This is a genomic window from Halorussus vallis (genome assembly GCF_024138165.1).
Classification (GTDB): domain Archaea; phylum Halobacteriota; class Halobacteria; order Halobacteriales; family Haladaptataceae; genus Halorussus; species Halorussus vallis.
On sequence record NZ_CP100000.1, the window covers coordinates 3,607,064 to 3,661,053 of the forward strand.

The following is a 53,990-nucleotide window of genomic DNA, read 5'->3' on the forward strand; positions in this document are numbered from 1 at the left end:
GGCGGATTCTGGGTTCGTAGTTCCGGACCGAAAAAGCGGGTCGTCGTTCCTGACCGAAAACCGTGTCGCCGCGAGCCGACGGCGGCGGATTCGCGCTCGTTCAGCCGATGTACCGCAGGTCCTCGTCGGCCGCCATCGCCTGCTGGTTCTCCATCTCCTGGATCTTGCCGACCACGTCCTCCATCTCGTCGGCGCGTTCCTCGAGCGACTCGAAGTCGACCTCGAAGCCCAGCGCGTCCTGGAGCACCTCCAGGACGGCCTGGGCGCTCTTGGGGTCGACGAGGTAGCCGCTGGTTTCGCCCATCAGGCAGGTCGCCCGGACCCCGCGGCGCTCGCCGAGTCCCAGGAGGAGGCCGCTGGTGCCGACGATGCCGCCCGCGGGTTCGTCCTCGCGGAACTCGACGCCGACCTCCTCGAGTTCCTCGACGAACTCCTCGTCGGTGGCCGCGCCGAGGACGCCGTACTCGTCGATGAGTTCGCCGGTGGGCACGCCGCCGAGCGCGTAGACCGACTCGACGCCGAACTCCTCGGCCACGTCGAGGAAGGAGTCGGTGAGGCGGTAGTGGCCCCGACTGTCGCTGGCCTGCTGGTCGCCGGTCAGCACCAGCAGGTCGCGGTCGTCGAGTTCGACCGCGTGGAACTCCGCACAGACCAGGTCGGTCGTGCCGTCGTCGCCGACGGTCACCTGCGGGGGGAAGTGTTCCGAGTAGACGCGACGGACGAGTTCGCCGTCCTTCTCCTCCACCAGGTGCTCGGCGGCCAGTTTTCCGACGTGGCCGACGCCCGGCAGCCCCTCGATGAGGACGGGGTCGCGTAGCTCCGGGTCGGCGACTGTCTCGATGTCGAGTTCGTCCATACGGACTACTCGCGGGCGCGCTCCTTAAGTGCCCGTCGGTACTCTCCGTACGGGTCCTCGGGGTTGAATGGCGCTGGCGCGCTGTTGACGGCGTCGGCGCCGCACTCCGGACAGGTCGCAGAAAGGGTGTACACCGGGCGGTCGTGGCGGCCGCGCCACGCCGAACAGACCCGGATGTCGGACTTCATCTACTCGTCTTCGGTCTGGCGCTCGCGGTGGAACGACCCGGTGCCGCCGATGGACTCGATGGCCGACTCGGCGCGGGCCGCGCTCTCCTCGAGCTGGGCCTCGGCCGTCTTGTAGTTGGGGGCCTTGACCCGGATGCGGTACTCGGGCGCGCCGACGTAGGTCACTTCGAGTTCGATCTCGTCGGGAATCTCGCCGTTGCCCTCGGCGGCCTGCAGCGCCTCCTTGATGTCGTCGACGCCGCCGCTCGCGGCGCTCTCCAGGTTTACGTACCCGGTGACGGTCACGTACGGCACCGAGACGTTCTCGCGGGCGGTTTCGACGATGGCGTCGACCTCCTCGTCGGTGAGGTCGGTCCCTTCGAGCGCTTCGGGGCCGTGGATGGCGGCCTGCTCGAAGCCGCCGTAGAGGCCGCCGAACTCTGCCAGCAGTTCGTTGGCGACGTGGGCGTACTTCTCGTCGCCCATCTCCTCGCCGAACGCCAGCTCCATCCAGTTGTCGGCCTTCTGCTCGTTCTTCCACTCCTGGATCTTCTCGGAGCGCTGGTGGTCGTTGACGTCCTTGTACGAGAGGTCTATCTGCTGGGCGCCCTCGTCGACGTCCAGTACCTTGCAGACCACCGTCTGCCCTTCGCTGACGTGGTCGCGAACGTTCTTGATCCAGCCGCTGGCGACTTCGCTGACGTGAATGAGGCCCCGCTTGTCCTCGTACTCCTCGAGGTCGACGAAGACGCCGAAGTCCTCGATCTCGTCGACCTTGCCGACGACGAGTTCGCCAGTTTCCGGCCAGCCGCTAAATTTCATCGGGCCTCTACGGTCTCTGTTACTTCGCCTTCGATGTCGGCCTTGCCGCCGGTCGGCCGGGCGAGCGTCGCACCGCAGACCGCGCAGGCGACCTCGGTCGCGGCCTTGTCGAAGACGATCTGTTCGTTGTCACAATCCGGACACTGGACGGTGTAGAAGCTTCCTGCCATGGGTTTACTCCTGGAACTCCAGCCGACCGGCGCGCCATCCCTTGCGGAGGTGGGCCTTACCGCATTCGCTGCACCGGTACTTGAGGTCGGTCTTCTTCGTCGGCTTGTCGCCGCCGGGCACCTTCGAGAACCGGCCGCGGTTCCCGATACCCTTGCTGCCTTCGCGCTGCTTGCGCTGGTCCCACTTCATGCCGGACGACCGGCCGGTTCGGACCTTCTCGACTTCGTGCTGTTCGTGGGCCTTGCAAAACGGACAGTACGTGTTGAACCGTCGTGGCATCTGCATAGATATCTACCTTGGCGTTTCGTAGAAGCGCGGGGCTTAAAACCCGTTTGGTTCACGCCGGCCCGGACGCGGGCGATTCGCCCCGACGCGCGGTACGGCCGGACTCGTCGGGTCGCCGGGACGCGGGGTTCGCCCGGCCGAGCGTTCGGCCGGGCCGGTTTTACTTTCACCGAGAGTGGAACGATTTTAAGGTCGTACGCACTATATTTCACGCCAACGGTCGCGGGAAGAGGCGGTTCCGCGGCCGGGGAGGTAACCATGAAAACGGGCAACGTCGACGCCGGGAGGCGTCACCGAACGCGATTCAGGGGAGGGTCGAGTCGATGAGCGTGGCCGCGCTACTCGCGTCGGTCGCGCAGGGAGCGCCGTGTCAACGCGTGCGCACCTACTATCTCACCGACGGGGCGGCCGCGCCGCACCTGCGGGACTTCGCGACCGCGATGGAGCGAACCGCCGGCGCGCTCTGCGTCCGAACACAGAGCGCGCCGGCGGGCGAGCGGGTCGTCCGCTACGCGAGCGACGGGGACCGGGGCCGCGACCGGAGTCCGACGGGCGGCGACTGGGAGTGTGCCACCCGCGAAAACGTGAGCGAGGAGTGGTCGGTCGAATCGACGTCGCGCGAGAGGGTGCTCGCGTGGCTCGAAGCCGGCGTCCGGTCGGACGGAAACGTCCCCGACCTGCTCGCTTACGACGACATTCGGGGTGCGTTCGAGGGCGGGAGCGACGCTCCGGGGCGAACCGCACCGTGCGGCGACCGCGACTCGGTCGGTGACGCGTCGGACGCCACCGACGCTCCGACGCTCACGGACGGGGGCGTGCGCCCGTCGGTCGACGGGCGCACGCCCGACGCGATTCCGGTCGCCGAACACGACCTGCTGGCCGACCCGGTCCTGGCCAGTGCATTCCGGGCGGTCGGTCCCGGCGAGCGCGTCTTCCGACTCCCGCTCTCGCTCGCCGCGGAGACGGTGCTCGAACCGGTTTCGGGGAGCGACCGCGTGTTCGTCGCCGCGTCCGTCCCCGAGCGCGAAACCGACCGGGCCCACTACGTCCGACAGGGTCGAGCGAGCGACCGGTTCCCGAAGGCCGAAACCGCGGTGTACGAGCGCCCGAGCATGGACGATAGAGCCGAGGGTCGGGAAGACGGAGGTGAGGCGGCGTGAGCAGCGGTCTGTCGCCCCACCCGGAGGACGACCGGCCGCGCTCGCCCGACGCCGAGCGGTCGGCCGACGAGGAACCGACCGCCCGGGCGGACGCCGCCGGGAGGACGCGACGGGGCGAAACCGCCGACGAGGAGCCGACACCGCCGGAAACGCTGCCCGACGTCTCGCCCGGCGACGAGGTTCGGCTGGCGGTGCCGGACTACGAGTGGGCGAGTCCGCTGTCGGTTCGGCGGGTTTCCCACGAAGCGGGTTCCCGGACGGTCTACCTCGACGGGCCGCGGGGCGGGAGCTACGCGGTCGTCGCCGACGGCGAGTCGCCGCCGACCTGCTACCGCACCGAGGGGCTGGAACTCGGGCTGAAGCGCGGCGACGTGACCCGGTTCGAACTCGCCGACCCGACCGAGTACGGCCCGGTCGAACTCCCCGACCACGTGACCCGCGAGGAGTTGCAGGCGGCGGTCGAGTCGTCGTCGACCGTCTTCCAGGTTCAGCGGAAGCTCCGGATGGGCCGCGAACAGCTCTCGCCGGTGCTGGCTCGGTTGGGCCTCCGCGACGAACTCGAGGACCCCTCCTCGCGGCTATGACAGACGAGTACCGCTTCGAGTGCGTCGAGTGCGGCGCGGTGATTCGAGCGGCCGGCGCCGACCCCGAGACGGCCCGCCGCCGCGCCCGCGAACGCGGGGCCGACCACGTCAACGACGCCCACGCCGACCGACTCGCCGAAGCGGCCGACCGGCCCGACGAACTCGCGCCCGACGACCTGCTGACCGGCGCGGCGGCCTACGGGTCGATGCACGGCTGGCTCGCGCCCGAGGACCACCTGCTGGTCTGTGCGGACTGCGGCTACTACTTCGGAGACCCCGAAATCGACGAGCGCCGCGAACCGGTCGGCGACGGGGGACTCATCTGTGCGGCCTGCTACGACCGCCGCGTCCACGACCGGGTCGAGGCGGTGACGCGCGCCGTCGACGATTTCTTGCGGTGAGCGCGGCTCGCCCCGTATTTTTCGTTTTACAGAGGCAAGAATTAAGTACCGGTGGTGTACAGCGGGAAACGAACATGACGGTCGATCGGAGACAGTTCCTGAAGCGCACCGGTGCGACGACTGCTGGGCTGGCCGCGGTGGCGGCGTCGGCGGGCACGGCGACGGCCTACGACGTAGGCCTCGTCTCGACCCGCGACCACTACACCGACGACGGCTCCTCGCTGGTGTCGGGCGAGACGAAGTACAGCTACGACACCAACGGGCAGGTTCCGGGCGTCGACACCGGGTGCGTCTCGGACCTGACCGTCTTCGTCCACGGCTGGGACAAGAAGAGCAGCGAGAGCGACGCCGAGGCGGCCGCCCGCGAGAAGATCCGCCACGCCCGCGACTCGCTGGTCGGTGCGGGCTACGGCGGCACCGTCGTCGGCTACACCTGGGACAACGACGTCGGCGGCGGCGCCGACTACGGGTGGGGCGAGGCCCAGGACGTCGCCCAGAAGAACGGGCTGAAACTCGCGCAGTTCGCGGTCGACTACAAGTACGCCTGCCCGAACGGTCGGCTCCGATTCGTCAGCCACTCGCTGGGCGCGCAGGTGGTTCTGAGTTCGCTCCGGTCGCTGAACGCCACGTCGTGGTGGCACGACAACGGCCACGACGTCTACTCGACCCACATCCTCGGCGGCGCGCAGGACAACGAAGCGCCCACCCAGGAGTGGACCGACACCTACGAGGCCATCCGCGACGCGGCGGTCGCCGCCTTCAACTACCACAGCCACGAGGACGACGTGCTCCAGTGGATCTACAACTCCTTCGAGGCCGACCAGGCGCTCGGCGAGACGGGCTACGAGGACGGCAACACGCCCGCGCCCAACTACACCGAGTACGACGCCACCTCCCAGGTCGGCAACGACCACTCGGGCTACCTCTCGAACCTCTCGGACGAAGTGGTCTACCACATGGAACACGTCGGCTCGTACGTCTGAGTCGTACCGTCGAATTTACTGCCGGCTATCCTCAGAACCCCATAACTCGAAATCCCTCGCACGGTAGCCACCGGCAGACGGTCCTGCTCGCTCCCTGCGGTCGCTGTGCGGGCTGCGACTGTCGAGGTCACACTCGCTCGCGGCTCCGCCGCTTCGCTCGCGTGACTCCCGCGGCCGCATCTGCGCTCCTCGGCTTGGCGGCCTGCGGTCCTCGTCCCTCGTGCGTGTCGGTGCGGCCGAAACCGCCGGCGCACCAGCACGCGCCGTGACCTAACCTGGTATCACGCATCCTCGTTCAGCCACCGGCGCAGAAGATAACTCTGGGACAAACTTCGGACCTAGAACGTTCAAAATGTTTATCATTATCGAGATTGTAACGCTACTCGTTGTAATCATTGGACATCGGTCAGAAAATTCGAGGCTGGAACATCGGTTAGAGAGTCGCAGCAGGAATCTTCGGACGTTAACTCGAAAGTGGAAATCGATATGAACTCGCCTTCACTGACCTGGCGCGGTAAACTCGGATACTACCTGCTGTATATCGTTGGAATGGGACTGGCGTTACTAACGCTCTCGTTTACTATCGTACTCAGTACTCTCTTCCAAATCGGAACGGTAGTGTTGTTCTTACTGCTGTTTGGGCAAATATTGAGTTTGATACATAATCCGTATAAAGACTCCCAGGCTCCCATCGTTCACGAGTTCGAACAACCATACCGGTCTGAATACGTGCAATTGTGTGCCGAGTTTGGTACACCGGTTGAGGGAAGTTGGGTTACCTACGACCTCTGGGACGCGTACGGCTACGCGGAAATTCGCGGGTTAATACCGAAAAATAGACATCTCTTCCTCGACGCAGACTTCTTCGATTTGTACGCCGACGAAGAACGAATCGCCGCCATCGCGTGGGAGAGTAAACTGGCAGACTCATTCTACCCTCTTTTCTCGACGACGCTCATCTTCCTCACACTCGCTACCTATATCGCAATCGTAGTCGTGAGTGAGTCAGTCGGTTGGGTGTCGTTTTCGAATTGGCCGCTCGTACCGGAACTACTGTTGGTGCCACTCCTACTGCTCGGTATTCTTTGGACGAGACGAAAGGTATACCGAGCCGACGAATTCGCGGCCAGACGAACCTCCGTCGACACGGCCATCGTTGCGTTAGCGAAACTCGAGAGGGAGAAATCTAAGACGAACGACGGACGCGCGGAGATTGCCCTCGCATCGAAAATCTGGACGCGCCCATCTCCTCGAAAACGGATTGCACACTTGCGAACGCAGAAAGCTGACGACACCCTCTGAACAGAATCGAATACGAGAACTCGATTGTCCCCTGAAAAGTAGGCGTCTCCAGCGTAACGGTCGGCCTGTCGTTGCAGTCTGCGGTGCGGTCGAGTGAGTCGCGGCCGCATCCCTCCCTTCGTCGAATCGTTGTAATGGCGAACACGTCCGGGATACCATCTCCACGGACACGAACCCCGAAAGCCGAACGAAGCAGTCCCGAAGCGCTTAAACGGACTCCTTCCGAATCCGCGAGCATGAAGCGACTCATCATCCACGGCGACCCGGGCATCCGGAAGAACGCCGTCATCGACTACGACGGCGGCGAGCGCGTCTGCTTCGCCATCAGCCGCCAGGGCGACTGGCACGGTCCGGACGAGCCCCAGCTCTGGTGCACCATCGGCACCGAGGACGAGCGCGACGACTTCGAGACGCGCAACTTCGTCCCCCACTGGCTCGAAACCGAGTCCATCGACGCCGAGGACCTCGAAGTCATCAAACGCGCCGACGAAGTCGCGGTCTAGGTACCTCGTCTCGACACCGTCCTTCGTCCCGAACCTGCTCGTTCGATTAGATTTCTACTCCTCCAGCACTTCCGCCGAATCGTCCCGCGGCCGGTAGCCGACGGCCCGCATCGTCTCGGTCAGCGACATGTAGCGGTCGTCGTTCCGCGAGATGCCGTGCGCCACGACGGAGGAGTCGGGCAGGTCGGCCTCGACGCACCGTCGGACGACCTCGCGGCAGTCCCGCGGGCTGAGCCACATCGCGCGGGCGAACCGCGCCCTGGCTTCGTCGCCGTCCTGGGTTTCGCGCAACTCGTCCTCGTCCATCAGCCAGCCGATGCGGAGGTTCACCGCCTCGATGTCGTGGCGCTCGGCGTAGAGTTGCCCCAGCGCCTCGCCGGCGACCTTGCTCACGCCGTAGTAGGAGTCGGGCTTGGTCGGGTCGTCGGGCGACACCGTCCGGGCGTCTTCGCGCAGCGACTCGGGTTCGGCGGGGTCGGCGACGTTGTGCAACTGGACCGCGTGGTTCGAGGAGGCGAACACCACCCGGTCGAGTCCTCGCTCGCGGGCGACCTCGTAGGCGTTGTACGTCCCGCCGATGTTGGTTTCGAACACGCCCTCCCAGTCGGCGTCGGGCGAGGGGTTGCCCGCGAGGTGGACCAGCACGTCCTGGCCCTCCAGGGCGTCGGAGAAGGTTTCGCGGTCGGTCACGTCGAGCGTCGGCCCCGGGAGTTCCTCGCGCTCGCGGTGGGTGACGGGCGTGACCTCGTGGTCGCCTTCGAGGGCGGCGAGCACCTGCCTGCCGACGTTGCCCGCCGCGCCGGTGACTGCGACTCTGACCATGCCGGCGGTAAGGCGAGGAGGCGGAAAAATGTGCTCGCCGGCGGCGCGACGCGCGTCGCGCCGCCGGTGAGCGGTTCGGTCCTCGGGCGTCGGTCGGCGCGACTTCCGGTCGCCGACCCGCGACTCGCGACGGTTCTCAGTCGTCGGCCGCCGCGACCGAGTGCTCGGGCGCGGGTTCCAGCGTGAACAGCCACGCGAACGTCGCCGCCGAGACGACGATGAACGCCGCGGCGGTCCAGAACGCGACGAACACGTTGGTCGCGTCCCAGATGGCCCCGACCAGCACGGGACCGCCGACCTGCCCGACCTTCCAGGAGATGGAGCGCAGCGAGAGACTGCTCGCCACCGCGTCGAAGTGCTCGCCCTCCTCGACGAACAGCCCCATGCTCGCCGGCAGTCGGAGGCTGTCGCCGATGCCCAGCACCGCGTAGGCCGCGAAGAGGACGAAGAACGCGCCCGGCAGGACCAGTTCGCGGCCAAGCGCCGCGAGGGTCATCCCCGGCACGTACTCGTGGGCGTACTCGGCCAGCGGAACCAGCGCGACCCCGACCGCGTAGACCAGCGCGCCCGCCAGGATGAACCGGTACTGCTCGCCGAACCGGTCGGTGAGGTCGCCGACCCACCCCTGAGTGAGCGCCTTGGTGAGCTTTCCGCCGGCCATGATGCCGCCGATGACGAAGGCGTTGATGCCGAACTCGGTCTTGGCGTAGATGGGCAGGAAGATGATGATGGCCATCTTCCCGACGCTGAACGCCCCGCGGAAGAAGACGAGGGCCTTGATGGCCCGTCGCTCCAGGAGGTCCCGGAGCGTCTCGTAGCCCGTGGCCTCCTCGGGGTCGGCCCGGCCGCCGGGGTTGTCCCGGAGGAACGCGAACACTGAGAGGAACGCCCCGATGGTGATGACCGACAGCACCGCGTAGGTCGCCTCGAAGCCGTAGACGAACAGCAGCAGGCCGCCGAAGACGTCGCCGAAGAGACTCGACAGCGCGCCGACCTGGTTGTAGGTACCGATCCAGAGGCCGCGGGACTCGTCGGGGCTGATCTCGCCGACGACGGTCGTGCCGGTTATCCAGAGGATGCTCGCGCTGAACCCCTGCAACACCCGGATGAGGACGACGTGCTCGACGCTCTCGGCGAACGCGAACGCGACGAACACGACGACGTTGAGCGCCAGACCGACCAGCAGGAACTTCTTCGAGTCCCGCAGGTCGACGTACCGACCCAGCGGCAGGACGATGAGCAACTGGACCGCGGCGAACGCCGTGCCGAACAGTCCCTCGACGGTGCCGGAGGTGTGGAAGATGTCGGCGTACAGCGCCAGCGCGATGAGGATGGTCGAGTAGGCCTGACTCCGGGCGAACGCGGTGCTCGCCAGGGCGACGAACTCGCGGTTCCCGAACAGGCGAAGCGACCCGCTACTCGACTCGGCCACTGTTACGATTCGAAGTAGGGGGACTCCCGTTTAAAAATCCACTCTTCGCGGAGAGTCCGGCCTCGGCGGAGCGCCCTCCGGCGATTGCCGTCGGTTCGACCGCGGGCGGTCGAACCGACGGCGACGCCTCCTTCTTCGGCGGCGACTCTGCCGCTCACCCGCTCGACTCCACCATCGGCACGTCGACCGTCGAGTACGCGAACGCGACGACCAGCAGTTGGACGCCGACCCCGGCGGCCAGCAGTCCCCAGTTCCACGCCGGGTCGCCGGGGTGCATCAGACCGAACGCGACGGTGTCCTGCGAGAGCGGCCAGAGCGGTTCGACCGGTTCACCCCCGATGGGAATCGGAAGCACGTCGGCGAACAGGTGGCTGCCGAGCCCCGCGAGCGCGCCGCCGGCCCCGAGCGCGAACGCCGTCCGAGGACTGAACGCGGGAACAGCCGAAATTCGGCGGGCGAGTTGCGAGGTCGCGGCCGCCACCGCCGCGAACGCCGCGCCGACCGTCGCAGCCGCGACCAGCGCGAAGAACACGGTGTGGGTCCCGCCGTGGTGGTGGACCAGCGGGAGCGGCGTGTCCACGTCCGGCAGGAGCGCGGTCGCGAGCGCGAGTACCACGACCGCGGCGTACCGGCGCGGGGCGGCGAGCAGCACCGCCGCCGGCGTCGCGAACAGCAGGGCCATCCCGAGGTGGCCCAGCGGAAACATGGCTATCGGTTACGCGCCGGGCGTATTGAAGCCGACGGCCGGGAGCCGCGGCTACGGCGTTCGTATCGGCGAAAAGTGCGGTGGGTGGGTCGGCGCTCAGTCGTCTTCGAGCGCGTCGGCGATGCGCTGAAGCTGACGGGTGGCGTCGCGGACCTCGTCGCGGAGCTGCCGGACCTCGCGGACGATCTCCTCGTTGCCGCCCTCGCTCTCGCCGGGTCGACCGCCCGGACCCGCGCCGGGACCGCCGCCCATGCCGCCGCCGGGGCCGCCGCCCATCATGCCGCTCATCATCTGTGCGAAGGGGTTGCCGCCACCGCCACCCATGCCGCCGCCGGGGCCGCCGCCCATCATCTCTTCCATGCGCTCGCGGCGCTCCTCGTCGCTCTCGCCCTCGCCCTCCTCGGCGCGCTTCTCTCGGATCTCCTCGACGCGCTCTCGGAACGACTTCTCTTCGTCGTCGGACTCGGATTCGGCGTCTGCGTCGGTGTCTCGGGACTCGTCGTCTGCCATACCGGGTCGTTCGCGGGCCGGGTGGAAAAGCGTGGTGTCTCGTCGGCGGTGGCCGGCCGTTAGGGTAAGTCACGCCGGCCGTGGAGAAATCCTTGAGGTCGGCGATGTGCGAGATTCTTCGAACGACAGCATACGCGCGTCTGACGCAACGTTTACTTGATAGAGTGCAAAACCACCCCCATGACAAGCCTCGCGGAGGCCTACGAGGAGAACGTCGGCGAGGTCGCCAACCCCCGCCGACTCTACCTCGGGGTCGGTCTGTTCGCCGTCGGGGCACTTCTCGTCGTCCTCGCCATCGTGATGGCCACGACGGGCATCCACGCCGCGTTCGGACTCGAGTACTGGCAGGGCCGGGAGATCGCCGGCATCCTAGCGGGACTCGGCGTCCCGGCGGTGTTCGTCGGCATCTTCAGCGTCCTGCCCGCGAGCGAGCGCGTCCGGGCCGCTGCGACCATCGGCGCGGGCATCGCGATGCTCGGGGTCGCGCTGTTCGCCTACGCCTACCCCTACTGGTGGGCGGGCGTCGGCGAGGGTCCCGACTACACCTTCCAGGTCGTCGCCGTCTACTTCGTCGGGGTCATCGTCACGTTCTGGTGTCTGTTCGTCGCCGTGGCGAACTTCAAGACGCGCAACGACCCCGGCGGCACCGTCACCCTCGAAATCACCCGCGAGGGCGAGGTCCACACCGTCGAGGTTTCGAAGGGCGACCTGGAGGACTTCGAGGACCTCGACCGACTCACCGGGATGCACACCGAACTGGGCGATTCGGGGAGCGAACCCACGGGACTCGGCGGCGTCGGCTTCTTCGGGGAGGTCCCGGACGGCGAGACGCCGACCCAGACCGCGGGTCGGGGACCCGGCCCCGGCCACGCGACCAGCGACGGAGGCACCACGACGAACGACATCCGGTCGCCGCTCGACGACCCCGACGCCGACCCACTGCCCCGCCAGGGCACCACCGACGCCTACTGCGGCAACTGCCGGCACTTCCGGTACGTCCGGACCAGCGACGGGATGCAACCCCACTGCGGCTACTACAGTCGCACGATGCAGGACATGGACGCCTGCGACGAGTGGGAACCGAACAGCTAGAACGCGAGGTACCTCTCGGGGTCCGGCCAACTGTTTTCGGCTTCGTTCGCTTTTTCGATAGCAGTCCTGTACCCCGTCATAGATGGTGACCCTCTCAAAGGAAGACTACGAGCGACTGTACCGACGAACGCGTTGACTGCACGGCGGAAATTCTGCTAATCGTTCGCTACTCAGGAATCGCAGTCGTACGAACGTCTCTCTTTCTCGACGGTGACCGTCCGAGTTGCGTTAGCGACGACAGTGCTCGATTCACGCAGGCGAACGCGAATCTCGGCCGGTTTGCCGACCGAAAGCGCTTCGTCATCGCGGACGACCCAGAAGACGTTCACTCGCTCCCGGCCCGTTCGCTGAACGGGTTCGGTCGTGGTCTTCGTGGTGTTGTCGATGCTCACTTCAACATCGTACTTAGGGCCATCTCCGTCTTCTAACGGTGTCTCGACGACGATGTCGGCACGGACAGTGACGTGGTCACCGGGCGTTCCGCTCGCAATACACTTTGCGACGGTGCCGTTCCCCACATCCGGTATCCTGATTTCGTCGTTGAGGTGGACGGACACGTTGGAGACTTCGACGGAGGGCTCGTCAGGGCTGATCTGGTTGGTGATCGGTGCGAACAGTATCAGGGTACCGACGCTGAACGCCGTCACGAAGAGAAAAGCGACGATGGAGGCAGGGCGGGGCGGCCAGTTGAGCAGCCACGGCAATATATTCACAACTTCATCCCCCAATCACAACTGAATAAACCCTCCGTATCTTGTACGAACGTCTCGATTCGCTCAGTCACTGTCAGAAACGGAGTACTGAATAGCGAGTGCGCATCGGCCACACCGGTTCTCCGATAGCACGTATAGAAACGGGATTGTAGACCGGTCCAGAGGATACGTTACCTCTGCGCCCAGTAGTGGGTGGAATCAGCGGTGTTCTATAAGTTCGATGCGGACACCGGACGGGTCGGTGAAGAACGCGATGTTCAGGTCACCGAAGACGGATGGTTCCATGATAAATTCGACTCCGGCCGCTGTGAGTTCTCGATACGCACTCTCGATATCGTCGACCACGAATCCGAAGTGAAGGAATCCAAGCGGAACTTCGTCGACCAGTCCAGCGGCCTCGTAGGGGGCTCGGTCAAAGAAGTACACCCGCTTGTCAGCGACCGCCAGAGCTGCGTGGTTGACGGCAGTCGCTCCTTCCCCGGTTTCTGCGTCTCCTCGCTCTATCAATTCTGCATCGAACTGCTCGCGGTAAAATTCGACGCACTCGTCGATGTCACGGACCTTCAGTGCGACGTGGAAGAACGATTCGGGCTTCATACCGCGATTAATGTTGTACAGTAGTAAATAGTCTCTCCGACGATAGATGGAAACCGTAGGAGCGTCACCGGACCTGCATGCTAGCCATACCTGTCGTGCTTGGCACACCCGCTGTATTCAGCACGCCGTTTGTGTCAGTTTTGAGGTTCCTAACAAAGCTGGGTCGCTGAGCGACCGCGAGCGGGGGCTTTCGGGGCGGTTTCCTTCGCCGCAGTCGTCGTTGTCTTAGTAGGTGGACAGCGGAGGCTCTTCGCGAATCTCTCGACGGAATCGGACGGTCCGAAACCTCCGATTACTCCTCTCACTCGGAGGAGAGTCCGTTCAGCGTCTCCGCCACCCGGTCCCAGTGACTGCCCTTCCAGAAGTGCTTCCCGCACGCCGGACACCGCCAGACCCGGCGCTCGTCGAGGTCGGGCGCGTACTCGGGCGTCGTCTCGCCGTCCCCGACCTCGACCAGTTCCGAGTTACACGCAGAACACCGCGTGGGCTCCGATAGCCCCAGTTCGAACCCCGGACTCCGAAGTTCGGCGAGCTGGTCCGTCACGTCCCGCGATTCGAGCAACACTCCCGCGTCGCCCGCACGCCGCGCCAGCGCCGCGTCCCGCGTCACCAGCAGACGACCCTCCTCGCGAGCCAGTTCGAGCAGGCGGTCGTCGGCCTCCTCGTCCCGGTCCAGCGCGTAGGCCGCGTCGTAGCCGCACATCCGGAGGTAGGTCGCGAGTTTGCCCAGCATCACGTCGAGCAGGACCGGAGTGTCCGCGGGCGACCGCACCGTGGCGCGGTCGCCCGCGTCCGGTGGGCGTTCTTGGCCGTCCAGCGACCGTTCACGGCCGTCCGGCGAGCGTTCACGGTTCCCCATCTCAGTGCAGGAACTCCCGGACGCCTTCTGCGTCCCGGGCGTTCAGAACGTCGGCCGCCTCGGCCCACCCGCGCCGGGCGGTGTGGACGCCGTACCGGACGTTGGCGTACTCGCCGGGCGAGTGGGCGTCGGTGTCGATGGCGATGGTCGCGCCCTGCTCGACGGCCTGCTTGACCGCGCTCCCCCAGAGGTCGAGGCGGTGCGGATTGCTGTTGATTTCGAGCGCGGTGCCGTGCTCCACGGCGGCCGCCGCGACCGCCTCGACGTCGAACTCCAGGCCCGGCCGACCGTTGAGGATGCGCCCACTCGGGTGGCCCAGGATGTCGACGCTCGGATGCGAGACGGCCGCGACCAGTCGGTCGGTCGCGTCGCCGTCCAGACCGCTGTGGGGCGAGGCGACCACGCAGTCGAGTTCCTCGAGCACGTCGTCGCCGACGCTGATGGTTCCCTCGACGTCGATGTTGGCCTCGACGCCTGCGAACACGGTCACCGGGAGGTCGGCTTCGAGGTCCCGAATCTCGGCGAGTTGCTCGCGCAGGTCCTCGTCGTCGAGGCCGACGCCGCCGACCATCCCCGGCCCGGTGGCGTGGTCCGACACCGAGATGTAGTCGTGGCCGAACTCGGCGGCCGCCTCTGCCATCTGCTCGATGGTGTACTCGCCGTCGGACCACTCGGTGTGGAGGTGGAGGTCGCCCCGGACCGCGCCCTCCTCGATTAGTTCGGGAAGGTCACCCGACGCGGCCGCTCGAATCTCGCCGCGGTCCTCGCGCATCTCGGGCGGAATCGGCGGGAGGTCGAGCGCAGTATAGATTTCGTCCTCGGTTTCGCCGCCGACGCGTTCGCCGACTCGCTGGCCGGCGTCCGGGTCGTCGACCTCGCTCACGTCGAAGATTCCGTACTCGTTGATTTTGAAGTCGCGGTCGATGGCGTAGTTGCGCAGGCGGATGTTGTGCTCCTTGCTCCCGGTGAAGTACTGGAGCGCCGACCCGAACTCGGCGGGCGCGATGACCCGGAGGTCGACGCGCTGGCCGTTCGAGCGCACGCTGGCCTTGTCGGTGCCGGCCTCGATGACGTCGCTCGCCTGGTCCCAGTCGGTGAAGGCGTCGACCACGGCCTGGCGGTCCTCGTCTTCGACTTCGACCAGCACGTCGATGTCGCCGATGGTGGGCTTCCACCGCCGGAGCGACCCCGCGAGTTCGCACCGGCCGGCCTCCGGGATGGCCTCGAAGAACGCCAGGGCCTCCTCGCCGACCGGCCGGGCGTCGCCGAGCAGTTCCCGCTCCTGGGACTGGCGGGCGAACGCGATGCCGTCGAGGATGTTCTGTTCGGACTTCTCGCCGTAGCCCGACACCTCCCGGATCTCGCCCGCCTCGGCCGCCGCTTCGAGGTCGTCCAGGTCCCGCACGTCGAGTTCGCGGTAGAGGTCGCCGACCGTCTTCGGGCCGACGCCCTCGACGGCGGTGAGTTCGGCCATCGCGACCGGCATCTCCGCCCGGGCCTCCTCCAACCGCTCGAAGGTGCCCTCGTCGAGGATCTCGAAGACCTTCTCGGCGATGGACTCGCCCACGTCCGGAATCTCCCCGACCGCGTCGGGGTCGTCGGTCGCCACGTCCTCGATGTCGTAGGGGTGGTCGCGGATGCTCTCGGCCGCCCGGCGGTAGGCCTTGGGCTTGTAGCCCACGTCCTGGGCCGCCAGCAGGTCGGCGTACTCTTCGAGTAGACTCGCTACTTCGGCGTTGCGTCTCATGGTTCGTGGTTCCTGGTTTCGGTCCTCAGAGCCGTCCGCGACTGCTCGCGTCCTCGCGGCCGAGCGCCTGCTTCAAGAACGACATCCAGCGCTTCTGGTCGGCGGCCTCCTGGGCCTGGGCCTCGCGTTCGAGGTCGGTCGGTCCCAGGCTCTCGAGGGCGTTGAGCGCCCGCTCGATGCCGATGATGGCGGCGGCCAACCCTTCGCCCTCCTCGTACGTGATGTCGCCGTCCTCCAGCAGTTGGCGGCGCTGGAGGCGCTCGCGCCGGAGGTTCTTCTTCGCGCGCTCGACGCGCTCGCGCTCGCCCGCGGGGACGGTGTCGCGGCGCTTGATTTCGAAGACGAACTCCTGGAGGTCGACCGACTCGCCCTGCACGTCGATGGTGTCGGGGATGGTCGCGCCGACCGTCGCACCCTCGCGGTCGACGCGCTCCAGGAGTTGCTTTCGCTGGTACTCCTTCACGTTCTACGTTCGGGGCGCGAGCGGCAAAAATCCGAGGGACGCTCTTCCGAACGTCGCTGGCGCGCTCGCGGTTCACCCTCGCGTCGCGCCCGGACGTGTCGTCCCGGCGTTGCGTCTCGATATGCGTCTCGGAAATACTCTCACCCGGGGCGATAATCCGAACAAAAGCATACGTACCTGCGACGGCTACGGAGGTGCATGAAAAAGCCCGGCGAAGTGTTCGCTGACGCGAGCGTCTACGACCCCGGCATCGAGGCCATCGTGCCGCGGTACGACGAACTCCACGACGCCATCCTCAACGCGCCGCCCCACGAGCGCGGGTCGGAGATTCGGGTGCTCGAACTCGGCGCGGGCACCGGTGAACTCACCGCGAAACTGCTGACGCGCTTCCCGAAGAGTTCGGTACTCGTCGTCGACCACAGCGAGCAGATGTTGGAGCAGGCCGAGCGCAAACTGGAGACGTTCGGCGACCGCGCGACCCTCGAACGCGGCGCGTTCCCCGACGACTACCCCGACGCCGCGTCGGCCGACGAGTTCGACCTCGTCATCTCGTCACTGGCGATTCACCACCTCTCGGAGGCCGACAAGCGCGCGCTCTTCGAGGCGATTCGCGACGCCCTCGCGCCCGGCGGATGGTTTCTCAACGGCGACGTGGTCCAGTTCGAGGCACCTCACCTGGAGGAACTGTCGGGCGACATGATCGAGAACTGGGTGCGCTCGAAGGGCTGGGAGGAGGCCGACTTCATGGACGAGTGGGAGGCCAGCGACGACTACGACGACCCTTCGACGCTGACCGACCAACTGGTGTGGCTCCGCGAGTCGGGCTTCGACTGCGTAACCTCCATCTGGCAGTACTACAACTTCGCGGTGTACGGCGGGCGGAAAGGGGAGTAGGGAAGGAGCGGTTTTCTCGTCGCTGTTGGGCTTCGTCAGCGTTGCCATCCCGTACATTGTGACAGCGGACACGACCGCCGCTAACTGCGAACGGGACCGCCGCTCGCACTCTACATACGAGTGGCCGCTCCGCAACGGCCACACGCCTCCCCAGCCGATTCGCTCACTCCCTGTGGCGGTGCGGTCACTCATATGTGGAGTGTAAGCGGTCTGTAGTGCTGTCATAGCGCTCTGCAGTGCGGTCTGCGGTGTCGTCGTAGTCGCGGTTGCGGTGACAGCGCGGTTTCCCCTGTCCAACCGGTCACCCGAAATCCCTCTTTCCGCTGAGACGACAACTCGTCCTCGAAACCCGACACGAAACCGCTATCGCCGCGTGTTCCCGGCACGGAAGCCGACGACCCAAATCCCTTTCACGTCCCGACCCCAAGCCCAATCCAATGGCGAAGTGTGACGCGTGCGGCAAGCACGAAAATATGCCGTACAAGTGCCGACGATGCGGCGGCACCTACTGCGGGGAACACCGACTCCCCGAGAGCCACGACTGTCCGGGGTTGAACGAGTGGAACGACCCCTCGGGCGTCTTCGACAGCGGTTTCGACGACAGCGTCGACAATCAGGGCAGGTCGTCGGGCGGCGTGGCGAGCCGGGTCGGCCTCGACACGGGCACGGGCGGCCCGCTGGGCTACTTCCGCGGGAACATGACCTACGTGTTCCTCGGGCTGATGTGGCTGACGCTTGCGGCCCAGTACCTCGTCGCGCCGCTGTTGGGAATCAACGCACCGACACCCGAGGGTCCCGGCGACCCGCTCTGGTACACGCTCTTCACGCTCAATTCCGCGAACCCTCTCTACGTCTGGACGTGGGTCACGTCCGTGTTCTCACACGGCGGTCTGTTCCACATCGCGGGCAACAGCCTTGCGCTGTACTTCTTCGGACCGCCGGTCGAGCGCTACATCGGTTCGAAGAAGTTCGCCGCGCTGTTCCTCGTGAGCGGGATAATCGCCGGGCTCAGCCAGGTCGGCACCATGTTCGCGCTCGGGACCGTCGGCGGCGTCGTCCTCGGCGCGAGCGGCGCGGTGATGGCGATAATGGGCGTGCTCACCGTCCTGAATCCGAACCTGCGGGTGATGCTCATCTTCCCGCCGATTCCGATGCCCATCTGGGTGCTGACCGGCGGCTACGCCCTGCTGTCGGTCATCGGCGGCCTCGGCCCGGTTTCGGGCGGCATCGCCCACTTCGCGCACCTCTCGGGACTGCTCATCGGCTTGGGATACGGCAAGTACGTCAAGGGCAGGCGCCGCGCACCCCAGCAACTCGGCAGCGGCGGCGGGTTCGGCCGCCGCGGCCCCGGCGGTCCGGGCGGTCGTTTCTGACCACCGACACTCCACCGACACTCAACCAACCTTCGATTCTCCATGAACGTGACTCACCCCGAGTTCGTACCCGACCCGTCGCTCTCGCGCGCCGAGATGGAGGCGCTCCAGCGCGACATCGCGGCCGAAGCCGTCTTCGAGGACCGACTGGACTTCGACCCGACCGCCGTCTCGGCCGGGTCGACCGAACACGACGACCCCGCCGACGCCGAGCAGACCGAACTCGGCGACCTCGGCGGTTCGACCGAAGATGGAAACGCCTCCGAGGAGACGACCAGGGACTCCGCCGCGGCGGAGTCGCCGGTCGTGGTCGGCGTCGACCAGGCGTTCGCCCACGACGGCGACACCGCGGTCAGCGCCATCGTCGCGATGCAGGACGGCGAGGTAATCGAGCGCGTCCACGCGACCGAGCCGACTGAGATACCCTACATCCCGGGCCTGCTCTCGTTCCGCGAGGGCGGGGCCATCCTCGCGGCGTTCGAGGAACTGTCGGTCGACCCCGACCTCGCCATCGTCGACGGGAGCGGGCGCATCCACTTCCGGCAGGCCGGCATCGCCACCCACATCGGGGTGACGCTCGACCTGCCGGCCGTCGGCGTCGCAAAGAGCCTGCTGTGCGGCCGCCCGCAGGATTCGCTCGACTCGCCACTCCCGGAGGGCATCCGCGTCCCCATCGAGTCGAACGAGCGCGTCGACGCGCCCGAGGGGACGATCATCGGCTACGCGCTCCAGTCCCGCCAGTACGACAACCCCGAGAAGCGCCACGTCAATCCGCTGTACGTCAGTCCCGGCCACCGCGTCGGCGCCGAAACCGCGACCGACCTCGTCTGGCGGCTGTGCGCCGGCTACAAACTCCCCGAACCGACCCGGCTGGCCGACGGCTACGCCGACGAAGTCAAGCGCTCGCTGTAGGGGAGAGGGAAGCGGCAGGTGTCGAAGGAACCGGCGGAAGTTAACTGTCCGCGCCGCGACAGTGGGAACGTGACCGAAACTGTCCTCATCACTGGCTGTTCGTCCGGCATCGGCCGGGAGACCGCGCTCGCGTTCCTCGAAGACGGCTGGGAGGTGTACGCCACCGCCCGGAACCCCGCCGACATCGAGGCGCTCGGCGAGAAGGGGTGTAACATCGCCACGCTCGACGTGACCGAAGACGACGACGTCGAGCGGGTCGTCGACCGTATACTGGACGAGGAGGGTCGCATCGACTGTCTGGTCAACAACGCGGGCTACGCCCAACTCGGCCCCGTCGAGGACGTGGCGGTCGAGAGCGTCCGGAGCCAGTTCGACGTCAACGTCTTCGGCCCCCACCGGCTGATACGGGCGGTACTGCCCCACATGCGCCAGCGCCGGACGGGCCGCATCGTCAACGTCTCCAGCGTCGCGGGCCGGGTCGCCACGCCCGGGATGGGCATCTACAACGGTTCGAAGTTCGCGATGGAGGCCATCAGCGACGCGCTCCGACCCGAGGTCGACGAGTACGGCATCGACGTGGTGCTGGTCGAACCCGGACCGGTCGACACCGCGTTCGTCGAGCGCGCCTCCAGCGAGATAGAGGGCATCGAGCGGTCGGACGCCTACGATACCCTCTACTCGATTCTGGACGACAGCGAGGCCATCGGCGGCGGCGGGCCGGGCGCAGTTCATCCCAGGGAGGTCGCAGAGACCATCCTCGACGCCGCCAACGTCACCGACCCCGAGGCCCGCTACCCGGTCGGCCGGGTCGCCGAACTCTCGGGGCTCGCGCGGTTCCTGCCCGCGAGCCTCCAGGACAAGTTCTACAATCTCGCGGTGTCGCTGGTGGCGAAGAGCCCGCTGAGTGACTGAGCGACTGAGCGGCAGAACGCGCGGAACACGTGCGGTCGGGCCGCCGTCGGCGGCCCGACCGCACGAGATAGACGCCGAGGGGTTCGGGGGTGGAGAGGGTCGCGAGCGTGGAGGGAAGTGAGGAAAGCGAGACAGTCGAGAGAGTCGAGAGAAGCGAGGCGAGCCGACGCGATCAGTCGAGACAGGCGGCCACGAGTCGGAGCATCTCCTCGCCGCGGACCTCGTCGGCGAACAGCGGCACGCGCTTGACGTCGTGGCCGCGGAAGACCTCCTGGGCCGCCGCGAGGGCGTCCTGCTGGACCTTCCAGCGGCGCTCGCAGAACTCGCAAGTGTCGATGTTCGGCGTGACGAAGGCGTCGGCGTTCGCTTCGGGTGCGACGTCCGCGAGGTCCTCCATCACCCGGTTGACGACGACGGTGCCGACCGGCACGCCGTACTCGCCGAGTTGGGCCAGCAGGCGCTTGGACTCGAAGACGCTCATCTCCTCGGGAACCATCACCACCCGGAAGTCGGTCCGGCCGGGATCCCGGAGCACCTCGCGCAGTCGCTCGATGCGCGCCGCCAGTTCTTCGAGGTCGTCCAGCCCCTGTTCGGGGTCGGCGTCGCTCCCGCCGAACATCCCCTTCATCCCCTCCATCATCCCCTGGAACTTCTGGCGGAACTTCAGGATGCGGCCCACCATCGAGTCCATCAGTTCCGGCAGTTCTAGGAGTCGCAGGGTGTGGCCGGTCGGCGCGGTGTCGACGATCACGCGCTCGAACCGGTCGTCGTCCATGTACTCCAGGAGCTTCTGCATCGCCGCGGCCTCGTCGGACCCCGGCATCGGCCCGCCGAGCAGCGACCCCAGGTCGCCGTCGCCGCCGAGCATCCCGCCGAGGCCGCCGAGCGGCCCGGCGTCGCCCTCGTCCGCGCCACCCGGCCCCGCGCTCGGGTCGTCGGCGAAGGGGTCGGCGTCCGATTCTCCCTCTCCGGCGGCGCCGCCGAAGATGGCCTGGCCGTCCTGCAGCGCCTGGTCGGGGTCTATCTCGGCGGCGTAGAGCGGCACGTCCTCTCGAATCCGCTGGGGGTCGGCCGGAATCTCCGTCTCGAAGGTGTCCGAAAGCGAGTGGGCCGGGTCGGTCGAGACGACCAGCGTCGCCGTGCCGTCGCGGGCGCTGGCGAGCGCCGTCGCCGCCGCCATCGTCGTCTTGCCGACGCCGCCTTTGCCCCCGTAGAGGACGTACTCGGGGGCGTCGACGCCCGTCGGCACGTCCGCGTCGTCGATGTGCTCGACCGCTTCAACGTCGAGTTCGGCCATACCGGTGAGTCGTGGGCGCGCGCTTGTGTACTCGTCGGTCCTCGTCGATTTCACGGCCGCCTCGGTCGGCGCTCTCGTCGACGCGATGCGAGTCCTTTTCCCGCCTCCCGGGCCTACCACCGGGCATGGAAGCGGACCGGAACTCCGAGTCGGCGGCCGACGACCGGACCTACCGCGTGCTCGCAGTCCCCGAACGCGGGCGACTTCGCCTGCTCGACCGTGAACGCTACGAACCGGTCGTCACCGCCGCCGAGGGCCACGACGCGTCGGTGGAAGCCGCGCGGCCGGGCTACCTCGTCGACGTCGACCTCGACTGGTCGACCGCCGAACCGACCGTCACGTCGCTGTCGGTGGTCCGGCCGACGCTGTACGCCTTCGCCGACGGCGTCGAACCGATGTTCGAGGCCGCCCAGAACGCGTGGGCCGACGCCCAGGCATCCGGCGATTCGATGAACAGCCGCGTGACCAGGAACACCGACAACGAGGTCAACGGCGTCCTCTACGTCTTCGCCGAGGACGCCGCGGGCGGGACGTTCGAGTCGCTCCGCGACGGGACGCGCCCGCTCGAACCGCTGGTCGACAGGGTGAACGAGAACGAGGGCGAGGCGCCCCGGGAGGTGTTCGTCCTCCGACCCGCCGACGGCCGGTACGTCGTCGTCACCATCGCGCTCCGGAAGGGCGGCCAGTTCGCCGACACGCTGCGAGACACCTACGACTGCCCGCGACCGCCGGAGTCGTCCGAGTAGGCTCGGGTTCCCGCGAATCGCGTCCGCTTCTGCGACCCCCGTTTCACTCTCCGCGAACGTCGGCGACGTCCGCGCGCGACGCCGTCAGCACTTCCTTCGGCGAGAGGTCGGCGTCGGTCCAGGCGGGCAGTCTGGCGTCTTCGTTCCCGTCTTCGCCGCCCGCTCCTCGCTCGTCCGGCGCCGAAATCGCCTCGGCGTACGTCTCGACCTGCCCGCGCTCGTCGGCCGGGTCGTAGTCGAGTCCGTTGAACGCGGCGTCGGCGGCGTAGCCCGAGACGAACTCCGCGGCCGTCTCACGGTAGCGCGCCGGGAGCGTCGCGTAGTCGGGTTCGACACCGTGGTTCTCCACGGCGCGGAAGAGGGCGGCCGCGACGTGCTCGCTCATGTCCGAGAGGCCGGTCGGCCCGGAGACGGCGCGGTGGTCGTGCTCGTAGCGCCCGAGGTCGACTTGGGCGGTTCCGTCGAAGCCGGCGTGCTCGAAGGCCTCGCCGAGCGTACCGACCTCCAGGCCCCAGTGGCGCTCGACGCGGAGCGAGCGCGCGAGGTCGGCGGTCACGGCGAACTCGCCCGCCAGCGCGTAGCGGAACGCCCCGAGGTAGTCGAGGACCGCCTCCCCGGGATTCTCGTCGGCGAGCGCCCGCACCAGCGGCGCGTAGAACAGCCGAAACAGCCGGCCGTAGAGCCGGCCGTTCTCGACCCGGGCGTAGTAGCCCTTCGCGAAGTCGTAGCCGCGGGCGAGCGGGAAGAGCAGGCGGGCCGCGTCGGCGGCCTCGTAGGTCCTGGCGTCGGCGTCGTGGACGACGACGTACTCGTGGGTCGCCGCGGCGGTGCCCAGCGCCAGCCAGACGTCCCGACCCTTGCCGGCCGCGCCGTTCAACCCCCGGTCGCCGAGCAGGTCGGTCGTTCCGGGACCGTTGCACCACAGCACCGTCAGCGGGAGGTCGAACCCCGCGAGCCAGTCGCAGAACGCCGCGACCTTCCCGGCGGGTGCCCGGAGCGCGACGACCACCCGGTCGGGCGCGAGGCGTTCGAGTTCCGAGAGGACGCGCTCGGCGGCCAGTCCGGCGTACTCGCGCTCGGTCATCGGGACGACCACGGCCGCCCGGTCGGTGGGGGCCTCGGGCACGCGGTCGGTCAACCGGTGGAGGGTGGCGATGCGCTCTTGACCGTACTCCATCGGGTGGGTCTTGGCAGAGGGGGTACGAAAAGGCCGGGGAAACGCGGGCGAGTCGAAGACCTCGAGAATCCGGGAGTCAGTCGCCCGAAACCACGCTCGGGTCCTCGCCGCCGGTCGGCAGTTTGTCCGTCGCGTACAGCGCGACCAGCACGACCAGAATCAGTATCAGCGCGGCCGAGAACGCCCGGAACACCTGGTTGTAGCCGTACTCCATCTCCAGGAGCGCTCCGATGGCCACGCTCCCGGTCGCCTGGAATATCATCATCGACCCGCTGTACAGCGAGTAGGCGCTGGCGCGGTTCTCGTCGGGCAGCGAGTCGAGCAGGTAGGTGTCCATCGCCGGGAAGAGGCTGTGGATGACGTAGCCCATGACGGCGGTGACGACCGCGATGACCGCGAGCCCTTCGGCGACCGTGAGCGCCAGCAGCGTGACGACGAACGACCCCAGGATGGTCAGCATCAGCGGGACGTGCGGGAAGCGGTCGGCGACCCGGCCGGTCATCCAGAAGGCGGGCACGCCGGCGGCGAACACCACCGTCAGGAGCGTGCGGGCGGTCGCGGGGTCGATTCCCTTCGTGGCGGTGACGTACTTGACGTAGAAGTTGAAGAAGCCGTTCCAGACGAATCCCGTCGCGCCGAGGATGGCGACGCCGCTCACGATGATGGGCCACTGGCGCCGGGCGGCGACCAGCAGGTGGCGGTCCTCGCTCCCGGCGTCCGGAAGCTCGGTCCGCCTGGCAGTCCGATAGAAGACCGCGGTCGTCGCCGCGGCGACGACCGCGGTCCCCCAGAAGGTGAGCCGCCACTCGTCGAACACCGTCCACCACTGCTCGAGCGCCAGGACCGCGCCGACGAACAGCGGCGCGGCGACGGCGGCGAGTTGACTCGCGGTGCCGTGGATGCCGATGACCCGGCCGACCCGTTCGGGGTAGAGTTCGGTGATGAGCGGGTTGGCGGCGATGAAGTACGCGCCGCTGGCCAGACCCATCAGGAACGCCCCCGCGCCGAGGGTAAACACGGAGGTCGCCGACGCGGTGAACGCCGCCGCGCCGGTCAGCACCGCGCCCGTCCCGAGGACGACGCGGTGGCGCTGGACCCGGGTGAGCAGGTAGCCGGTCGGAATCCGGGGGAGCGCGCTCCCCAGCCACGCCAGCGTCGCTATCAGACCGGCGGTCGCGTCGCTCATGGTGAACGCCGCCGAGAGCGGTTCCAGCAGGGGAGCGAAGACCACCCGGGCGAGGTTCACCAGAAAGACCATCGAGCACAGCGACGCGAACAACCGGCCTCGTGACACGCTCGGAACTACTCCCAGGAGACAGTCAAACCTTCCGAAACTGGCAGACGAGACGGTGACACTGGTTAGCTCCCCGCGTTCGGCGGCGATTCTCGCCGCCGAACGCGCGAATTTGGACGTGTCGGCAGGTCTACCTTACCGACCCCAACCTTTTCGTCCTATCACGATAGATATGTGTGCGGATGAAATCAGTTCGCCGCGGGCTCCGGGACGGCGACGTGGAAAAGGACACCTACGGGCGACTGTCGTGTAACGACTGCGGGAGTTCGCTCTCGACGCGCGACCCGGACGACGAGATATACAAGGTGAAGGCGTGCCCGGAGTGCGGCAGGGAGTGGAAGGAACTCTAGCTCACTCGAACACGGCGTCGAACGCGTCGGCGCCGAGCGGTTCGTACTGACCCGCGGCGACGTTCTCCTCGACGTGCTCGGGGTTCGCCATCCCGACGAGCGAGGAGGTGACCCCCGGAGCGCTCCGGGCGAAGTTGATGGCGCGCTGGGCGGTCGTCTCGCCCTGGAGTCGCTCGGCGACCTCCTCGGGCATCCCGTCGGCGAGTTCGCCCTGCGCGATGCTGGCGCTTGTGAAGACGTTCAACCCCGCCTCGTGGGCGAACCAGAGCGCGCTCTGCGGGCCTTCGGGGCCGTCGTGGGATTCGACGGTGAAGGCGTCGGCCATGAAAACGTTGAAGGGTAACTGAATCGCCCGGAGGTTGGTCGCGGTGTTCTCGGCGGCCTTCGCGGCCTTGCGGGCGCGCGAGACGACTTCGGGGAGCGAGAGGTAGTCGTCGTCGCCCTTCTCGACCCGGAAGGCGTTCCAGGTTGCCACGCCGTAACTCCCGATGTCGCCCGCGGCCGCGCGCTCTTCGAGGCGCGTGAACGTCGCCTCCAACTGGTCGTACACCTCCTCGCGCGACCGGGCGTGGAGTTGCGTCTCGGGATTGTGGACGTAGTAGCAGTCGACGCCGTCCACCCCGAGGTTCTCCAGCGACCGGTCCAGTTGGTCGTCGATGAACTCGGGCGCGATGCAGTGACTTCCGCGCGCGAGGTCGTCCCTGTCGACGAGGCCCGTCTCGACGAACTCCCGGCGGACGTACTCGCCGGGGTTCTCGGGGCGCTCGCTGTCGAACGGGAGGAAGCCGCCCTTGGTCGCGACGAACACCTCGTCGCGGGAGACGTCGGCGTCCTCGATGGCGTCGCCGACGACGCGCTCGCTGCGCTGGCACCGGTAGTTGATAGCGGTGTCGACGACGTTGATGCCGCGCTCGAACGCGGTCGTCAGCGCGTCGCGGTAGCTCGCGTCGACGGCGTCGGTCGGCTCGCCGAGGTAGGTGCCCGCGCCGACGCTCGACACCGCGAGGTCGTCGAACCGCCGGAAGTACGTCCGGGCGAACTCGTCGCCGTGCTGGAGTTTGTACTCGTAAGTCCCGTCGGCGGTGGCCATACTCACACTTCCGTCGCGCCCGAGATAAGCCCGCGGGATTCTCGCGCGGCCCTCTGGACCTTCGGCCGGGCGACGGCGCGCCGTCGCCCGGCCGAGAAGACGGTTCCGACCGGGCTACACGTCGCCGTTGAGCGCCGCGAAAACGTCCTCGGTGAGTTCGCTCTGCTTCCACAGTTGAGCGTCGGACCCGTCAGCGTAGGCCGCACCCTCCACGGGGACCTGGCCGCCGCCCATCCGGGCGTGGCCGCCCGCGCTCGCGCCGGGGATGCCGTCGGCGACGCGTTCGAGCGCCCGGCCCATGTGAACCCGGTCGTCGCGCGAGCGCCCCGAGACGTGGACGGTGTCCTCGCGGCGGCCGTAGACGACCACCGCGGTGACGCCCTCCAGTTGGAGGAGTTCGTCGGCGGCCTGTGGAACCGCGTCGGCGTTGCTGAGTCGGCCGACGTCGCTGACCGCGAACGACCCCCGGACGTCGCGTTCGGAGATGGCCCGCGACTTGACCTCCAGCACCTCGGCGCCGACCTGCGGGTTGGCGATGCGGTCGAGCAGGTCCTCGTCGACGCCGTCGTAGAGGTACGCCGCGGCGGAGAACTCCGCCTCGGTACAGCCCTTCGTGAGGTGCTTGGTGTCGGACTGGATGCCGTAGAGCAGTCCGGTCGCGATTTCGGACGGGACGACGAACCCGTCGTCGTCTACCGCGTCGGGACCGAGCGGTTTGCCCCCGAGGTCGTCCAGGTACTCGGCGACGATGGTCGCGCAGGACCCGTAGTCGGTGCGCTGGTCGGTGAACACCTCGCCGGTGCCGTTTCCGGGGTGGTGGTCGACGACGGCGTACGGTTCGACGCGCTCGGCCCCTTCGAACCCCCTGGGCGTGTTGTGGTCGACCAGGATGACGTCCTCGGCGGCCAGTTGACCCATGTGCTCGATGCGGTCGAGTTCGAGGTCGAGCACCGTCCGGAACGCCCGGTTCTCCTGGTGGCGTATCTGGCCGGCGTACTGCAGGGTCGCCTCGGTTCCGACCTCCGACGCCAGGTGGGCCACCCCGATGGCGCAGGCCATCGCGTCGGGGTCGGGGTTCGGGTGCATGAGGACGGCCACCCGGTCGCGCTTCGACAGCGCGCGCTTGAGTCGCGCGCCCATCGGCCGCCGAATCCAGCGGACGGCGAGCCACAGCGAGGCGAGCAGCGCGACCGTCCCGAGCGCGGCCGCTCCCGCCACTTCCGGGTTCGTCAGGCCGAAGTTCTCGACGGCCCGCGCGACGCCCCGGAGCGGGAGTTCCGGGATGGCCGGCAATGACATACCTGCAACTGTCTACCCCGATAGACAAGAAATTTTCCCGATACAGTGAATACGCGGTATTTATCGCCCCTCGTTGCGATACGATTCGACCGCGGAACGGTAGCCTTCCCGATACGTCGGGTAGACGAACTCGTAATCCAGCGACCGGAGCTTCGCGTTCGAACACCGTTTGCTGGTCAGGAGTCGCCGCCTAGTGCGCTCGCCGAGGTCCTCTGCTTCGAGTCGCTCCTCGGTCGTCTGCTTGGCGGGGCGCTCGACGCCGCACTCGTCGGCGAGCCAGTCGGCGAACGTCCACTTCGAGACGGGTTCGTCGTCCACGACCAGGACGACCTCGCCGCGCGCGAGGTCCTCCGAAAGGAGATGTCGTATCGCACCCGCGACGTCGTCACGGTGAATCATGTTCAAGTAGCCCTCGGTCACCGGGCCTTCCAGGTACCGCTCCAGGCGGTTCCGGCCCGGCCCGTATATGCCGGCGAGTCGCGCGACGGTGCCGTCCATCCCCGCCTCGGCGGTTTCTTCGAGCGCGATTCGCTCGGCCGCCGCCAGCACCTCGGTCTTCTCGGTCGTCGGCGAAATCGGCGTCTCCTCATCGACCCAGTCGCCCCCGTGGTCGCCGTAGACGCCCGTGCTCCCCGTATAAACGAATCGCTCGGGCGGGTCGTCTCGGCCCCCGAAGTGGCGGATGGCGGTTCGAAGCCCCTCGACGTACACCTCGCGGGCGGCCGCGGCGTCGCGGCCGCCCGAACTCGCCGCGAACACCGCGGCGTCGACGTCCGGCACGGCCGAGAGCGCCTCGGCGTCGGTCACGTCGGCGCGAACCCCCTCGAACCCGGCCGCTTCGACCTCCTCGACGCCGTCCTCCGAGCGCCGGACGCCGACCGCCCGATGGCCTGCGTCCGTCAACTGTCGGCCGAGTTCGAGTCCGACGTACCCACAACCCAGAATCGCCACGTCCATGGTCGGTCATTCGCCCGCACGGTGTTAACTCCCGCGACGCGCTCGGAACCTTTCTGCGACGTGCCCGGGCTCTTCCGCGACTTGCCGCCGGGACCGCCCGGCGCGCCGGGCGGCCCCGGCGGCAAATCGCGCGTCTCAGTGGCTGGTCGCGCTCGCGTTCCGCCTTACCGGTCGTTCTGGCTCGCGATGAAGTGGTGGAGTCGGGCGAACTCCTTCAGGGACATCTCCATCCGGCCCTCTATCTTCTGTTGTATCTCCTTGGCATCCATGTCGTCCATCTCGGCGGCGATCTTGTCCACGTCGAGGACCGCGGTCGTCATCCCCATTAGCAGGTGGTCGCGGGTTTCCAGTTTGACGGCGTCGGCGTCGGGGGTATCGTCGTCGAGCGCCAGGATGGCGGCCGCCTCCGCGACGGTCACCCGCGGCGACTCGCCGTCGGCGAGCGCCGCGACCGTCTCGCGGTCGACGCCACTCGCGTCGGCCACTTCGTCGACGCCTTCGGCTGCGATAACGTCGGCGAGTTCCGCCTCGTAGTCGGCGCGAAGTTGCTCGGGCGACGTCTCCTCCGGGTCGTCTACCTCGTCGTAGAGCATACGCGCACCGACGACCCCCCGGTTGAAAGGGATTTCACTTGGCGCTCGACGGCCGACTCACCGCCCGTTCGACCACCCCTTCGACCGCTCGTCGGCGTCGCCGTCGGTGTCGCCGACCCCCGACTTTCCCGGCGGGACGACCACGACGACGACGGTGCTGACGTCGAACGAGACGGGTTCCGTCCGGCCGAGCGTCTCCGCCTCGCCGTCTGCGTCGACGTCGAGGCGAACACGCCCGGCCTCGCGGGTATAGGCGACCGACCCGTCGGGCGAGAGCGGCGACCCCCGCGGCGCGCGAACCGTGAACCGGGCGTACCGGCCCTCGACGCCGACGTGCCAGACGTTCGCCGTCGCGTACCAGTAGCCGGGAACCGGCGCGACCGGAAGCCCCGCCGGCACCTGCGACAGCACCTCGCCGAACCAGCGCTTGCGGGCGCGCTCGGTGGCGTTGGCGAGCGCGTCGCCGAGCACGCGCTTGGCCTCCTGTCGGGCGAGTGTCCGGGCCGCCTCGCTCGCGCGCCCGACCGCCGACTCCGGGGGTCCCCCGGCGCGCTCTCGCGCCCGTTCGAGCGCCGTCCGAACTTGTCCCCGAATCCGAGTTTGGGCGCGAGCATCTCCCCCGCTCCCGGACCCGGCGCGCAACTCCTCGGCCACCGCGTCGGCCGCCGACCCGTTCGCCGCGGCCAGCGCCCGCGCGGCCGTGGTGTTCCACCGGCCGAACCCCGCCCGAACCGCCGCCTCGCGCTCGGCCCTGGTGACGTCGAGTCGCCGGTCGAGCCGACGGGCGAAGTCGGAGCGTACCCGCCGGAGTGACGACGCGAGCGCGGCCCGGAGCCTCGCGCGTCGCGCTCGGAGCGTCCGATTCGTCCGGTTGGCCAGCGCCCGGTTCGCTCCCCGAAGCGCCAGCGCGGCGGTCCGGAGGTCGGTCCGTCGGCTTCCGCGCGCACCGTCGAGCAGTCCGACGGCGGTGTCGGCGGCGTCGGCGTACGGCGCGGTGAAGACGTTCAGGTTCCGAGCGGCGAGCGGATACCGCGTCTCGCCTTCCGGAATCGCGGCGACCCGTTCGTGGCCGAGCGCGGTCAGCGTCAGGTACGGCGGCGCGCCGTCGACGCTGAGATTCGTCGGCGACCCGGGTCCGGCGGCGGCCATCGGCCGAGGCGCCGGCGTCTCGACCGAGCGCGTCGCGTCGGCGATGCGGCGCACGCGGTCGAGCGAGATTCCGGCGTTCGAGAGCGCGCGCCCGACGCCCGACTGGAGTCGAGTCGTTCGACCTGCTCGCGCCTCGAGTCGCTCGACCACCTCGTCGATGTACGCTCGGCGGGCGGCGACCCGCGCCCGGTCCGCGACGCCGTCGTACCTGGTCGGCGCGGCGACGAGCGACTCCCGGCGCTCGCGGAGTCGCTCGGCGAGGGCGGCGGCCGGGGTCGCCCGACCGGTGACCAGTCCCTCCCGCGACACCTCCACGGTGACGTTCCGGACGCGCTCGCGGAGAGTTCGCAAGTCCTCGACGACCCACGCCCGGAGTTCGGCGGGCCGTCGTCCGGTCACGGTCACCGGACGGGTGTCGAGCGTCGCCCCGACCGCCCGTCGTGCAAGTCGGTCGTAGCCGCCCCGCCGGTCGACGAGTCGGTTGACCGCCTTCGCTCGAACGTCCCGGAAGTTGGGTCCGTCGAGCGCGCCGCCGGGTTCGTGGACGCGGGCTATCGGTCGCGGCGGAGCGCCGTCGACTTCACGGTGGTCGCCCGCGACGCCGACGCCGACGCGGTACTCCTCGGTCCACCGCCGGATGGTCTGGCGCGTCTCGTTGCCCCGTCGCCACCGAACGACCAGGGCGAGACTCCGGACGACTCGACGGGTTTCGGCCGTCAACCGATGCCACCCTGACGGCACTCCCGGTTCGAGGCCGGCGGACGCCTCGACGCGGACCGTCGTCTCGACGCGTTTCTCCGCGACGGTCCAGTTGTCGGGCGACCCGACGTCTGGCGGCCGAGGCGTCGGGCGCGGGTCCGACCGCACCGTCTCGACGGCGGCGGTGAGCCGAACGTCCGCGCCGTACGCGTTCCGGAGGACGGCGTCGAGTCCGTCGGAGTTCCTTCCGCCGCCGACCAGCGCGGCGTACGCGCGTTCGGCGGTTCGGTTCACTCCGACCCGGAGCGACCGCGAGGGGTCGCGGGAGAGCCGCGAACGGGTTTCAGAGAGCGGCGGCGTCCGGCCGAACTTCTTCGCGGCGGTCAGCAGACGGTTCGTTCGGGCCGTCCCGCGCCGGGCGTGGACGGCCTCGACGAAGTCGGTCGCGGCCACGCGGGCGGTCGTCCAGCGGAGCGCCCGCCGACCGGCGGGGTCGCTCCGGCCGAACGCGATCCGCTGTTCGCGGAGTATCGCGCCGTTCGTCGCGAGTTCGACGTGGCGGTTCGCCACGACGTTCTCGATGGGCGCACCGCCGTACTGGGCGTAGCCCCGGGCCCACGCCACGGCGTAGAGGCGCGCGGTGAGTCGCCGGCCCAGACCGGGCGAGAGCGGGCCGCGATTCAGCCGGGATTCGAACCGCTCGACCCGGTCGTGGAGCGCCAGCGCGGGCGTCGCGACGACGAGTTCGGGCGTGAACGTCTCGTGCGCGGCGACTCGACCGCCGCGCTCGGCGACGACCGTGACGTCGTCGATCCGAACGCGCAGTCCGGATTCGCCGCGTCGGCCCGCACGCTCGACGTGCACGCGGCGCTTCGCGGCCCGGAGTGCGCTGGCGTTCGGCGTGGCCGGAAGCGACGCCGACGCCTCGACGCCGGTACCGCCGCCACCGTCGGCGCCACTCCCGCCCCCAACCTGGACGGTCGAGGCGGCGAGCGCCGCGCGCGCCGCGAGGTAGATGCGGATTCGGAGGTAGTCGCGGAACGGGTTCGAGTCGTTCAGGACGCGCCCGACGGTCGTGTTCGCGGGAGTTGTCACGGGCGCGCGGGCGGCCCGCCGTCCCGCCCGCGCGACGGCGCCGCGGAGCGCGGTCTGGCTCGCGGCGGTCGCTCGGTCGACGGCCCGCTCGACCGACCGGTCGACGTCGGCCTCCGGAGCACTCGTCAACGTGGCGCTCAACGACGCGCTCGCGACCAGGAGCAGGACGCCGACCAGCGCGAACGGGACCCGCGCTCGCTCGTCGTCGGCCAGTTTCACGCCGACCGACCTCCGGCCACGCTTTCGGTTCCTCGTGCCCGCCACGTCCTGACGGTGACGGTCACCCGGCCGACCGCGACCGCCCGCGCGGCCGCGGTCGGCGTCGCGAATCGGGCTTCGAGTCGCCGCTCGAAGTCGTGGGCCAGCGCCCGCCGGAGGTTTCGATTCGCCCGCGCTACGTCTCCGGCCGACAGCGCGCGCTCGACGCTCGTGTCGGTCGCTTTCGCGATGCGGCGGTAGCGAGCGGCCAGCGGTTCCGCGACGGCGGGTTCGGCCCGGAGCGCGACCGCGGTCGTGTTCGCGGGGAACGCGCCGTCGACGACTGCCCCGGCGACGACCCGCGCCACGCCGCCGTACCCGTCTCGCCGGGCCGCGGCGCGCGCCGCGGCCCGGCGGCTCGGTAGTCCACTCGGGACTCGAATCACCGCGGCCCGAACGTCGGCGTCGGCCGGCGGTTTCGCGCCGGCCGTCACCCGCCCGCGGAGCGCCGACCCCCAGTACGGTTCCCAGCGGGCGACGACCTGCGCGCGCAGGTCATCGCGGCCGGTCGCGCCTCGAATCGCCGTTCGCCGGAGCGACGCCGCCACGGTCCGCGCGACGGCGCGACGAAATCCGCCGCTGTGGGGGAACAGCCCGCGCTGGTGACCCTCGACGGTGGCGTTCGTCACGGCCGCGGTCGCGAGGAGTCCGGCGAGGGTGTCGTGGACGGTTCGGGGCCGGCGCTCGTCGCCGAGGGCGTAGGTGACGTTCGCCGTGCTCGTCGCGACGACCCCCGCCGTCGTCTCCGCTGTGTCCCGGGACGGTTCGCGTTCGCTCGGCGCCCCGACCAGCGTGACGACGCTCGCGGTGACGAACAGCAGGCAGAGCGCCACGTCGAGAACGGTGCTCGTCGCTCTCACGTCCACACCACCACCCGGAGCCGCCCCGGGCGAATCCGGCCGGGCGCGACCCGGACGCTCACCGTTCGGGCAGCAACGTCGGGCCGCGCCGATTCGTCGGCGCGGCCCGACGCCGCGACCGATTCCGGCGGCGACGGTCCCGCGTGCCACGCCCGTCCGCCGACCGCGAGCGTGAGGTTCGTCCGGTACCCGTCGGGCGCCGCGCGGAGTCCCGACGGCAGTCGACCCGGTCGAACGACCCCTGCGCGCTCGACCGCCGAGCGAACCCGCTCGGCGGTCGGCCCGGCGACGTTCCGGTCGGGGTTCGGGAGCGCGTCTGCAACGACGCCCGCGTAGGCGCTCAGCGCGACGCCGACCGCGAAGACGGCGACCAGCGCGGCGAGGGGTTCGACCTGCCCTCGCATTCGCGCCGCCGGTCGGCGGCGCGAACGCGACTCACCCGACCAGCGCGACATCGACTCCCTCCCACGAAACCCGCCGGACGGTCAATTCGTCGCCGCGCTCCCACGTCCGCCACTCGGCCGGCGAGGCGAACGCCCGGTCCGGGGGCGTCCCCCGGAGCACGTTCCATAGGGGAGTTCCCGGCGCGGCAGGCGTCACCGGTCCGTAGGCGAACGTCGCGTGCGAAACCGCGCCGTCGCGCCGGAGGGCGACGCGCTCGGGACCGAGTTTCACCGCGTCGGCCGCGAGGGGGACCTTCCTGGTCGCGGCGTAGTCGCTGGCGGCCACGGAGTCGACCGCGTCGGCGGCGCTCGCGGCGTCGGGCGGCGGCGCGCTGGGGAGCGAGGCGGCGAGGCCGAATGCGACCGTGCTCGCCAGGGCCACGCCGAGCCAGACGTACCACGCGTCGACGGGTGCGTCGAACATGGCCCGGGTTGGTCCCGTTCTCAGACTTAAACCTACGTCACCAGTCCGGCGGCGACGAACGCGGCGAGGTAGGTCGCGGCCGCCGAGAGCACGGCCAGTCCGACCCGGTAGCCGACCAGCGCGCGGTCGAGGCCGCGCTCCAGTCCGGTCGCCAGCGCGGTGAGCACCGCCGCCAGCAGGAGGACGTACGCGCCCACCGCGACGCCGAGGGCGGCGGTCGGAAGCGGATCGCCGAACGCCGGGGTCGTCCCGGCCGAGATCGTCGATTTCGCGGCCGTGCTATCCGCGAGCGCGACCGTCGCGCCGCCGACCAGCGGCGCGAAGACGGCGGCGGTGTTCCGGAGCGTGCCGGTCACCTGGGCCAACTCCCGGCGCGCCTCGCGCTCGACGCCCCGGAGGTCGTCGACGTGGTCGGCCATCGCCACCGCCGGCCGGCCGGCGGGTCGGCCCTCGCGCCCCGCCACCGCGAGGAGTTCGGCGACGCTCCGGGCCTGGGGGTTCGGCACGTCGGCGAGCGCACCGTGCTCGCCGAGGAAGGCGTCGCGAACCCCGACGCGGAGGCGGCGCTGGACGCCCGCGGCGTCGGCCAGCACCTCGCCGGTTTCGCCCGGGACCTCCGCGGCGGCGTCGGCCACGGCCGCCTCGACGGCGCGACCCTCTCCGACCCGACGGCCGACGAGGTAGAGCGCGTCGGTCAGGTTCTCCTCGACGGCGCGGGCGTGGTCGCGAATCTCCTTCACCGGCCGGTACCACGCCGCGAGCGGGACGCCGACCGCCGCGGCCGCGGCGGTCGGCCAGCGCGTCCAGCCCGGCAGAACGGGTATCGCGGCGACCGCCGCGGCGGTCGCCGCGCCCGCGAGGAGTCCGCCGACGACCGCGAGCCACCGGCGCTCGGGGTCCGGCGCGTCGGGGTGCGAGGCGGGAACGTCGGGCGGCGGAAACGCGGCCGGCCGACGGACCAGGAGCCACGCGCCCGCCCAGACGAGCGCGCCCGGGAGGACCACGTCGTAGACGGCGACGAGGACGGGGACGGAGACGGGGACCCCGGCGACCCGCGCCGCGGGGAGCACCGCCACGAGCGCCAGCGGAAGCAGCACGCCGAAGGCGTACAGCGCGGTCGTCGGTCCCCGGACGGAGTCCGCGAACTCGGCCATCCGGTCGCGGGTCCCCTCCGAGATGGCCGTCGTCGCCCGGTCGAGGGTCCGACCGCGCTCGCCGGGCGGTGCGTCGGCGGCCGCCTCCACGAGCAACGCGGCCCGCCGGAGCGGCGGATTCCACTCGGTCCACGCCTCGCCGAACGCCGCGAGTCCCGACTCGGGGGTTCCGTCCGCGCGCCGGACGTGTTCGCCGAGGCTCGCCGCCAGCGGTCCGGCCCCCGAGCGGGCGGCGAACGCCGCCGCCCGCTCGCTCGTCGGTTCGATTCGCATCCGGAGGACTGCCCGCCCGACGAGGGCGGGGGCCGACCCAAGCGCGCTCGTTCGGCGCGCGGCGGCGATCGCGAGCGGTCCTCGCCGTCTAAGCAGGGCGATGCCGAGGCCGGCCGCGAGGCCGCTCGCGGCGACCATCGGTCGGAGAGGTGCGGGCGCAAGCGCCGCCAGCGCGAGTCCGAGGAGAGCGGTCAGGACCCCGCCCGCGTTCCCCGCCCGAACCACGGTTTCGGCGTCGAGGTCCGAATCGAGGAATGCGAGCGCCCGGTCGAGGTCGGCGAGAGCGCGCCCGGAGTCGGCGGTTCCGCCGACTCCGGGCGCGCTCTCGGTATTCCCTCCGACACCGAAGGCATCCGCATCCGGCCAGGTCTTCGCCAGCGCCGCGACGACGACTTCCCAGGTCGCGGTCGGTCGACTCGCGGGAGTTCGCTTCACGCGCGCTCCCCTCGCACGTCCTCGCCCCGCACGTCCTCTCCTCGGGTTGCGTAGGCGGCGGTCACGTCGGCCGCGCTCGTCCGTCCCTCCTCCGCGAGCGTTCCGAGGAGCGTGGCCCGGTCGGCAAGCGCGCGGCGAACGTCGGCGTAGGTTTCACCGCTCCGCGCCAGCGAGGCGACGAGCGCACTGTTCCCGCGGTCGATACGGCCCGTGGCTTCGAGGTCGCCGTCTCGTCGTTCGAACAGTGCTTCGAACCGGTCCGGGCCGACGACCTCCTCGACGGCCTTCACGCGACGGCGACGACCGGCAGGCGTTCGATGCGGTTCGAGCGTGACCACGAGGTCGGTCGCGGCGAACGACGATTCGGGGACGCCGAGGTCGGAGACGACGCGCTCGCGAATCGCCTCGGACCTGTCGCCGTGGATTGTGCCGAGGACGGCGCTTCCGCTCGCGCCGACTCGCATCGCCTCGTAGAGGACCGCGGCCTCCGCGCCCCGGACCTCCCCGACGACCAGCGCGCCCTCGCCGAGACGGAGTGCGGTCCTGAGCGCCGCGACCGGCGCGAGGCCGGGTCCGGTCGCCGCGTCGTCGCCCTCGTCGCCGCCCGCGCTGGCGCTCGTCCGGAGCGGTTGGACGTCCCGGCCCCGGCGCTGGAGTACCGCGACCGGGAGTTCGGGGGTGTCTTCGATGACGACGGTCCGCGTCGCGGCGGGCAGTTCCCAGAGGAGCGCCCCCAGGAGCGTCGTCTTGCCGGCGCCCCGAGTGCCGGCGACGAGTCCGGCGACCGCGCGCTCGACCGCCACCGAGAGGAAGGCGGCCGCCTCGGCCGTGAGCGTCCCGTTCTCGACGAGCGCGGGCAGGGTCAGCGCCGCGGCGTCGTGGGCGCGGAAGGCGAACCCCGGTCCGTCGCTGACGGGCGCGGTGACGCCCGCGACCCGGACGGTTCCCGTTCCCGTTCGACCGTCTCCACTGTCCGCCGCGACGCCCGCGTCGACTTCGGCGGTCGCGTCGAGCGTGGGCGAGGCGCGCGAGAAAGCCCGCCCGCTGGCGCGCCGGAGCCGAGACGCGAGCGTCTCGGCCCCGGATTCGGTGAGCCTCACGTTAGTGCGCATCCGCTCGCCGTCGACGGAAACCCGGAGGACGTTCTGGCCGACCGGTGCGGTGGCGAACACGTCGGAAACCGTGGGGTCGGCGAAGCAGTCGGTCAGGACGCCGTAGCCGCGGGTGTGCTTGCGGAGCGCGGCGGCGAGCGTCTCGACGGGGTCGTCGGGGCCGGCGACTCGCCGAACCGCCCGTCCCGGCGCGCGCTCTCCGCCCGCGACCGCGCCGTCGGCGAGGAGTTCGTAGGCGCGGGACAGCGTGGCGAGGTCGGCGGCGGAGAGCGCGTACTCGGCCGGTTCGAGGTGGTAGGTCCGGAGCGACATCTCGGGGTCGTCGTAGATGCGGACGGTCGCACCGGTCGAGAGGGTCCGTTCGGCGTCGAGCGTCGCGCCCCGCGGCGGACGGGCGGCCACTCGCGCCCGGGCGACTCGCGGGCCGACGAACGCCCGGAGCGCCTCGCCGTAGTCCCCGAACCGGCGCGCGCCTTCCGCGAGTCCGGTTTCGGCCGCGACGTCGGCGACGGGCCCCGCGCGCCCTCCCGCCGCGCGGCCGGCCGCGAGCGGGTCGGTCCGGGCGCAGTCGGCGAGGTAGGCGTCGTAGAACGCGGCGCGCTCGACGAACCGGCCGGCCGCGACGAGTATCGCCGCCGCGTCGTCTTCGTACGCGCGCTCGACGCCCGCGGTTCGGGTCACGACCAACTCGGCGTCGCGGTCGGCCAGCGCCTCGACGGCGGTCGCCCGGCAGTTCGGGTCGGCGGCGAGATCGCCGCCGCCCAGGCAGTCCTCCGCGTCGACGACGAGTCGGTCGCCCTCGAACGTCGGCGCGCACGCGCAGGCCCGGTCGTCGTCCCGGAACCGAGACAGTAGGTCCATGCCCCGCCGTGGCCCCGTCTTCGGACTTAAACCTCCGGACCGGGTCCGCGTTCGTCGCGCGCCGTCGAGACGACGACGGTCGGTCGCCCGCGATACCGCACGAGTCGGAGCGTCAGTCCGTGGGTTCCGCCGCGTCGGACCAGCGCCCGGCGGTCCCGGAGCACGCGCCCGTCCCGAACGAGTCGGAGGTCCACCCCGACGCGACGGACACACCACTCGCCGCCCGCGAGTCGGTAGGCGAGCACGTCGGAACGCTCGGTGTCGGCCGCGCGCGTTCGGTTCTCGGGTCGCCTCGTTGTCGGAACCCCGCCGACCGCAATCGCGGCGACCTCGGCGCGAGTCGGTGCGGAATCGGGCACCGAGAGCGCCACCGCTCGACGCGCGCTCGCGCTGCCGACGGGGACTGGGTCCTCCTCGCGGGCGAGTTCCTCGGCCGCCGACCCGACCGCCCAAAGTTCGTCCGCGGCGACCCGGTCGGCCCGGGCGGTTCGCGCGGCGTCGAGCGCGGGCGCGGTGACCGCCAACATCGCCGCCGCGAGGACGACGGCGAGTACCGCGCGCAGCACTACTCCGTCTCCGTGATTCCCGGCGCCCGGGCCTCCGTCGCGCTGCCGGACACCCTCGTGCCGCCGATTCCGACGAGCGCCGCCAAGCGTGTGAGGACGCCGAGGTCGTTCGCGGCGTCCGCGTCGTCACTTCGCGGGTCTTCGGTGCCAAAGGTGCGTTCGGCGTCTCGAACCGGGCGACCGCCGGTATCGACGGATTCGGGAGTCGCGACGCCGGCGGGTCGCCGTCGGTCGCAGTCACAGTCGGGCGACGGGTCCGTCGTACCGCCGTGTTCCCCGTCGCGTCCGTACGTCCCGTCGGCAGTCTCGGTCGTCGTTTCGCCCGCCGTCTCGGCCGTCGCTTCGACGGCCGTCCTGGCCGACTCGGCGGCCGCCAGCGCGGCGTCGGCCCGGCGCTCGACGGCCTCGTTGACGGCCCGGACGTTCCCGACGTAGCCCCGGAGCGCCTGGGTCGCGGTGTCGAGGTCGTCGGCACGTCGTTCGAGCGCTGCGAGGCGGTCGGCCAACTCGTCGAGGTCGTCGGCTACCGCGGCGGCACCCTGCAGGTCGGTCAGGTCGCGGTCGGCGTCGGTCAGCGCGCGTTCGACCGCGCGGAGTCGCTCGTCCAGCGTTTCGAGGTCTGTCACGCCGCGACCTGGCCTCGCCTTCGGATTTAAGGCTACGGGGCGCTCGCGGCGATCATGCGCGTATATAGATTCCGGTATTACCAGAATTCGAACCTTACGGGCCGCTGGAAGGCGCTTCGTCGGAAGGTTGATTATCTACCAATTCGAGGCGTTTCGCATGAAAGTCGTCCTGATTGGCGTCGGTCAGGCTGGGGGAAAACTCACCCAGCAACTGGCCGAGTACGACCAGCGAATGGGTTTCGGCGCCGTCCAAGGCGCGCTCGCGGTGAACTCCGCGAAGGCCGACCTGCAATCGCTCGACCTCGACACGGTGCTCGTCGGCCAAGACCGCGTCAACGGCCACGGCGTCGGCGGTGACAACGAACTCGGCGCGGAAGTGATGCAGAGCGACGCGACCGAAGTGATGGACGCCCTCGACGGCCGAATCACCGCGCAGGCCGAGGCCATCTTCGTGGTCGCCGGCCTCGGCGGCGGCACCGGGTCGGGCGGCGCGCCCGTCCTCGCGCGCGAACTCAACCGCGTCTACCGGATTCCCGTCTACGGCCTCGGCGTCCTCCCCGGCCGGGGCGAAGGGTCGATGTACCAGGTCAACGCGGGCCGCTCGCTCAAGACGCTCGTCCGGGAAGCCGACGCGACCCTCCTCATCGACAACGACGCGTGGCACACCTCCGGCGAGAGCGTCGGCGAGGCGTTCGACAAGATCAACCAGAACATCGCCCAACGGGTCGGCCTGCTGTTCGCTTCCGGCGAGGCGGTCGAGGGCGTCGGCGAGAGCGTCGTCGACTCCAGCGAGGTCATCAACACCCTCCGGTCGGGCGGCATCGCAACGCTCGGGTTCGCCAGCGCCGAGGCCAGCGAGGACGCCGAGGAGAACATCAACACCGTCACCTCCACCACCCGCCGCGCCCTCCTCAGCAACCTCAGCCTGCCGAACGCCATCGACGCCGACTCGGGGCTACTCGTGGTCGCCGGCAAACCCGACGCGATTCCCCGGAAGGGCGTCGAGCGCGCCCGCAAGTGGATGGAGGAGGAGACCGGCAGCCTCCAGGTCCGGGGCGGGGACTTCCCGCTCGACAGCGAGCGACTCGCCACCCTCATCGTGCTCGGCGGCGTCGAACGCTCCCAGCGCGTCGAGGACTTCATCGAGCGCGCCAAGCAGGCGAGCAAGGAGGCCGAGCAGGAACGTCAGGACCCCGCGGAGATGTTCCATAACGACCAGATCGACGACCTGATATAGCGACCGACCCCGATTCGGGTCGTCCCGCCCCGATTTTCGACGGTGCAATCGGAAACGCGGAGCCATCGCTCGAAGACGTGGCGCCGTCGACCGAAAGAAGAGAACTCGCCGAACGTCCGACCGCGAGTTCCGACTACACCAGGCTCTTGCCGTCGAACTCGGCGGCGTCGTAGTCCATCTCCATCAGGTCGAGGATGGTGGGCGTGATGTCGTAGAGGTCGACGTCGCGCATCGAGGCGTCCGGGTCGTCGACGAACAGCGTGGCGTTGTCGAAGCTGTGCATGCCGTTGCGCGGCCCCTCGCCGAACACGTCGTCGTGGCCCTTGAACCCGGCCTTGAGGTCGAAGCCGTAACTCGGGATTGCGACGAGGTCGGGCGCGATGTCGTCGTGGTCGCCGTCGAAGGCCTCCTCCTTGGTGACCACGCGGTCACAGACCTTCTCGCCGTTCGGCCCTTCGAGCGATTCGAGGGCGTCCTTGAGTTGGTCGCGCTTCTCCTCGTACTCGCTCTGCGGGACCGACCCGCGGGGTTCGCGGCCTTCGAGGTTGATGTAGAAGCGGCCGGGGATGAGCGAGTAGGCCTCGGTGTCCTCGCTGATGTCGCCCAGTTCCTCGTGGTCGTCGTCTTCGTAGGAGAGCCACCCCTCCTGTTCGAGCCAGGTGTTGAAGTGGACCTCGTAGTCGAGGCTGGTGAACCCGTGGTCGGAGGCGACCATCATCGTCACGTCGTCCGGGAGATTCTGTCGAATCTCGCCGAGGTAGCGGTCGACCTTCTTGTAGAAGTCGATGAACTCCTGTTTGTACTCCATGTCCTCCTCGTAGTGGCGGTAGAGGAAGTGGTTCACCCGGTCGGTGGTCATGAAGACGCCGAAGAACAGGTCCCAGTCGTCCTGCTGGATGTAGTGTTTGAACGCCTCGTAACGGGCGTCGAGCGTCTCGTGGGCGTTCTCGATGAACTCCGATTTGTCGTCCTTGTGCCCGAGTTTGGCGTTGGAGTCGATCCGGTAGTCGATGGACTCGAGGTAGTCGCGCATCTCGTCGGGGTACGCCGCCTTGTCGACGCCCGGCGAGAGGAAGCCCGAAACCATCCGCTGGACGTTGCGCTGGGGCGGGAAGGTGACGGGGACGTTCATCACCGTCGCGTCCCGGCCGGCGTCCTGGACGCGGTCCCAGACGCGAGTCGCCTGGACGTCCCGGCCCATCGGCACGTAGGTGTCGTAGGAGCCGACCTCGCGGTCCTGGAAGCCGTAGACGCCGGTCTGTCCGGGGTTGACGCCGGTGGTCAGGGAGGGCCAGCAGGCCGAGGATTCGGGGGGAACGATGCTGTCTATCGCGCCCGACGACCCCTCGTCGGCGAGCGCGCTCAGATGTTCGAACTCGTCGAAGTTGTCCTCTAGGAAGCTATACGGAACGCCGTCGATACCAAAGAAAGCGACACGCGGCTTATCCTCGCCACGGATCCTGTCGAAGAGACCCATACGTTCGGCTACGACGTAGAGGTACAAGAAATTTCTTTTCGCCGAGACTCTCTCGTATGCGAACGAGTATCACGATTCGGAGGGGTCGAGATGACAGTGCGCTACGAACTCTCGAACGCCTCGAACAGCGCCTTCCGGGTGCTGGCGTCGATGAGCATGTCCAGCGTCTCGGTGTGGTCGCTGTCGACCTGCGCGAACAGGCCGAGCGGGACTCGGGCAGTCGCGGCGTCGGTGTTGCCGCCGGTCGTCTCGCTCGCGTCGAAGGCGGTGTCGAGGATGTCGAGGGCGTTCGTCCGGACGTCCTCGGCCCGGCAGGAGACGACGATGGTTTCCTCGTGGATGCCGAACACCGCGGCGGTCGAGACGCCCTCCAGTCGGAGCATCGTGTCGGCGGCCTCTTCGAGCGAAGACACCGACGGTACCGCCCCGACGTTCGTCACGGCGAAACTCGCCCGGCGCTCGCGGTTGGCGATGGCGTCGCTTATCACGTCGAAGGTGTCGCCGCTCATTCCCGGCGAGCGCAGGTCCTCGATGCGCCCGAGGTCGGCGTAGGTGTGGAGGAAGCCGGCGGCCTCGTAGTCGTGCTGGCCGTTCGCGCGCCGGAACTCGTGGGTGCCCGCCCGGATGCCGTGTAACAGCGCGGTGGCGACCCGCTGGTCGGGCACGACCTCCTCCTCGCGGAGCAGGCGCGTGACCGTCGTGGCGGTCGCACCGTCGTCGGTCGGGGTGACGGTGAGGATGTTCTCCTCGGCGGTCGGGCGGTGGCGGACGACGGCGACGACCGGCGGGTTGTTCGAGAGTCGCGGAACTGCCCCGCCGCCGCCGACCGCGATGGCGGCGTCGCAGTCGGCCAGCGTGTCGGTCCCTTCCGAGACGACGCTCAGTTCAACGTCGAAGATGTTGCAGAACGTCTTGCTGTCCTCGCCGGTGACGGGGCCTTCGGCGAACAGTCGGCCGGTGACGCCCCACTCCTTCGAGAGCGCCTGGAGGCCCACCGCCGCGGCCAGCGCGTCGATGCTCGGCCCGTCGGGGACGACCAGCGCCACGCGGTTCTGTCCGGCGATAGTCGCCCGGAGCGCGTCGGACGGCGACTCGTCGTCGCGGCGGCGCCAGTCGGTCACCGACTGGGCGGCGTAGAAGACCAGACCCCCCGAAACCAGAAGCGTCGCTGCCAGCATCACCAACTCGCTACTGCCGAGTACGGGTCCGGTCGCCATCGGTTCTCGGTTCGGGGTGCCGAGGCCAGACTGAAATAGTTTCGGGCAACTGTCTGTCTACTGTGAGTGTCGAAATGCGGAGAGAAACGGTAGATCGGTCGGGGGAGCGACCGACGGTCACGGGGGGAAATCGCCGGCCCTGACCGGTCGGGGCCGGCGATTTGGGAGCGGTCGTCCTCGCGGCGGTTCAGCCGAAGTGCTCTTCGTAGAGGTCCATCGCGTGTTCGATGGCGTCCTTCGCGGCCGCCTTGTCCTCCCAGCCGAGGGTTTCGACTTCCTTGCCGGCTTCGAGGTTCTTGTACGTCTCGAAGAACTCCTCGATCTCGGCCTTCTTCTGGTCGGTGAGGTCGTCGACGTCCTGGACGTGGTCGTAGCGCGGGTCCTCGATGGGGACGGCGATGACCTTGTCGTCCTGCTCGCCGTCGTCGTCCATCTTCATCATCGCGACCGGACGGGCCTCGATGACGCACCCGGGGAACGTCTGGTCCTTGACGAGGACGAGCACGTCGAAGGGGTCCTCGTCGTCGTAGTACGACTGCGGGATGAAGCCGTAGTCGCTGGGGTAGTGGACGTTGCTGTGGAGGACCCGGTCGAGCATGACGCCCGGGATGTCCTTGTCGTACTCGTACTTGTTGCGCTCGCCTTTGAGACACTCGACGACCGCGTAGATCTCTTCCGGCGGGTTCGGTCCCGTCTCCAAGTCTTCCCAGAGGTTCGTCATAGTGCGCTCGAAACTGCGTCAGAGTCGGGGAAAGTCCTTTCGGCATCCGTTTCGCGCCGGATTTCGGGGTTTTCGGCGACCGAGCGCCGTGACCTCCGATTTGGGCGTCTCGGAGTTTTCGTCGTGTTGGCCGCTGGATAATAAGATACGTCCGTGACAGATACCGGCGTCCTTCAGTCCCCTACTTAAACTGGATTAAAATACGGTACTACAACTGAGCCATAACCGGGGAAACTCTGTCTAAGTTGGGAAGGATTAAATACCGGCGTGACAAATCTTCGTCTGTCAGACTCTATGTCAGAGGCACAGACACTCACAGAGACGAGTACCGCACGTAACCTCACCGCGTTCCAGCACAACATCCTCGTCATCCTCTCGGAGGAGCCCATGTACGGTCTCGCCATCAAGCGAGAACTCGAGGACTACTACGGCGAGGAGGTAAACCACGGCCGTCTCTACCCCAACCTCGACACCCTGGTCGAGAAGGGATTCGTCGAGAAGAGCGAACTCGACAAGCGAACCAACCAGTACGAGCTCACCGACGAGGGCCTCGGCGCCGTCGTGGACTCGCTACAGTGGACGCTCGAGAAGTTCGTCACCGACGAAGAGCGCGCCGAACAGATCCGCGAACTCACCGAAGAGTAGTCGCCCGTTCGGGCCGTCTTTCCGCCCGAACCGTCCCCGACGCGGACGACGCCCCACCGGGGGTGGATTTACCGTCTGGTAGGCGCTCGTTCGTCCGCGACGTCGAAACAGCGTTCGACCGATTCCTCGACGACCGCCCGCTGTTCTTCTGTCGGCCACGCGTTCCGTGGAAAGTACTCCGCGAGGAACTCCGACACTTCCTCAGCGGTCGCCGACTCGACGGGTCGCGCGTAGTGGTTACTCATGAAGTCGGCGAACGCCGCGGCGTTGTCGCCGTGGACGTCGCCGTGGGCGTCTCGCACGCGCGCCGCGACCGACCTATTGTGGTCGTCGACCGCGTCCCACTCGTCGGGGTCGCCCGGCCCGTCGAGGGGAACCTCGACGGCCCGGTCGGTGTCCTCGACGCGTTCGACCCGTATCCTCCCGTCCTCGACCCACTCCTCGGGGTGGAGGACGAGTACCGTGGCGGCGTCGTCCTCGCGTTCGTGCGCGACAAACTCCCGGTCTTCGAGCAGCGACGCCCGTTCTTCGCGGTAGGCCGCCGCTTCCGCCTCGTCGACCGCCTCGCGCGCCAGTCGAGTGAGCCGTTCGGCCCGCTCGACGACCGTCTCGGGGAGTTCGTCGCGGGACTCCTCCTCGGATTCGGGATTTCGAGCGTCCGTCTCGGAACGCCGTCGGCCGGACTCGGCGTGTCGTTCCTCATCCATTATCCAGGGCCTCGTTCACCAGTTTGTCGGCGCGCTCGTTTATCTCCCGCGGAACGTGCTGGAGCGTCCACTCGTCGAAGTTCGTCAGCAGTTCCCGAGCGGTGACCCTGAGTTCGCGGAGGTCCGGGTCGTTGGTGTTCCACGCGCCGTTGACCTGCTTGACGATGAGTTCCGAGTCGCCCTTCACGTCGAGGCTGTCGAAGCCGTAGTCGCGGGCGGCCCGGAGCGCCCGGACCAGCGCCTCGTACTCGGCCTGGTTGTTGGTCGCGCGCCCGATGGTTTCGCTCCCCTCGGCGGCGATGCCGTCGCTGGTGACGATGACCCAGCCCACGGCCGCGGGACCTGGATTCCCCCGACTTCCGCCGTCGAAGTAGACGTACGCGTGACCGCCCGCCTCGCGGAGGACCGCCTCGATGTCGCCGGGACTCGCCCCTTGGACGACGACCTTCCCGTCGTACGCGACCGCGTTGGCGTCGCCGTACTCGGCGCGCCAGCGCTCGTGCTCCGAGTTCCCGGACGACACCTCGGCTCCGGCGTCGACCAACTTCTCGCGGGCGGCGTCGACGTCGCACTCGATGACCGGCATACGGGATGACCTCCTCGATAGCCGTATAAACGACTTCCGATGGTGCTCTCCTCTCGTGGTTTCGAGAATACCGGCCGAATTTGCGGCATTAAGCGGTCCCTGAGAAATTCCGACGCCCGAGATACGCGACGTTGACGACCGAGGGTTTAAGTGTTTCCGGAATACTACTATAAAAGTGCGATGACACGGTCCACTCGCCAGCGGGAGCGCCAAGCCGAGGCGGAGCAAACGGAGGACGAGAGCGAGGGCGTACGGGAATGCCCGGAGTGCAATTCCGACAATCTCGTCAAGAGCTCCGACAGGGCGGAACTCATCTGCGACGACTGCGGTCTGGTCGTCGAGGAGGAGCAGATAGACCCCGGCCCTGAGTGGCGCGCGTTCAACCATCAGGAACGGCAGGAAAAGTCGCGCGTGGGAGCCCCGACGACCCAGACGATGCACGACAAGGGGCTGACCACGACCATCGACTGGAAGGACAAGGACGCCTACGGTCGCTCTATTTCCTCGAAGAAACGGAGCCAGATGCACCGTCTGCGGAAATGGCAGGAGCGCATCCGGACGAAGGACGCGGGCGAGCGCAATCTCCAGTTCGCGCTCAGCGAGATCGACCGCATGGCCTCGGCGCTCGGCGTTCCGCGCTCCGTCCGCGAGGTGGCGAGCGTCATCTACCGGCGGGCGCTCAAGGAGGACCTCATCCGGGGTCGCTCCATCGAGGGCGTCGCCACCAGCGCGCTCTACGCCGCCTGTCGGAAGGAAGGTATCCCGCGAAGCCTCGAAGAAATCTCGGAAGTATCGCGCGTCGAACGAAAGGAGATCGGCCGAACGTATCGCTACATCTCCCAGGAACTCGGCCTGGAGATGAAGCCCGTCGACCCGAAGAAGTACGTCCCGCGGTTCTGTTCTGAACTCGAACTCAGCGAAGAAGTCCAGACGAAGGCCAACGAAATCATCGAAACTACGGCCGAGGAAGGGCTCCTCTCCGGCAAGTCGCCGACGGGGTACGCGGCGGCGGCCATCTACGCGGCGTCGTTACTCTGTAACGAGAAGAAGACCCAGCGCGAGGTCGCAGACGTCGCGCAGGTCACCGAAGTCACCATCCGCAACCGCTACCAGGAACAGATCGAAGCGATGGGCATCCACAGTTAGGACCCGCTGTTCCGATTCCCGCGGTTTCGATTCTCGGGGTTCTCGGTTTCCCGCAGTTCTCGGTCGCTCGCAGTCCTCGGCTTCTCGTTCCCGGTCGTCCGTAGATTCAAATACCGAAACGAAACCACCTGCGGGTATGTAGCGACCGCCCGCGCGCCGGCCGCGAAACGGGGTCACGACCGGCGCGCCCGCTTGCCAGCGAACCGCCGGACGCGTCTTAAGACGCGTCCGGCGGTTCGCCCCTCTCGTGGTCCCTGTACGCCCCTCGTTCTCCACCGCCGTTCGCGGCGAGTAAGGTTCAAACCCTCTCGCTCCCAAGGTCGAACGAATGCGTCTCGACGAGTTCATCGAAGGTCTCGGGCCGGACGAGGCCGACCGGAAACGTCGCCTCGCCGAGGAGAAGTCCTACGAGATCCTCGACTACGTCGACAAGTTCGAGAACCGCTTCTCCGAGGTCACGCAGGGCGACTCGCTGTTCGGAAGCACGTCGCCTTCGGTGTTCGTCGGTCGGTCGAACTACCCGAACGTCTCGACCGGCATCCTCTCGCCCGTGGGAGCGGAAGACCGCGCCGCGGAGCACGCCGTCTCCGGCGACTGGTACGACCGCGGCCTCGGCATCGACGACGTGCTCCAGTACCGGACGGGACTGCTCAACTCCAACCGGTCGGCGGACGTCGGCAACGTCAGTGACGCCTGGGACGGCTTCCTCGGCACCCAGCGCGAGGTCGCCATCGCCGACCGACCGGTCGACGTCGAGATCGGACTGTCAAACTCGCTCGACCTCGACTTCGGCATCGACGACGTGACCTCGCCGACCGGTCCCGCGGCGCGCGCGACCTCCGCCGACCTCGCGGAGAACCCCCACGTCCCGCGCCCGGTCAAGAAGACCCTGGAGGACGACGACTGGCAGGCCCAGGGCGCAATGACCTACCTCTATCGGCGGGGGTTCGACGTCTACGAGATAAACGACATCCTCTCGGCGGGCGCGCTCGGCCGCGGCGAGAACCGCCGACTCGTCCCGACCCGGTGGTCCATCACGGCGGTCGACGACACCATCGGCCAGTACCTCCGCGGGCGAATCCGGACGAACCCGAGCGTCGACGAAACTCAGGTGTGGGTCAACGAGTACGTCGGCAACCGCTACTGGGTGGTCCTCACGCCCGGCCAGTGGGAGTACGAACTCGTCGAGATGAAGGCGCCCGGCAGCATCTGGAACCAGGACCCCAACGGCGAGACGTGGATGGGGAGCGCCAGCGAGGGCTTCGAGGGCCGGACGAAGTACGTCGAGGAGACGGCGGGCGCGTACTACGCCTCCCGACTCGCGGTGCTCGAACACCTCGACTCGGTGGGTCGGCAGGCGAAGTGTCTCGTCCTCCGGGAGGTTTCGGACGACTACTGGGCGCCGGTCGGCGTCTGGCAGATCCGCGAGAGTGTCCGCAACGCCTTCGACGGCGAGTTCGGCGAGGCCGAGACGTTCCACGGTGCAGTCCGGGAGATCGTCCCGAACCTCCCGGTGTCGCTGGCGGACCTCCGGCGCAAGTCCGACATGCTCTCCGGACTCCAGGCGAACCTCTCTGACTTCTCCTGAGAACGGACCTCGTTACGGGCCGACTTCGCGCGAGGAGAAAGCTTACGTCGCTTCCGTCACCAGTGGCGACCATGTTCCCCCTGTTCGGTCCCGTCCCCGGCGGGATGGAGATGCTGGTCGTCCTCCTCATCGCCGTCCTGCTGTTCGGCCTCCCGCTGGTGCTCCTCGGCGGTCTGTTCTTCACCTACCGGAGCGTGTCCGACGAGTCGAACGACGAGGTGTCGGCGCTCCGGCGCGAGGTCGACCACCTCCGCGAAGAGGTCGACCGACTCGAAGACGAGGAGCGACGAGACGACAACCGGCGAGACGCGGACGCGGAACGGAGAGACGGGCGGTAATCGGAAGTGCGCCGTAGTTACGTCGCGTCGAGGTTCGCCCACGCCTCGTCGACGAGCGCACCGGTTTCGGCGACGATGTCCTCCCACTCGTCGTCGTCGGGCGCCATTCCGGCGAGACGCGCTATCTTCATGATACTGACGTGGTAGACCTTCTGGCGGCCTGGTTCCTCCTGCCAGACCACGACGTTGCAGGGGAATAGCGCGCCGATTTGGTTGCCGCTGGCGTCGAGCGCGCGGTCGGCCATCCCCGGGTTGCACGCGCCTAGCAGGTGGTAGGGGTCGTGGTCGGCGTCGACCTTCTCGTTGAGCAGTTCCGAGGGCGAGAACTCCGCGGGCATCCCGAACCCGGCGTCGGTGAACACCTCCCGGACGTGTTCGACGGCCTCCTCGTGGTCCATCTCCAGCGTGGCCTCCTTCTCGCCGATGTCGTCGGCGTCGAGTGCCGTGGGATCGATTGGAAGAGACATACAATACTACCTTCGGTCCGGTCGTTCAAAAACCCGGCCTATTCGGAATCCGACGGATTCCCGGAGCGGCCTACAGCGGTATCGGGAGCCACGACAACCACCGGACCACCTGCTCGGGCGGGAAGAGCGGTTCGTGGAGCACCAGCCAGTCCAGCACGGCGAGTCCGATGCCGTGGGCGACGACCGAGGGGAGCAACGACCGGCTCTTGTAATCGACCGCGCCGAACAGCACGTCGGTCGGCGCCGACAGCATCAGTTCGACCGGCGGCTTGTACATGTGGTGGAACGCGTAGAGGAACGGGCTGATGAACACGCTCTTGAACCCGATTTCACGCACGCCGACGCAGAGCAGGCCGCGGTAGTACGTCTCGGCAGCCAGCGCGACGACGAACTGCTTGAGCGCGTGCGGTAGAAACTCACCGAGCGCGGCGCCCGTCTCCCACATCGGGTAGTAGTGTCGAATCGTCGGGAGCGACGAACCCACGACGTAGAAGGGAAGCACGAACAGCGAGAGGAGAATCGTGTTCCGCACCGCGGTTCGGTCGATTCGGTAGCCCAGGTCGCGGCCGTGGGAGAGCGCCAGCGCCGCGGGCGCGAGGATGTAGACCACGGTGTCGCGGACGAGGCGCTCGTTCAGTCCCGAAACGTCCCACGACATCCACGCGACGGTCAGGAGCGCGCCCACCACGAGCGAGCGCTGGACCCACGTGAGGCGGGTGACGCCCCGCCGAACCGACTCGACGACCGACACGCTACTCGTCTGCGGTCGGTATCGGTCCAGGGCCGGTGACGGCCCGAATCTCGTTCAGGAACTCCTGGCGGCGCTCGAAGTACGTCTCGTCGGCCTCGGCGAGCAGGTCGGACAGCACGCGCGGGCCGTCGGGCGTCCGAACCGTCGACTCGCCTTCCTTGCGGTCGATTTCGCTCTTCTGGATGGGCCAGTGGAGTCGCGAAGCCACGCGAGCGAGCGGCGCACCCTCGACGCGTTCGCCTTCGCCGAGTTCGACGGCGGGTGCTTCCTCTTCTTCCTCGGTATCGTCGGCCATACGACCGATTTCGAATTCCTCCGGATTAGACTTTTCGAACCGGACCCCGCCGTCGGCGACGGACCGCGCGGGTGGCATCCGAGGGGAGAGCGCGGCGTCCGAGGAGGGAAACGGACGAGTTACGCGAGTGAGCAAGCGAGAGACGAGAGGCGGCGTCTCGACGGGACGAGAAGTCGAAAAAGAAGAAGTCGGTCGGACGGCGCGTCGCACCTCCCCTCCGCCGGTCGTCTCGCTGGGGGTGGGCACCGCGTCGGCGGCGGTTCGATGGCGGCCGTCGAACGGTCGGCCGGCGAGGTCGACGGGGCTGGCGAGGCCGCGGGGGAGGCTACTCTTCGACGACTACGTTCCCGTCGCTGTAGACGGTCACTTCGTAGTCGAGGAGGGTGAAGACGACGTGGCCGCTACCGCGGGGCATTCCATTGTGACGATCGCTAAATAAGTTGTCGAGGGCGTCGGGATCGATCTGTTCGTAGAGAGAAGTTCCTAAATTAGCGGGGTCCATGCCGGCGGCCTCCGCGACGGCATCCACGACGATGGAACTGAGCGGTTCGGCCGGTTCGCTCGAACGCCGCTGGATGGTGTCGCTGACCGTGCTGTTGGTGTGTGCTTCGGTTAGATTCTCGCTCATTTGATAACTCCCTCCGTGTGCTCGGAGTACTCATGTTTGCTCCACCCGAGTATAAAAAATCTCCGTTACTGTATTGAATCGGTTGGCGGTCTATCACTATCGGCCTGACGCCGGCCCGCATCACCGCCGTACCGCCGGAGGAAGCACGACGGTACGAGTGTCTACGGTATCACCGAGACGGCCGCGGTTCGGCGGCGTCCGACCGGTCAGGGTCGCCGCTCCGCGATTTCCTCCACCGCGCCGGCCAGCACGTCGACGCCGATAGCGATCGACGCCTCGTCCACGTCGAACGTGGCGGTGTGGTGGCCGCCGGGGTGGTCGGTGCCGACGCCGACGTAGGCGGCGAGGCCGCCGTTCTCCTGGACCGCCCGCATCAGGTAGGTCGCGTCCTCGCTCCCCCCGAGGTCGTCGCGCTCGACCACGTTCTCGACACCGTCGGTTTCGCCCGCGACCTCGCCCACCGCGTCGACGAGCGCCTGGTCGCTTTCGGCGCTCGGCGCCTCCCCGTTCGTGGTCCGCTCGACCGTACAACCGTGCATCTCCGCGGCAGCGTCGAGCGCGCGCTCGGCGCGGTCTTTCATGTAGTCTTTGAGTTCGGTCGTCTCGCCCCGGACCTCGCCCTCGATGAACGCCTGCTCCGGGACGATGTTGGTCGCGGTGCCGCCGCCGACCTGGCCCGCGTTGACGCGGGTCGCGCCGTCCTCGTGGCGCGGGATGGCGTAGAGGTTCTGGACCGCGGTCGCCATCGCCTGGACGGCGTTCTCGCCCTCGTTGGGCTGACCGCCCGCGTGGGCCGGTTCGCCCGAGAACTCCGCCCGGAAGTGACTCACCGCGAGGAAGCCGTCGAGTCCCGCGACGATCTCGCCCGTCGGGTGGTCGAGGCCGACGTGCGCGGCGAGCAGGTAGTCGACGTCGGCGAGGTGGTCGCTCTCGGCCATCGACTTGCCGCCCGCGATCATCTCCTCGCCCGGCTGGAAGAACACCTTGAACGTCCCCTCGAAGTCGCTGTCCTTCACCGCTTCGAGGACGCCGATACCGATGGTCGCGTGGGCGTCGTGGCCGCAAGCGTGCATCGCGCCCTCGTTCTCGGAGCGGAAGCCCTCCGCGGCGGGGACGTGGTCGTCGTCTTCCGACTCCTCGCGGAGCAGGCCGTCGATGTCCACCCGGAGGCCGACGGTCGGTCCCTCGCCGCGTTCGAGGACCGCGACCGCGCCGGTGTATCCGCCTTCGAGTCGCTCCAGCACCTCGGGGTCGGCGCCCGCCTCGCGGGCCCGTTCGAACCACTCGTCGAGTTCGCCGTCGTCCGGGACGGCCATCCGCTCGTCGGCGGCGATGGCGTCCGGGCCGACGTACAGGTCGTCGACGCCCACGCGTTCGAGTTCCTCGACGATTCGCGCGGTCGTGTAGAACTCGCGCCACGCCGGTTCGGGGTGTCGGTGCAGGTCGCGTCGCAGGTCCACTAGGCGGTCGCCCGCAGTCTGCTGGCTCATACCCGTCCGGTGGCGCGCCGGCGACATAAGTGCTTGAGGCCCGGCAATCGCCTCGGTCCGCCACGACCGACCCCACAGGCGTGACAGACAGTCACGACAGTCAGTTCGAACGCCACCTTTAGCAGGTGATTATTTATACCGATTCTCGATACAGTTGTCGTACAGAGAGCCGAGTATGGCAGACGACGATACACAGGAACGCGCAGTCGAGGCGGAACTGGCCGACGCCCAGCGGGCGCGCCGGGGGCGTCGAATCGAGTTCTACGGCGGGCCGGCCGCCAGCGCGATTCCCATCGCGCTGTTCATCGCGTGGGCCGTCTTCCAGAGCGGCCTGATGAGAATCGGCGACACCACCGGCCTGGTCGCGGGGATGCTGGTTTCGCTGATCGTCGGCATGTTCTTCGCGAAGGGCGACTGGAAGACCTACGCAAACACCATCTTCGAGGGGATGACCCAGCGAGTGGCCGCGACGGCCATCGTGGCCTGGCTCTGGGCGGGCATGTTCGCCGACACCATCCAGGCCGGCGGCTTCGTCGGCGGTCTGGTGTGGGCGGCCGAGGCGCTGAACGTCGGCGCCGACCTCTTTCCCGCCATCACCTTCCTGCTCGCGGCGCTGTTGGCGACCGGCATCGGCACCGGCTACGGGACCGCCATCGCGTTCACGGGCCTGTTCTTCCCCGCGGGCCTGCTCGTGGGTGCGAACCCGACCCTGCTGTTCGGGGCCATCCTCTCTGGCGCGGTGTTCGGCGACAACCTCGCGCCGGTTTCGGACACCACCATCGTGAGCGCGGTGACCCAGGACGCCGACATCGGCGGCGTGGTCGCCTCGCGGTTCAAGTACGCCATCGTGGCGGCGTCGCTGGCGTTCGTCGGCTACCTGATCGCCGGCAACGCGATGGAGGGCATCGAAATCGCGGGCGGGAGCGACGTGCTCGCCGGACAGGCCGAACCGCTCGGCCTGGTCCACCTCATCTCGATCGCGGTGGTCATCGGCACCGCGATTCAGGGTCGCCACATCGTCGAGGCGGTTTCGTGGGGACTTCTCTTCTCGTTCGTCATCAACGTCGCGCTCGGCCTGGCACCCGTCTCGGACATGCTGGTGTTCCGCGCGCCGGCGAACGTCGCGCTGGCCAAAACCGCGGCCGACGTGCTCCCGTTCGTGACGACGGTGCCGGTGACCTCCGGGAACGTGGGCGTCGGCGGGTCCATCTACTCGGGGGCGGCCGGGTTCTTCCCGCTCATCGTGCTCACGCTGCTCATCGTCGCCGGCGCCCAGATAATGATCCGCGGCGGCGGCTTCGCGGCGGTCCAGAACTGGCTGTTGAACCGGGTCGCCACCGGCGTCCGGCGCGCCGAGACTACGATGGTGCTCGGCACCGCGATGGTCAACGCCATGATCACCATCAACACCGCCGCCGAAATCGCCATCGCGCCCTACGTCGCGCGCATCGGCGAGCGGTTCAACGTCAACGGCTACCGCCGGGCGAACATCCTCGACGCCAACACCTCGGCGCTCGGCTACATCTTCCCGTGGGCGGGCGGCGTCCTCGTGGGGTACGCCGAGATGCGCTCGCTGCTCGGCGCGGAGGGCTTCGACTGGTTCACCCGCGAGATGCTGGTCAACCCCGGTGACGTCTGGCCGTTCGTCTTCCACGGCTGGCTCCTGTTCTTCG

Annotated in this window: 59 protein-coding genes (2 of these 59 running past the window's edge); 20 read left to right on the forward strand and 39 right to left on the reverse strand. The window is 68.6% G+C overall.

Going from position 1 to position 53,990, the window contains the following annotated elements:
• Positions 1-20, forward strand: the end of a protein-coding gene (locus NGM07_RS18275; RefSeq protein ID WP_253514201.1) for a DUF7344 domain-containing protein. 520 nt of this gene lie to the left of the window's left edge; only the last 20 of its 540 coding nucleotides appear in the window; its start codon lies off the left edge, out of view; its stop codon occupies positions 18-20.
• Between the two features lie 80 nt (positions 21-100).
• Here NGM07_RS18275 and NGM07_RS18280 read toward each other — a convergent pair whose 3' ends face one another.
• The 5 genes from NGM07_RS18280 to NGM07_RS18300 are packed head-to-tail and all read right to left on the reverse strand — an operon-like array spanning position 101 to position 2,301.
• Positions 101-856 carry a proteasome assembly chaperone family protein gene (locus NGM07_RS18280; protein ID WP_253514203.1) on the reverse strand — a complete coding sequence of 252 codons (756 nt, stop codon included), beginning with the start codon at positions 854-856 and terminating at the stop codon, positions 101-103.
• 5 nt (positions 857-861) lie between these two features.
• Positions 862-1,044, reverse strand: a complete 183-nt coding sequence (locus NGM07_RS18285) for an RNA-protein complex protein Nop10 (protein ID WP_253514205.1) — start codon at positions 1,042-1,044, stop codon at positions 862-864.
• A complete protein-coding gene (locus NGM07_RS18290) occupies positions 1,045-1,845 on the reverse strand; it encodes a translation initiation factor IF-2 subunit alpha (protein WP_253514208.1) in 801 nt (266 codons plus the stop codon). It abuts the gene before it with no gap.
• Positions 1,842-2,015, reverse strand: coding sequence for a 30S ribosomal protein S27e (locus NGM07_RS18295; protein WP_253514211.1), 174 nt, complete (start codon positions 2,013-2,015; stop codon positions 1,842-1,844). The genes NGM07_RS18290 and NGM07_RS18295 overlap by 4 nt, the downstream gene beginning before the upstream one ends.
• A gap of 4 nt (positions 2,016-2,019) precedes the next feature.
• Complete coding sequence (locus tag NGM07_RS18300) at positions 2,020-2,301, reverse strand: 50S ribosomal protein L44e (protein WP_253514214.1); 282 nt, start codon at positions 2,299-2,301, stop codon at positions 2,020-2,022.
• A 323-nt stretch (positions 2,302-2,624) separates the two neighbouring features.
• On the opposite strand from NGM07_RS18300, the gene NGM07_RS18305 reads away from it, so the two are divergent.
• From NGM07_RS18305 to NGM07_RS18330, 6 genes are all read left to right on the forward strand, one after another.
• Positions 2,625-3,461 carry a hypothetical protein gene (locus NGM07_RS18305; RefSeq protein WP_253514216.1) on the forward strand — a complete coding sequence of 279 codons (837 nt, stop codon included), beginning with the start codon at positions 2,625-2,627 and terminating at the stop codon, positions 3,459-3,461.
• Complete coding sequence (locus NGM07_RS18310) at positions 3,458-4,045, forward strand: hypothetical protein (protein WP_253514219.1); 588 nt, start codon at positions 3,458-3,460, stop codon at positions 4,043-4,045. The genes NGM07_RS18305 and NGM07_RS18310 overlap by 4 nt, the downstream gene beginning before the upstream one ends.
• Positions 4,042-4,446, forward strand: coding sequence for a hypothetical protein (locus NGM07_RS18315; protein WP_253514221.1), 405 nt, complete (start codon positions 4,042-4,044; stop codon positions 4,444-4,446). Before NGM07_RS18310 ends, NGM07_RS18315 begins: the two co-directional genes overlap by 4 nt.
• 74 nt (positions 4,447-4,520) lie before the next feature.
• On the forward strand, positions 4,521-5,429 hold the full coding sequence (locus tag NGM07_RS18320; protein WP_253514223.1) for a hypothetical protein: 909 nt from the start codon (positions 4,521-4,523) through the stop codon (positions 5,427-5,429).
• Between the two features lie 474 nt (positions 5,430-5,903).
• Positions 5,904-6,731, forward strand: coding sequence for a M48 family metalloprotease (locus tag NGM07_RS18325; RefSeq protein ID WP_253514225.1), 828 nt, complete (start codon positions 5,904-5,906; stop codon positions 6,729-6,731).
• 236 nt (positions 6,732-6,967) lie between these two features.
• Positions 6,968-7,234 carry an HAH_0734 family protein gene (locus tag NGM07_RS18330; protein WP_253514227.1) on the forward strand — a complete coding sequence of 89 codons (267 nt, stop codon included), beginning with the start codon at positions 6,968-6,970 and terminating at the stop codon, positions 7,232-7,234.
• 54 nt (positions 7,235-7,288) lie between these two features.
• Here the strand turns inward: NGM07_RS18330 and NGM07_RS18335 are convergent, their stop codons facing one another.
• The 4 genes from NGM07_RS18335 to NGM07_RS18350 form a co-directional block, all read right to left on the reverse strand.
• Positions 7,289-8,056, reverse strand: a complete 768-nt coding sequence (locus NGM07_RS18335) for an NAD-dependent epimerase/dehydratase family protein (protein WP_253514229.1) — start codon at positions 8,054-8,056, stop codon at positions 7,289-7,291.
• A 136-nt stretch (positions 8,057-8,192) separates the two neighbouring features.
• Positions 8,193-9,488 (reverse strand): MFS transporter, encoded by a 1,296-nt coding sequence (locus tag NGM07_RS18340; RefSeq protein ID WP_253514231.1) that lies wholly within the window; start codon positions 9,486-9,488, stop codon positions 8,193-8,195.
• A 154-nt stretch (positions 9,489-9,642) separates the two neighbouring features.
• Positions 9,643-10,194, reverse strand: coding sequence for a metal-dependent hydrolase (locus NGM07_RS18345; RefSeq protein ID WP_253514233.1), 552 nt, complete (start codon positions 10,192-10,194; stop codon positions 9,643-9,645).
• A 96-nt stretch (positions 10,195-10,290) separates the two neighbouring features.
• Positions 10,291-10,704, reverse strand: coding sequence for a hypothetical protein (locus NGM07_RS18350; protein WP_253514235.1), 414 nt, complete (start codon positions 10,702-10,704; stop codon positions 10,291-10,293).
• A gap of 180 nt (positions 10,705-10,884) precedes the next feature.
• On the opposite strand from NGM07_RS18350, the gene NGM07_RS18355 reads away from it, so the two are divergent.
• The gene (locus NGM07_RS18355) at positions 10,885-11,796 is read left to right on the forward strand and encodes a Yip1 family protein (RefSeq protein WP_253514237.1); all 912 of its coding nucleotides are present in this window, start codon (positions 10,885-10,887) and stop codon (positions 11,794-11,796) included.
• Between the two features lie 170 nt (positions 11,797-11,966).
• Here the strand turns inward: NGM07_RS18355 and NGM07_RS18360 are convergent, their stop codons facing one another.
• From NGM07_RS18360 to NGM07_RS18380, 5 genes are all read right to left on the reverse strand, one after another.
• Positions 11,967-12,500 (reverse strand): hypothetical protein, encoded by a 534-nt coding sequence (locus tag NGM07_RS18360; protein WP_253514239.1) that lies wholly within the window; start codon positions 12,498-12,500, stop codon positions 11,967-11,969.
• 207 nt (positions 12,501-12,707) lie between these two features.
• Positions 12,708-13,106, reverse strand: coding sequence for a VOC family protein (locus NGM07_RS18365; protein WP_253514241.1), 399 nt, complete (start codon positions 13,104-13,106; stop codon positions 12,708-12,710).
• Positions 13,107-13,407: 301 nt separating this feature from the next.
• Positions 13,408-13,839 carry a Mut7-C RNAse domain-containing protein gene (locus NGM07_RS18370; protein WP_253520247.1) on the reverse strand — a complete coding sequence of 144 codons (432 nt, stop codon included), beginning with the start codon at positions 13,837-13,839 and terminating at the stop codon, positions 13,408-13,410.
• Between the two features lie 127 nt (positions 13,840-13,966).
• Positions 13,967-15,712, reverse strand: coding sequence for a DNA polymerase/3'-5' exonuclease PolX (locus tag NGM07_RS18375; RefSeq protein ID WP_253514243.1), 1,746 nt, complete (start codon positions 15,710-15,712; stop codon positions 13,967-13,969).
• Positions 15,713-15,737: 25 nt separating this feature from the next.
• Positions 15,738-16,175, reverse strand: a complete 438-nt coding sequence (locus tag NGM07_RS18380) for a DUF5788 family protein (RefSeq protein ID WP_253514245.1) — start codon at positions 16,173-16,175, stop codon at positions 15,738-15,740.
• 198 nt (positions 16,176-16,373) lie between these two features.
• On the opposite strand from NGM07_RS18380, the gene NGM07_RS18385 reads away from it, so the two are divergent.
• The 4 genes from NGM07_RS18385 to NGM07_RS18400 all read left to right on the forward strand — a co-directional run bounded on the left by NGM07_RS18385 (position 16,374) and on the right by NGM07_RS18400 (position 20,266).
• Positions 16,374-17,069: a class I SAM-dependent methyltransferase gene (locus NGM07_RS18385; protein WP_253514247.1), complete on the forward strand. Its 696-nt coding sequence runs from the start codon at positions 16,374-16,376 to the stop codon at positions 17,067-17,069.
• 437 nt (positions 17,070-17,506) lie between these two features.
• The gene (locus NGM07_RS18390) at positions 17,507-18,442 is read left to right on the forward strand and encodes a rhomboid family intramembrane serine protease (RefSeq protein ID WP_253514249.1); all 936 of its coding nucleotides are present in this window, start codon (positions 17,507-17,509) and stop codon (positions 18,440-18,442) included.
• Positions 18,443-18,484: 42 nt separating this feature from the next.
• Positions 18,485-19,354 (forward strand): endonuclease V, encoded by an 870-nt coding sequence (locus NGM07_RS18395; protein WP_253514251.1) that lies wholly within the window; start codon positions 18,485-18,487, stop codon positions 19,352-19,354.
• A 69-nt stretch (positions 19,355-19,423) separates the two neighbouring features.
• Entirely contained in the window at positions 19,424-20,266 is an 843-nt protein-coding gene (locus NGM07_RS18400) for an SDR family oxidoreductase (protein WP_253514253.1), read from the forward strand.
• Positions 20,267-20,438: 172 nt separating this feature from the next.
• On the opposite strand, the gene NGM07_RS18405 is transcribed toward NGM07_RS18400, so the two are convergent.
• Positions 20,439-21,563: an ArsA family ATPase gene (locus tag NGM07_RS18405; protein ID WP_253514255.1), complete on the reverse strand. Its 1,125-nt coding sequence runs from the start codon at positions 21,561-21,563 to the stop codon at positions 20,439-20,441.
• A 125-nt stretch (positions 21,564-21,688) separates the two neighbouring features.
• On the opposite strand from NGM07_RS18405, the gene NGM07_RS18410 reads away from it, so the two are divergent.
• On the forward strand, positions 21,689-22,309 hold the full coding sequence (locus tag NGM07_RS18410) for a DUF6663 family protein (protein ID WP_253514258.1): 621 nt from the start codon (positions 21,689-21,691) through the stop codon (positions 22,307-22,309).
• Between the two features lie 43 nt (positions 22,310-22,352).
• Here NGM07_RS18410 and NGM07_RS18415 read toward each other — a convergent pair whose 3' ends face one another.
• Both NGM07_RS18415 and NGM07_RS18420 read right to left on the reverse strand, forming a co-directional pair.
• A complete protein-coding gene (locus tag NGM07_RS18415) occupies positions 22,353-23,486 on the reverse strand; it encodes a glycosyltransferase family protein (RefSeq protein WP_253514260.1) in 1,134 nt (377 codons plus the stop codon).
• A gap of 76 nt (positions 23,487-23,562) precedes the next feature.
• Positions 23,563-24,744: an MFS transporter gene (locus NGM07_RS18420; RefSeq protein ID WP_368410318.1), complete on the reverse strand. Its 1,182-nt coding sequence runs from the start codon at positions 24,742-24,744 to the stop codon at positions 23,563-23,565.
• A 218-nt stretch (positions 24,745-24,962) separates the two neighbouring features.
• On the opposite strand from NGM07_RS18420, the gene NGM07_RS18425 reads away from it, so the two are divergent.
• Positions 24,963-25,130 (forward strand): HVO_0758 family zinc finger protein, encoded by a 168-nt coding sequence (locus NGM07_RS18425; RefSeq protein ID WP_253514264.1) that lies wholly within the window; start codon positions 24,963-24,965, stop codon positions 25,128-25,130.
• A 1-nt stretch (position 25,131) separates the two neighbouring features.
• On the opposite strand, the gene NGM07_RS18430 is transcribed toward NGM07_RS18425, so the two are convergent.
• The 12 genes from NGM07_RS18430 to NGM07_RS18485 form a co-directional block, all read right to left on the reverse strand.
• Positions 25,132-26,220 carry an aldo/keto reductase gene (locus NGM07_RS18430; protein ID WP_253514266.1) on the reverse strand — a complete coding sequence of 363 codons (1,089 nt, stop codon included), beginning with the start codon at positions 26,218-26,220 and terminating at the stop codon, positions 25,132-25,134.
• A gap of 114 nt (positions 26,221-26,334) precedes the next feature.
• Positions 26,335-27,519 carry a DHH family phosphoesterase gene (locus NGM07_RS18435; RefSeq protein ID WP_253514269.1) on the reverse strand — a complete coding sequence of 395 codons (1,185 nt, stop codon included), beginning with the start codon at positions 27,517-27,519 and terminating at the stop codon, positions 26,335-26,337.
• A 60-nt stretch (positions 27,520-27,579) separates the two neighbouring features.
• Positions 27,580-28,476: an SDR family oxidoreductase gene (locus tag NGM07_RS18440; RefSeq protein ID WP_253514271.1), complete on the reverse strand. Its 897-nt coding sequence runs from the start codon at positions 28,474-28,476 to the stop codon at positions 27,580-27,582.
• A 164-nt stretch (positions 28,477-28,640) separates the two neighbouring features.
• Positions 28,641-29,069, reverse strand: a complete 429-nt coding sequence (locus NGM07_RS18445) for a DUF5791 family protein (protein WP_253514273.1) — start codon at positions 29,067-29,069, stop codon at positions 28,641-28,643.
• 57 nt (positions 29,070-29,126) lie between these two features.
• Positions 29,127-32,231 carry a DUF7286 family protein gene (locus NGM07_RS18450; RefSeq protein WP_253514301.1) on the reverse strand — a complete coding sequence of 1,035 codons (3,105 nt, stop codon included), beginning with the start codon at positions 32,229-32,231 and terminating at the stop codon, positions 29,127-29,129.
• Complete coding sequence (locus NGM07_RS18455; RefSeq protein ID WP_253514303.1) at positions 32,228-33,130, reverse strand: DUF7284 family protein; 903 nt, start codon at positions 33,128-33,130, stop codon at positions 32,228-32,230. Before NGM07_RS18455 ends, NGM07_RS18450 begins: the two co-directional genes overlap by 4 nt.
• Positions 33,127-33,534 (reverse strand): DUF7285 family protein, encoded by a 408-nt coding sequence (locus NGM07_RS18460; protein WP_253514305.1) that lies wholly within the window; start codon positions 33,532-33,534, stop codon positions 33,127-33,129. The genes NGM07_RS18455 and NGM07_RS18460 overlap by 4 nt, the downstream gene beginning before the upstream one ends.
• A 31-nt stretch (positions 33,535-33,565) precedes the next feature.
• Positions 33,566-33,997 (reverse strand): DUF7283 family protein, encoded by a 432-nt coding sequence (locus tag NGM07_RS18465; RefSeq protein ID WP_253514307.1) that lies wholly within the window; start codon positions 33,995-33,997, stop codon positions 33,566-33,568.
• Positions 33,998-34,029: 32 nt separating this feature from the next.
• Entirely contained in the window at positions 34,030-35,859 is a 1,830-nt protein-coding gene (locus NGM07_RS18470; protein WP_253514310.1) for a type II secretion system protein, read from the reverse strand.
• Positions 35,856-37,832 (reverse strand): ATPase, T2SS/T4P/T4SS family, encoded by a 1,977-nt coding sequence (locus NGM07_RS18475; RefSeq protein ID WP_253514312.1) that lies wholly within the window; start codon positions 37,830-37,832, stop codon positions 35,856-35,858. Before NGM07_RS18475 ends, NGM07_RS18470 begins: the two co-directional genes overlap by 4 nt.
• 26 nt (positions 37,833-37,858) lie before the next feature.
• On the reverse strand, positions 37,859-38,398 hold the full coding sequence (locus NGM07_RS18480; RefSeq protein ID WP_253514314.1) for a DUF7311 family protein: 540 nt from the start codon (positions 38,396-38,398) through the stop codon (positions 37,859-37,861).
• Positions 38,398-39,024 carry a DUF7310 family coiled-coil domain-containing protein gene (locus NGM07_RS18485; protein ID WP_253514317.1) on the reverse strand — a complete coding sequence of 209 codons (627 nt, stop codon included), beginning with the start codon at positions 39,022-39,024 and terminating at the stop codon, positions 38,398-38,400. Before NGM07_RS18485 ends, NGM07_RS18480 begins: the two co-directional genes overlap by 1 nt.
• 157 nt (positions 39,025-39,181) lie before the next feature.
• On the opposite strand from NGM07_RS18485, the gene NGM07_RS18490 reads away from it, so the two are divergent.
• Positions 39,182-40,261 (forward strand): tubulin/FtsZ family protein, encoded by a 1,080-nt coding sequence (locus tag NGM07_RS18490; RefSeq protein WP_253514319.1) that lies wholly within the window; start codon positions 39,182-39,184, stop codon positions 40,259-40,261.
• A 133-nt stretch (positions 40,262-40,394) separates the two neighbouring features.
• Here the strand turns inward: NGM07_RS18490 and NGM07_RS18495 are convergent, their stop codons facing one another.
• The 3 genes from NGM07_RS18495 to NGM07_RS18505 form a co-directional block, all read right to left on the reverse strand.
• Positions 40,395-41,738 carry an alkaline phosphatase family protein gene (locus NGM07_RS18495; protein WP_253514321.1) on the reverse strand — a complete coding sequence of 448 codons (1,344 nt, stop codon included), beginning with the start codon at positions 41,736-41,738 and terminating at the stop codon, positions 40,395-40,397.
• Positions 41,739-41,839: 101 nt separating this feature from the next.
• Positions 41,840-42,955 carry a DHH family phosphoesterase gene (locus NGM07_RS18500; protein ID WP_253514323.1) on the reverse strand — a complete coding sequence of 372 codons (1,116 nt, stop codon included), beginning with the start codon at positions 42,953-42,955 and terminating at the stop codon, positions 41,840-41,842.
• A gap of 187 nt (positions 42,956-43,142) precedes the next feature.
• Complete coding sequence (locus NGM07_RS18505) at positions 43,143-43,676, reverse strand: inorganic diphosphatase (protein WP_253514325.1); 534 nt, start codon at positions 43,674-43,676, stop codon at positions 43,143-43,145.
• 294 nt (positions 43,677-43,970) lie between these two features.
• Between NGM07_RS18505 and NGM07_RS18510 the strand changes: the two genes are divergently transcribed.
• On the forward strand, positions 43,971-44,321 hold the full coding sequence (locus tag NGM07_RS18510) for a PadR family transcriptional regulator (RefSeq protein WP_253514327.1): 351 nt from the start codon (positions 43,971-43,973) through the stop codon (positions 44,319-44,321).
• Between the two features lie 68 nt (positions 44,322-44,389).
• Here NGM07_RS18510 and NGM07_RS18515 read toward each other — a convergent pair whose 3' ends face one another.
• Positions 44,390-45,028: a DUF7108 family protein gene (locus tag NGM07_RS18515; protein ID WP_253514330.1), complete on the reverse strand. Its 639-nt coding sequence runs from the start codon at positions 45,026-45,028 to the stop codon at positions 44,390-44,392.
• Positions 45,021-45,614: a ribonuclease HI gene (gene rnhA / locus NGM07_RS18520; RefSeq protein ID WP_253514332.1), complete on the reverse strand. Its 594-nt coding sequence runs from the start codon at positions 45,612-45,614 to the stop codon at positions 45,021-45,023. Before rnhA ends, NGM07_RS18515 begins: the two co-directional genes overlap by 8 nt.
• 180 nt (positions 45,615-45,794) lie before the next feature.
• Here rnhA and NGM07_RS18525 point away from each other — a divergent pair, with 180 nt between their 5' ends.
• The 3 genes from NGM07_RS18525 to NGM07_RS18535 all read left to right on the forward strand — a co-directional run bounded on the left by NGM07_RS18525 (position 45,795) and on the right by NGM07_RS18535 (position 48,686).
• Entirely contained in the window at positions 45,795-46,760 is a 966-nt protein-coding gene (locus tag NGM07_RS18525; RefSeq protein WP_253514335.1) for a transcription initiation factor IIB, read from the forward strand.
• 328 nt (positions 46,761-47,088) lie between these two features.
• Positions 47,089-48,348 (forward strand): DNA repair protein NreA, encoded by a 1,260-nt coding sequence (gene nreA / locus NGM07_RS18530; RefSeq protein WP_253514338.1) that lies wholly within the window; start codon positions 47,089-47,091, stop codon positions 48,346-48,348.
• A 71-nt stretch (positions 48,349-48,419) separates the two neighbouring features.
• The gene (locus tag NGM07_RS18535; RefSeq protein WP_253514340.1) at positions 48,420-48,686 is read left to right on the forward strand and encodes a hypothetical protein; all 267 of its coding nucleotides are present in this window, start codon (positions 48,420-48,422) and stop codon (positions 48,684-48,686) included.
• 17 nt (positions 48,687-48,703) lie between these two features.
• Here NGM07_RS18535 and NGM07_RS18540 read toward each other — a convergent pair whose 3' ends face one another.
• The 5 genes from NGM07_RS18540 to NGM07_RS18560 all read right to left on the reverse strand — a co-directional run bounded on the left by NGM07_RS18540 (position 48,704) and on the right by NGM07_RS18560 (position 52,317).
• Positions 48,704-49,153, reverse strand: coding sequence for a DUF302 domain-containing protein (locus tag NGM07_RS18540; RefSeq protein WP_253514343.1), 450 nt, complete (start codon positions 49,151-49,153; stop codon positions 48,704-48,706).
• A 70-nt stretch (positions 49,154-49,223) separates the two neighbouring features.
• Positions 49,224-49,811 carry a CPBP family intramembrane glutamic endopeptidase gene (locus NGM07_RS18545; protein ID WP_368410319.1) on the reverse strand — a complete coding sequence of 196 codons (588 nt, stop codon included), beginning with the start codon at positions 49,809-49,811 and terminating at the stop codon, positions 49,224-49,226.
• A 94-nt stretch (positions 49,812-49,905) separates the two neighbouring features.
• Positions 49,906-50,199 carry a DUF5789 family protein gene (locus tag NGM07_RS18550; RefSeq protein ID WP_253514349.1) on the reverse strand — a complete coding sequence of 98 codons (294 nt, stop codon included), beginning with the start codon at positions 50,197-50,199 and terminating at the stop codon, positions 49,906-49,908.
• 325 nt (positions 50,200-50,524) lie between these two features.
• Positions 50,525-50,827 carry a HalOD1 output domain-containing protein gene (locus NGM07_RS18555; RefSeq protein WP_253514351.1) on the reverse strand — a complete coding sequence of 101 codons (303 nt, stop codon included), beginning with the start codon at positions 50,825-50,827 and terminating at the stop codon, positions 50,525-50,527.
• 206 nt (positions 50,828-51,033) lie between these two features.
• Positions 51,034-52,317 (reverse strand): amidohydrolase, encoded by a 1,284-nt coding sequence (locus tag NGM07_RS18560; RefSeq protein WP_253514353.1) that lies wholly within the window; start codon positions 52,315-52,317, stop codon positions 51,034-51,036.
• 175 nt (positions 52,318-52,492) lie between these two features.
• On the opposite strand from NGM07_RS18560, the gene NGM07_RS18565 reads away from it, so the two are divergent.
• A protein-coding gene (locus NGM07_RS18565) for a Na+/H+ antiporter NhaC family protein (protein ID WP_253514355.1) crosses the window boundary here: on the forward strand, positions 52,493-53,990 show its 5' portion. Its footprint extends 80 nt past the window's final position; the window shows 1,498 of its 1,578 coding nt (coding positions 1-1,498); its start codon is at positions 52,493-52,495; its stop codon lies beyond the right edge, outside the window.

Excerpts from the sequence above, each read along its gene's own strand:
- NGM07_RS18280 (WP_253514203.1), bottom strand. The coding sequence starts at position 856 with ATGGACGAACTCGACATCGAGACAGTCGCCGACCCGGAGCTACGCGAC.
- NGM07_RS18285 (WP_253514205.1), bottom strand. The coding sequence starts at position 1,044 with ATGAAGTCCGACATCCGGGTCTGTTCGGCGTGGCGCGGCCGCCACGAC.
- NGM07_RS18290 (WP_253514208.1), bottom strand. The coding sequence starts at position 1,845 with ATGAAATTTAGCGGCTGGCCGGAAACTGGCGAACTCGTCGTCGGCAAG.
- NGM07_RS18295 (WP_253514211.1), bottom strand. The coding sequence starts at position 2,015 with ATGGCAGGAAGCTTCTACACCGTCCAGTGTCCGGATTGTGACAACGAA.
- NGM07_RS18300 (WP_253514214.1), bottom strand. The coding sequence starts at position 2,301 with ATGCAGATGCCACGACGGTTCAACACGTACTGTCCGTTTTGCAAGGCC.
- NGM07_RS18305 (WP_253514216.1), top strand. The coding sequence starts at position 2,625 with ATGAGCGTGGCCGCGCTACTCGCGTCGGTCGCGCAGGGAGCGCCGTGT.
- NGM07_RS18315 (WP_253514221.1), top strand. The coding sequence starts at position 4,042 with ATGACAGACGAGTACCGCTTCGAGTGCGTCGAGTGCGGCGCGGTGATT.
- NGM07_RS18320 (WP_253514223.1), top strand. The coding sequence starts at position 4,521 with ATGACGGTCGATCGGAGACAGTTCCTGAAGCGCACCGGTGCGACGACT.
- NGM07_RS18330 (WP_253514227.1), top strand. The coding sequence starts at position 6,968 with ATGAAGCGACTCATCATCCACGGCGACCCGGGCATCCGGAAGAACGCC.
- NGM07_RS18335 (WP_253514229.1), bottom strand. The coding sequence starts at position 8,056 with ATGGTCAGAGTCGCAGTCACCGGCGCGGCGGGCAACGTCGGCAGGCAG.
- NGM07_RS18345 (WP_253514233.1), bottom strand. The coding sequence starts at position 10,194 with ATGTTTCCGCTGGGCCACCTCGGGATGGCCCTGCTGTTCGCGACGCCG.
- NGM07_RS18350 (WP_253514235.1), bottom strand. The coding sequence starts at position 10,704 with ATGGCAGACGACGAGTCCCGAGACACCGACGCAGACGCCGAATCCGAG.
- NGM07_RS18355 (WP_253514237.1), top strand. The coding sequence starts at position 10,885 with ATGACAAGCCTCGCGGAGGCCTACGAGGAGAACGTCGGCGAGGTCGCC.
- NGM07_RS18365 (WP_253514241.1), bottom strand. The coding sequence starts at position 13,106 with ATGAAGCCCGAATCGTTCTTCCACGTCGCACTGAAGGTCCGTGACATC.
- NGM07_RS18370 (WP_253520247.1), bottom strand. The coding sequence starts at position 13,839 with ATGCTGGGCAAACTCGCGACCTACCTCCGGATGTGCGGCTACGACGCG.
- NGM07_RS18375 (WP_253514243.1), bottom strand. The coding sequence starts at position 15,712 with ATGAGACGCAACGCCGAAGTAGCGAGTCTACTCGAAGAGTACGCCGAC.
- NGM07_RS18385 (WP_253514247.1), top strand. The coding sequence starts at position 16,374 with ATGAAAAAGCCCGGCGAAGTGTTCGCTGACGCGAGCGTCTACGACCCC.
- NGM07_RS18390 (WP_253514249.1), top strand. The coding sequence starts at position 17,507 with ATGGCGAAGTGTGACGCGTGCGGCAAGCACGAAAATATGCCGTACAAG.
- NGM07_RS18395 (WP_253514251.1), top strand. The coding sequence starts at position 18,485 with ATGAACGTGACTCACCCCGAGTTCGTACCCGACCCGTCGCTCTCGCGC.
- NGM07_RS18405 (WP_253514255.1), bottom strand. The coding sequence starts at position 21,563 with ATGGCCGAACTCGACGTTGAAGCGGTCGAGCACATCGACGACGCGGAC.
- NGM07_RS18410 (WP_253514258.1), top strand. The coding sequence starts at position 21,689 with ATGGAAGCGGACCGGAACTCCGAGTCGGCGGCCGACGACCGGACCTAC.
- NGM07_RS18415 (WP_253514260.1), bottom strand. The coding sequence starts at position 23,486 with ATGGAGTACGGTCAAGAGCGCATCGCCACCCTCCACCGGTTGACCGAC.
- NGM07_RS18420 (WP_368410318.1), bottom strand. The coding sequence starts at position 24,744 with ATGGTCTTTCTGGTGAACCTCGCCCGGGTGGTCTTCGCTCCCCTGCTG.
- NGM07_RS18425 (WP_253514264.1), top strand. The coding sequence starts at position 24,963 with ATGAAATCAGTTCGCCGCGGGCTCCGGGACGGCGACGTGGAAAAGGAC.
- NGM07_RS18430 (WP_253514266.1), bottom strand. The coding sequence starts at position 26,220 with ATGGCCACCGCCGACGGGACTTACGAGTACAAACTCCAGCACGGCGAC.
- NGM07_RS18435 (WP_253514269.1), bottom strand. The coding sequence starts at position 27,519 with ATGTCATTGCCGGCCATCCCGGAACTCCCGCTCCGGGGCGTCGCGCGG.
- NGM07_RS18440 (WP_253514271.1), bottom strand. The coding sequence starts at position 28,476 with ATGGACGTGGCGATTCTGGGTTGTGGGTACGTCGGACTCGAACTCGGC.
- NGM07_RS18445 (WP_253514273.1), bottom strand. The coding sequence starts at position 29,069 with ATGCTCTACGACGAGGTAGACGACCCGGAGGAGACGTCGCCCGAGCAA.
- NGM07_RS18460 (WP_253514305.1), bottom strand. The coding sequence starts at position 33,534 with ATGCGAGGGCAGGTCGAACCCCTCGCCGCGCTGGTCGCCGTCTTCGCG.
- NGM07_RS18465 (WP_253514307.1), bottom strand. The coding sequence starts at position 33,997 with ATGTTCGACGCACCCGTCGACGCGTGGTACGTCTGGCTCGGCGTGGCC.
- NGM07_RS18475 (WP_253514312.1), bottom strand. The coding sequence starts at position 37,832 with ATGGACCTACTGTCTCGGTTCCGGGACGACGACCGGGCCTGCGCGTGC.
- NGM07_RS18490 (WP_253514319.1), top strand. The coding sequence starts at position 39,182 with ATGAAAGTCGTCCTGATTGGCGTCGGTCAGGCTGGGGGAAAACTCACC.
- NGM07_RS18495 (WP_253514321.1), bottom strand. The coding sequence starts at position 41,738 with ATGGGTCTCTTCGACAGGATCCGTGGCGAGGATAAGCCGCGTGTCGCT.
- NGM07_RS18500 (WP_253514323.1), bottom strand. The coding sequence starts at position 42,955 with ATGGCGACCGGACCCGTACTCGGCAGTAGCGAGTTGGTGATGCTGGCA.
- NGM07_RS18505 (WP_253514325.1), bottom strand. The coding sequence starts at position 43,676 with ATGACGAACCTCTGGGAAGACTTGGAGACGGGACCGAACCCGCCGGAA.
- NGM07_RS18510 (WP_253514327.1), top strand. The coding sequence starts at position 43,971 with ATGTCAGAGGCACAGACACTCACAGAGACGAGTACCGCACGTAACCTC.
- NGM07_RS18515 (WP_253514330.1), bottom strand. The coding sequence starts at position 45,028 with ATGGATGAGGAACGACACGCCGAGTCCGGCCGACGGCGTTCCGAGACG.
- rnhA (WP_253514332.1), bottom strand. The coding sequence starts at position 45,614 with ATGCCGGTCATCGAGTGCGACGTCGACGCCGCCCGCGAGAAGTTGGTC.
- NGM07_RS18525 (WP_253514335.1), top strand. The coding sequence starts at position 45,795 with ATGACACGGTCCACTCGCCAGCGGGAGCGCCAAGCCGAGGCGGAGCAA.
- nreA (WP_253514338.1), top strand. The coding sequence starts at position 47,089 with ATGCGTCTCGACGAGTTCATCGAAGGTCTCGGGCCGGACGAGGCCGAC.
- NGM07_RS18535 (WP_253514340.1), top strand. The coding sequence starts at position 48,420 with ATGTTCCCCCTGTTCGGTCCCGTCCCCGGCGGGATGGAGATGCTGGTC.
- NGM07_RS18540 (WP_253514343.1), bottom strand. The coding sequence starts at position 49,153 with ATGTCTCTTCCAATCGATCCCACGGCACTCGACGCCGACGACATCGGC.
- NGM07_RS18545 (WP_368410319.1), bottom strand. The coding sequence starts at position 49,811 with ATGTCGTGGGACGTTTCGGGACTGAACGAGCGCCTCGTCCGCGACACC.
- NGM07_RS18550 (WP_253514349.1), bottom strand. The coding sequence starts at position 50,199 with ATGGCCGACGATACCGAGGAAGAAGAGGAAGCACCCGCCGTCGAACTC.
- NGM07_RS18555 (WP_253514351.1), bottom strand. The coding sequence starts at position 50,827 with ATGAGCGAGAATCTAACCGAAGCACACACCAACAGCACGGTCAGCGAC.
- NGM07_RS18560 (WP_253514353.1), bottom strand. The coding sequence starts at position 52,317 with ATGAGCCAGCAGACTGCGGGCGACCGCCTAGTGGACCTGCGACGCGAC.